We start from the raw sequence: 56565 nt of genomic DNA, 5'->3' as shown, positions 1-56565 counted from the left end.
GCGCCGGGCGTGTACGCGCGGCACAACGCGGTGGACGTCCCGGCGCTGCTGCCGGACGGCACGGTCGCGGAGGACTCGGTGATGGCGACGCTGCGCGAGCGCGGCCAGGTGCGGGACGTCAGTCAGTCCATGCTGCAGCGGATGGCGGAGCTGGAGAACAGCACGGCGGACTGGCTGGGCCGGCCGTCGTCGGAGCGGCCGGCGGTGGCGGCTCCGCGCAAGTCCCTGGAGCCGGCCGCCACCGGCGGCAACCACCCGACCGGCGAGGAGGGCGCGGAGTGAACCCGGTCAACTACCTCTACCTGTCAGCCCTGTTGTTCACCATCGGTGCGTCCGGGGTGCTGATCCGGCGCAACGCGATCGTGCTGTTCATGTGCGTGGAGCTGATGCTGAACGCCTCGAACCTGGCGCTGGTGACCTTCTCGCGGCTGCACGGGACCCTGGACGGTCAGGTCATCGCGTTCTTCACGATGGTGGTCGCGGCGGCCGAGGTCGTGGTCGGCCTCGCCATCATCGTCTCCATCTTCCGGACCAGGCACTCCGCTTCGGTCGACGACAGCAACCTGATGAAGCTGTAGGCGGAGGGCCCTCGGTGAACTCTCTCATTCCGCTTCTGGTGGCGGCCCCGCTGGCCGGTGCCGTCCTGCTGCTGCTGGGCGGCCGGGCCCTGGACCGGTTCGGCCACTGGCTGGCCACCGCGCTCGCCGCGCTCTCGTTCGGCTTCGGCCTGGCACTGTTCTCGGACCTGCTGGGCCGGGACGCCGAGCACCGGACGGTGACGAAGCACCTGTTCAGCTGGGTGCCGGTGAACGGCTTCCAGGCCGATGTCTCGTTCCGGCTCGACCAGTTGTCGATGACCTTCGTGCTGCTGATCACCGGGGTGGGCACGCTGATCCACCTGTACTCGGTGGGCTACATGGCGCACGACGAGCGCCGGCGCCGGTTCTTCGCGTACCTGAACCTGTTCCTGGCCGCCATGCTGCTGCTGGTGGTCGCGGACAACTACCTCCTGCTGTACGCCGGTTGGGAGGGGGTGGGGCTCGCCTCCTACCTGCTGATCGGCTTCTGGCAGCACAAGCCGAGCGCGGCGACGGCGGCCAAGAAGGCCTTCATCGTCAACCGGGTCGGCGACATGGGGCTGTCGATCGCGATCATGCTGATGTTCGCGGAGTTCGGCTCCTTCGCCTTCGGTCCGGTCTTCGCCGGGGCGCACGGGGCGAGCGAGGGCAAGCTGACCGCGATCGGCCTGATGCTGCTGCTGGCGGCGTGCGGCAAGTCGGCGCAGGTGCCGCTGCAGTCCTGGCTCGGGGACGCGATGGAGGGCCCGACCCCGGTCTCGGCCCTGATCCACGCGGCGACCATGGTGACCGCCGGCGTCTACCTGATCACCCGCTCCTCGGCGATCTTCGACCTGGCGCCGGACGCGCAGACCGCCGTGGTGGTGGTCGGCGCGGTGACGCTGCTGTTCGGTGCGGTCGTCGGGTGCGCCAAGGACGACATCAAGAAGGCGCTGGCCGGTTCGACCATGTCGCAGATCGGCTACATGGTGATGGCGGCCGGGCTGGGGCCGATCGGCTACGCCTTCGCGATCATGCACCTGGTGACCCACGGCTTCTTCAAGGCCGGGCTGTTCCTCGGCGCCGGGTCGGTCATGCACGGCATGGACGACGAGGTGAACATGCGGCACTACGGCGGACTGCGCCGGTACATGCCGTGGACCTTCGCCACCTTCGGCCTCGGCTACCTGGCCATCATCGGCTTCCCCGGGCTGTCCGGCTTCTTCTCCAAGGACAAGATCATCGAGGCGGCGTTCGCCAAGGGCGGCACCGAGGGCTGGATCCTCGGCCTGTGCGCGCTGGTCGGCGCGGCGGTCACCGCGTTCTACATGACCCGGGTGATGCTGCTGACCTTCTTCGGCGAGAAGCGCTGGCAGCCGGACGCCAAGGGCGACCTCCCGCACCCGCACGAGTCGCCGCGGACGATGGTCGTCCCGATGGTGCTGCTGTCCTTCGGCTCGGTGTTCGCGGGCGGGCTGTTCGCCTTCAACGACTCCTTCCTGAAGTGGCTGGAGCCGGTCACCGGGCACAGCGAGGGCAACTCCCCGCTCGGCTCGTGGACCGTCACCGGGCTGACCACGGTCTGCATGCTGGCCGGGGTCGGCCTGTCGTACGCGATGTACGGGCGTTCGCCCGTCCCGGTGGTGCCGCCGGTCGGCTCCCCGCTCACCCGGGCGGCCCGCCGCGACCTGCTGCAGGACGACTTCAACCACGCCGTGCTGGTGCGGCCGGGGTCGGCGCTCACCGCGACCCTGGTCTACTTCGACAGCCGCGGCCTGGACGGCTTCGTCAACGGGCTGGCGGCCCTGATCGGGGGCCTGTCGAGCCGGCTGCGGCGGGTCCAGAACGGCTTCGTCCGCTCGTACGCGCTCTCCATGTTCGGCGGCACGCTGGTGCTGGTCGCCTCGACTCTCCTGATGAGGTCCGTGTGATGACTCGTCCTGAAACGCATCGGGGGGGCCGGTCATGAGCGTGCTGCTGACCACCACCTGTGTCGTCCCGGCGGCCGGCGCGGTGCTCACCGCCGCGCTGCCCGCCGGGTCGAGCGAGGCCCGGCGCCGCACCACCAAGACCGTGGCGCTGACCGTCTCGGCGGTGACCGTGGCGCTGGCGGCCCTGGTGGCGGTGCGGTTCGACCCGCACGGCGCCCGCTACCAGCTGACCGAGTCGTACAGCTGGATCCGCTCCTTCGGGATCACCTTCTCGCTGGGCGTGGACGGCATCGGCGCGGTGCTCGCGCTGCTGACGGCCGTCCTGGTGCCGATGGTGATGCTGGCCTCCTGGCACGACGCCGACCCGGCCCCGACCGCCGCCGACGGCGCCGCCGACCCCGACACCTTCGAGGGGCGGCGCCGCACCCAGGCCTTCTTCGCCCTGATCCTGGCGGTCGAGGCGATGGTGATCGTCTCCTTCTACGCCACCGACGTCTTCCTGTTCTACGTGTTCTTCGAAGCCATGCTGATCCCGATGTACTTCCTGATCGGCGGCTTCGGCGACCGGGCGGGCGGCCCGGAGTCGGCGCGCCAGCGCTCCTACGCGGCCGTCAAGTTCCTGCTGTACAACCTGCTCGGCGGCCTGGTGATGCTGGCCGCGGTGATCGGGCTGTACGTGATCGCCCAGGAGCAGGGGTTCGGCACCTTCGACCTGCCGACCCTGACCGGCGCGATCGCCGACGGCAGCCTGAAGCTCTCCGGCACCGCCCAGAACGCGCTGTTCCTGGGCTTCTTCTTCGCCTTCGCGGTGAAGGCCCCGCTGTGGCCGCTGCACACCTGGCTGCCGAACGCGATGGGCGAGGCGACGGCCGGCACCGCGGTGCTGATCACCGCGGTGGTGGACAAGGTCGGCACCTTCGCGATGCTGCGCTTCTGCCTGGGGCTGTTCCCGGACGCCTCGAAGACCTTCGCCCCGGCGATCCTGGTGCTGTCGCTGGTCGGGATCGTCTACGGCGCGCTGCTGGCGGTCGGCCAGAAGGACATCAAGCGGCTGGTCGCCTACGCCTCGATCTCGCACTTCGGCTTCATCATCATGGGCATCTTCGCCATGACCAGCCAGGGCCAGAGCGGCGCGACCCTCTACATGGTCAACCACGGCCTCTCCACCGCCGCGTGGATGCTGGTGGCCGGCTTCCTGATCTCGCGCCGCGGCTCGCGGCTGATCGCCGACTACGGCGGCGTGCAGAAGGTGGCCCCGGTGCTCGCCGGGACGTTCCTGATCGGCAGCCTGGCGACCCTGTCGCTGCCCGGGCTGGCGCCGTTCGTCAGCGAGTTCCTGGTGCTGGTGGGCACCTTCACCCGCTACCCGGCGATCGGGATCGTCGCCACCTTCGGCATCGTGCTGGCCGCGCTGTACGCCCTGCTGCTGTACCAGCGCACCATGACCGGGCCGGTGAAGGAGGGCGTGCGCGCGATGCCGGACCTCAAGGTCCGCGAACTCGCCGTGGTGGCGCCGCTGGTGGCGCTGACCGTGCTGCTCGGCGTCTACCCCAGGCCGCTCACCGACCTGGTCAACCCCTCGGTGGACGCGACGCTCTCGCAGATCCACCGGACCGACCCGGCGCCGGCCCACCCGGTCGCCGCCACCTCAGGAGGTGAGCAGAAGTGAGTGCCACCGCAGTGCTCGCCGCCGCCGGCGGCAGCGCCTCCGGCATCCCCGCGCCGCACATCGAGTACGGCCAACTCTCCCCGATGCTGGTGGTCTTCGGCGCCGCCGTGGCCGGCATCCTGGTCGAGGCCTTCGTCCCGCGCCGGCTGCGGCACTGGACCCAGGTCTCGCTCTCGCTGGTCGCCCTGGTCGGCGCGTTCGTCGCCGTGGTGGTGCTGGCGGCCCAGGGCCACGGCGCGCCCCGGATCGACCTGCTGGCCATGGAGTCGGTGGCGCTGGACGGCCCGGCGCTGTTCCTCCAGGGCGTGATCCTGCTGGTCGCCGTGGTCGCGGTGCTCACCTACGCCGAGCGCAAGCTGGAGCCCAAGGCCGGCGGGGTGCCCGCCGACGCCTTCGCCCCCCAGGCGGCGGCCACCCCCGGCGGGGAGCAGGAGCGGGCCGCGGTCCGGGCCGGCTTCGCCACCACCGAGGTCTTCCCGCTGACCCTGTTCGCGGTCGGCGGCATGCTGCTCTTCCCGGCCGCCAACGACCTGCTGACCATGTTCGTGGCGCTGGAGGTCTTCTCCCTGCCGCTGTACCTGCTCTGCGCGCTGGCCCGGCGCCGCCGGCTGCTCTCCCAGGAGGCGGCGGTCAAGTACTTCCTGCTGGGCGCCTTCGCCTCGGCGTTCTTCCTGTTCGGCACGGCGCTGCTGTACGGCTACGCGGGCAGCGTGAAGCTCGGTGACATCGCGGACGTCATCGCCGGCAAGGCGATGACCACTCCGGCCCAGCTCTCCAGCACCCAGAGCGACGCGCTGCTGCTGACCGGGCTGGCGATGCTGGCGGTGGGCCTGCTGTTCAAGGTCGGCGCGGTGCCGTTCCACTCCTGGACCCCGGACGTCTACCAGGGCGCGCCGACCCCGGTGACCGGCTTCATGGCCGCCGCCACCAAGGTCGCCGCGTTCGGGGCGTTCCTGCGGCTGTTCTACGTGGCCTTCCCGGGCCTGCGGCTGGACTGGCGGCCGGTGCTGTGGGGTGTGGCGATCCTGACCATGGTGGTCGGCGCGGTGCTGGCGGTGACCCAGCAGGACGTCAAGCGGCTGCTGGCGTACTCCTCGATCGCGCACGCCGGCTTCATCCTGACCGGGGTGATCGCGGTCAACAAGCAGGGCCTGTCCTCGGTGCTGTTCTACCTGGCCGCCTACTCCTTCGTGACGCTCGGCGCCTTCGCCGTGGTCACCCTGGTGCGGGACTCCAAGGGCGAGGCGACCCACCTGTCCAGTTGGGCGGGGCTGGGCCGGCGCTCGCCGCTGGTGGCGGCGGTGTTCGCGCTGTTCCTGCTGGCCTTCGCGGGGATTCCGCTGACCTCCGGGTTCACCGGGAAGTTCGCGGTGTTCCAGGCGGCGGCGGCCGGCGGGGCGACGCCGCTGGTGATCGTCGGTGTGCTGAGTTCGGCGGTGGCCGCGTTCTTCTACATCCGGGTGATCGTGCTGATGTTCTTCTCCGACCCCCAGCCGGGCGGGCCGACGGTGGTGATCCCGAGCGCCTTCACGGCGACCGCGATCGGGGTGGGGGTGCTGGTCACGCTGGGCCTGGGCCTGCTGCCCCAGTACTTCCTGGACCTCGCCTCCAAGGCCTCGTTGTTCGCGTACTGATCCGCGCGCCGGCCCGCGCGCCGGACCGGAATTGATCCACGCGGCGGTCCGCGTGCGAATCCGCCCCGATTCGCGCGCGGATTCGCGCACCGACCGGCTCCGGCCGGTTTGCCGGAGGCCGGTCCGGATGTCCGGACCGGTCTCCGGCCTTTATCGCCAGCCGAATTCGCCCCCACCGCCGCTTCGCCCGCGAACCCCTGCTGACCAGGGCTTCCGGCTCGGGCATGACAGGATCCGCACGCCCGTGCAGTGATCCACTCCCGACCGGATACCCTGCCTGTATGGCCAGCGGCGGCACTCAGGGACCAGGCCGCTAGATCGACCAGGGACAGAGGAGTGGTCTTCGTGACCGTCGTGGGACCCTTCGGGCTCAGCGTGCAGGACCGCGACCTGACCCGGGACGTCCAGGTCGGACTGGACGCGGTGGAGGCGGCGCTCTCCGAGGCCGTCAAGAGCGACGTCCCGTTCATCACCGTCACCGCCAGCCACCTGATCGAGGCCGGCGGCAAGCGCTTCCGCCCGCTGCTCCTGCTGCTGGCCGCCCAGTTCGGCGACCCGGGGGCGCCCGGGGTGGTGCCGGCCGCCGTGGTGGTGGAGCTGACCCACCTGGCCACGCTGTACCACGACGACGTGATGGACGAGGCCCCGGTGCGCCGCGGCGCGGAGAGCGCCAACTCCCGCTGGGACAACTCGGTGGCCATCCTCACCGGCGACTTCCTGTTCTCCCGCGCCTCCCAGGTGCTCGCCGACCTCGGCCCGGAGGCGGTGCGGATGCAGGCCGAGGCCTTCGAGCGGCTGGTCACCGGCCAGATCCTGGAGACCCGCGGCCCGGGCCCGGAGGGCGACCCGCTGCTGCACTACCTGGACGTGCTGGAGGGCAAGACCGGCTCGCTGATCGCGGTCTCCTGCCGGATAGGAGCGCTGGTGTCCGGCGCCGAGCCGTGGGTGGTGGACACCCTCGGCGAGTTCGGCGAGCGGATCGGCATCGCCTTCCAGCTGGCCGACGACGTGCTGGACGTGGCCAGCGACGGCCACGAGTCCGGCAAGACCCCCGGCACCGACCTGCGCGAGGGAGTGCCGACCCTGCCGACCCTGCTGGTGGAGCAGACGCCGGTCGACCCGTCCGACCCGGACGACGTCCGGCTGCGCGAACTGCTCGCCCAGGACCTCTCGGACGACGACCTGCACGCCGAGGCGCTGCGCCTGCTGCGCACCCACCCGGCGCTGGAGCGCGCCCGCCGGGAGACCCTGCGGCACGCCGAGGAGGCCCGGGCGCTGCTGGCCCCGCTGCCCGACTGCGCGGCGAAGGCGGCCCTGGACGGGCTCTGCGACGCGGTGGCGATCCGCACCATGTGACCTCCGGCCCGGCCGGCGTCGGCCCGGCGTCGGCCCGGCGTCGGCCCGGCGCCCGCCCGGGCGCCCGGCCCGCGCCCGCGCCGGGCCCGCCACGGGCGCGATCCGGGACTCGCCCGCGCCGGCCCGGCGGGATGGGGGAGACTGGCACCCGTCAGCTCACCCCTGCCGGAAGGTCGCCATGCGCCGCGTCGTCATCGCCGAGGACTCCGTACTGCTGCGGGAGGGTCTGACCCGGCTGCTCACCGACCGCGGCCTGGAGGTCGTGGCGGGCGTCGGGGACGGCGACGCCCTGGTGAAGACCATCCACGACCTGGCGGCGGCCGACGCCCTGCCGGACGTGGTGGTCTCGGACGTGCGGATGCCGCCGACCCACACCGACGAGGGCCTGCGGGCCTGCGTGGAACTGCGCGGCCGCTACCCGCAGCTGGGCGTGCTCGTGCTGTCGCAGTTCGTGGAGGAGCGGTACGCCTCCGAGCTGCTGGCCGGCTCCACCCGGGGCGTCGGCTACCTGCTGAAGGACCGGGTCGCCGAGGTGCGCGAGTTCGCCGACGCGGTGGTGCGGGTCGCCGAGGGCGGCACCGCGCTGGACCCGGAGGTGGTGCAGCAGCTGCTCAGCCGCAGCCGCAAGGGCGACGTTCTGGCCAATCTCACCCCGCGCGAGCGCGAGGTGCTCGGCCTGATGGCGGAGGGGCGCACCAACGCGGCGGTGGCCAAGCAGCTGGTGGTCTCCGACGGGGCGGTCGAGAAGCACGTCAGCAACATCTTCCTCAAGCTCGGCCTGGCCCAGAGCCCGGAGGACCACCGCCGGGTGCTCGCGGTGCTCACCTACCTCAACTCCTGACCGCAGGCCTGGTCGCGGCCCGCCGGCGCGGGGGCGGAATGAGCTCCGGCGCCGGCGCGTTGTGAGGAGCAGCGGTACCCCCGTGGCCGGGCCTGATCCCGGGCCTGATCCCGGGCCGGAAACCCGGCCCGGTCCCGGGCGAAATTCCGGCCGGGGTTCCCGCCGGAGTTCCAGCCGGGGCCGAGTTCGCGCGCATAGGATGCCAGCGGTGCACCAGGCGGACGGGGCACGGGGCCGCGCCCGCGGTGGTGCGCCCACGAGGAGGTCCGCGGCAGTGACCAGTCAGGTCGATCAGTCAGAGGCAGTGGACGGGTCGGGCGACGAACAGGGTCGCACCGGCAGCGGTGCGCAGCGCCCCGGAGCGGCCGCCCCCGCCGGTCCGTCCGCCCCGGGCGGCCCACCGGAACGGCCCGGCAAGCCCGTTCGCAGACTCGACCGGGTGATCATCCGGTTCGCGGGCGACTCCGGTGACGGCATGCAGCTCACCGGTGACCGGTTCACCTCGGAGACGGCCGCCTTCGGCAACGACCTCTCCACGCTGCCGAACTTCCCGGCCGAGATCCGGGCCCCCGCCGGCACCCTGCCCGGCGTGTCGTCCTTCCAACTGCACTTCGCCGACCACGACATCCTCACCCCGGGCGACGCCCCGAACGTGCTGGTGGCGATGAACCCGGCGGCGCTGAAGGCGAACCTGCCGGACCTGCCGCGCGGCGCGGAGATCATCGTCAACACCGACGAGTTCACCAAGCGGGCGCTGGCGAAGGTCGGCTACCCGGCGGACCCGCTGGGCGACGGTTCGCTGGACGGCTTCCAGCTGCACAAGGTGCCGCTGACCACGCTGACCCTGGAGGCGCTCAAGGACAGCGGGCTGGCCCGCAAGGACGCCGAGCGGGCGAAGAACATGTTCGCGCTGGGCCTGCTGTCCTGGATGTACCACCGCCCCACCCACGGCACCGAGGCCTTCCTGCGGAGCAAGTTCGCCAAGAAGCCGCAGATCGCCGAGGCGAACATCAGCGCCTTCCGGGCGGGCTGGAACTTCGGCGAGACCACCGAGACCTTCGCGGTGTCCTACGAGGTGCCGCCGGCCCGGCTCCCGGCCGGCCGCTACCGCAACATCTCCGGCAACCTGGCGCTGTCCTACGGGCTGATCGCCGCCGCCGAGCGCTCCGGGCTGCCGCTGTACCTGGGCTCGTACCCGATCACCCCGGCCTCGGACATCCTGCACGAGCTGTCCCGGCACAAGAACTTCGGGGTGCGCACCTTCCAGGCCGAGGACGAGATCGCCGGCATCGGCGCGGCGCTCGGCGCGGCCTTCGGCGGGGCGCTGGGCGTGACCACCACCTCCGGTCCGGGCGTGGCGCTGAAGTCGGAGACGATCGGCCTGGCGGTGTCGCTGGAACTGCCGCTGCTGGTGGTGGACATCCAGCGCGGCGGCCCGTCCACCGGCCTGCCGACCAAGACCGAGCAGGCGGACCTGCTGCAGGCGATGTTCGGCCGCAACGGCGAGGCGCCGGTGCCGATCGTCGCCCCGGCCACGCCCGCCGAGTGCTTCGACGCGGCGCTGGAGGCGGCCCGGATCGCGGTGACCTACCGCACTCCGGTGTTCCTGCTCTCGGACGGCTACCTGGCGAACGGCTCGGAGCCCTGGCGGATCCCCGAGCTCGGTGAACTGCCGCAGATCGACCCGAAGTTCGCGACCGGCCCGAACCGCGAGGACGGCGCCTTCTGGCCGTACCTGCGGGACCCGCACACGCTGGCCCGGCCCTGGGCGGTGCCCGGCACGGCGGGCCTGGAGCACCGGATCGGCGGCATCGAGAAGCAGGACGGCACCGGCAACATCTCCTACGACCCGGCCAACCACGACCTGATGGTGCGCACCCGGCAGGCGAAGGTCGACGGCATCACCGTCCGGCCGGTGGAGGTCGACGACCCGACCGGCGACGCCCGGGTGCTGGTGCTCGGCTGGGGCTCGACCTACGGGCCGATCACCGCGGCGGTGCGCCGGGTGCGCGCGGACGGCGGCGAGGTCGCCCAGGCGCACCTGCGCAACCTCAACCCGTTCCCGGCCAACCTGGGCGCGGTGCTGCGCAGTTACGAGAAGGTCGTCGTGCCGGAGATGAACCTGGGGCAGCTCGCGCTGCTGCTGCGGGCGAAGTACCTGGTGGACGCGGAGTCCTACAACCAGGTGCGCGGACTGCCGTTCAAGGCGGCGCAGTTGGCGGACGTGCTGTCGGCGGCGATCGGCAGCCTGGACGAGGAGGACCACCGATGAGCGACGTCGACCCCGGGCGGCCCGGCTTCCCGTCCCTGGCCCTGGTGCCCCGGGCCGAAGGCCCGCAGAGCGCCCGGGACTTCAAGACCGACCAGGAGGTGCGCTGGTGCCCCGGCTGCGGGGACTACGCGATCCTGGCGGCGGTGCAGTCCTTCATGCCGGAGCTCGGCATCCGGCGGGAGAACACGGTCTTCGTCTCCGGCATCGGCTGCTCCTCGCGCTTCCCGTACTACATGAACACCTACGGGGTGCACTCGATCCACGGCCGGGCGCCGGCGATCGCGACCGGGCTGGCCTCCTCCCGGCGGGACCTCAGCGTGTGGGTGGTGACCGGGGACGGCGACGCGCTGTCGATCGGCGGCAACCACCTGATCCACGCGCTGCGACGGAACGTCAATCTGAAGATCCTGCTGTTCAACAACCGGATCTACGGCCTCACCAAGGGCCAGTACTCGCCGACCAGCGAGCTCGGAAAGATCACCAAGTCCACCCCGATGGGCTCGCTGGACGCGCCGTTCAACCCGCTGTCGCTGGCGATCGGGGCCGAGGCCACCTTCGTGGCCCGCACCATCGACTCGGACCGCCAGCACCTCCAGTCGGTGCTGCGGGCGGCGGCCGAGCACGAGGGCACGGCGCTGGTGGAGATCTACCAGAACTGCAACATCTTCAACGACGGCGCCTTCGAGGTGCTCAAGGAGGCCGGCACTCGGGACGAGGCGCTGATCCGGCTGGAGCACGGTCGGCCGGTCCGCTTCGGCGCGGACGCGGCCGGCGGGGTCTTCCGCGGCCCGGACGGCGAGCTGTTCACCGGCCCGGTCACCGCGGAGAACGAGGCGCGGGTGCTGGTGCACGACGCCCACGCGGACAGCCCGGCCACCGCCTTCGCGCTGACCCGGATCGCCGACGCGGACACCCTGCACCACACCCCGATCGGGGTGCTGCGCGACGTCCGGCGGCCGGTCTACGACGAGCTGATGGAGAGCCAGTTGGCCACCGCGGCCGCCCAGCGCGGGCCGGGCGACCTGGCGACGCTGCTCGCGGGCAACGACACCTGGACGGTCGACTGACCGTCCGCCGGCGACCGGCAGGCGCCCCCGTCCCGGTGCGGACGGGGGCGCCTGCGCGTTCCGGGGCCGGTCAGGGCCGGACCCACTCGACCAGTTCGACCGGCACCCCGTTCGGGTCGGTGACCTGGAACAGCCGCTCGCCCCACGGCTCCTCGCGCAGCGGCAGGGTGATCGCGACCCCCTCGGCGCGCAGCCGCTCCTGCTCGGCGGCGGCGTCGTCGACGGTGAAGGCCAGGATCACCCCGTCCGCGGTGCGGTGGCGCTGGTCCTCGGGCAGCACCTCCAGTCCGCGCCGCAGGTAGACGACGTCGACCCCGCCGCCGGGGTGGGCGAGCGAGACGAAGCCGTCGGCGGACATCTGCTCGGTGTAGCCGAAGTGCCGCCGGAGGAAGGCGGCGGAGGCCTCGGTGGAGTCGACGGTCAGGGCGACGGCGGTGCTGGTGATCTGCATGGAGGACCCTCTCGTCACGGCGCGAAATTATCCCGTACGCAGTACACTATACATAGTACGGAGAATTGCGCCAGGGGCCGCCCGGGAGGGAAGCTTGGGAAAGACTTGAGGGAGGCCCCCGGTGGGGACCTCCCTCGACGTGGTGCGGGTCTCGTCAGAAGACGCAGGGGATGCCGCCGTCCGACTCCGCGTCGACGCCCGGTCCCTGCATCGGCAGGTTGGCGGCCGGGTCGCCGCTCGGGGCCGGGCCGGGGGCGGCGGGCTTGTCGCCCGCGACGCCGGTGAAGGAGGAGCCGAGGGTGACCACCACGTGGTCCGCGGCGACGGCGGCGGACTCGGTGGCGGTGACGCCGTAGCGGGCGGCGATCTGGTCGGCCGCGTCCTTGCCGCCCTTGCCGTAGGTCACCGTGGTGGCCTTCTGCTTGGTGCGGGCCGGGCCGGTGGCGCCCTCCTTGAAGCCCATCGCGACCAGCGCCTTGGCCTCGTTGGCGGAGGAGACCCCGGCGGCCGAGGAGCCGTTGAACACCTCGACGGTGGCCGGGGAGGCGGCCTTGGCCGGGGTGGTGGCGCTCGCCGTCGGTGCGGGGGCCTCGGTGGTCGGGGCGTCGGTGGCGCCGTCGGCCGGGGCGGCGGGTGCGGCGGCGTCGGCGTAGCCGAACACCTGCTTGACCACCTTCTGGATCTTCGACGGGGTGACCAGGTTGACGTCCTGGCCGTTGCGGGTGCCGAAGCCGTCGAAGGTCAGGGTGTTGAACTCGACGTTGCCGCCGGTCAGGGCCGGGGCCTGCTGGGCGAAGTCCAGGACGTTCCACTCGTTGTCGATCACCAGGTCCTTCTGGACGACCCCGAAGAGGTCCTTGAGCTTGCCCAGGTCGCTGATGATGCCGTCCTGCTTGAGCTTGTGCACGACGGAGGAGATGAAGGCCTGCTGGCGGTGGGTGCGGGCGAAGTCGCCGCTGTTGCCCTTGCCGTCGTCCAGGTTGTGGCGCTGGCGGACGAAGGCGAGCGCCTGGGAGGCGTTGAGGGTGTTGAGGCCCTTCTTGAAGTCGGCGCCGGAGCCCTGGCCCTCGATGGCCGGGTCCTTGGTGTCGTGGGTCAGGCAGACCTGGATCGGCTCGACGGCCTTGGCGATGTCGTAGAAGCCCATCAGGTTGACCTCGGCGACGTGGTCGACCGGCTGGTTCACGAAGGTCTGCACGGTGCGGATGGTGGCCGCGCGGCCCGCGTCCCGGCCTGCCTTCTCCAGGTCGGCGCCCTTGAGGCCCTTGGCCTTCGAGCTCCGGTCGAAGGCGTCCTTGGCGTTGCCGTACGCCTCCTTGATCTTGTGCATGCCCTGCTGGGAGCCGTCTCCGTTGTAGGTCATGACGTAGTCGTCGCGGGGGATGGAGATCGCCTGCACCTTGCCGCCGTTGGCCGGTATGTGCAGCAGGATCAGCGAGTTGGTGTTGTACCCGCCGATGTCCGAGCTGTGGCCGGCGTGCAGTTCGTCCTGGACGAACTCCGGCGGCAGGTCGGAGCCGTCCATGTTCTTGCGGCTGTCCAGGCCGATCAGCAGCAGGTTGACCGAGTTGTCCAGGTGCTTGGGGGCGTCCTTCTTGGTCTCCGAGATCGCGTTGGACGTGGTCATCCCGTCGGTCAGCGACGTGTACTCGTACCAGACCACCCCGCTCGCGGCGAAGACCGCGAAACCGACCGTGGTGGCGACCACCCGGCCGGCGATCAGCATCGGGGAGCTGCGGCGGCCCGACGGGGCTTCCGCGGCCTTGCGGGCGGCGGCCCGGCCGCCCTCCTGCTGCTCACGGTTGTCAGCCATGCTGCTGCCTCCTCCGGTCCCGGACCACCCGGACCACGATCACCAGCAGGGCCGCCGCGACGGCCTGCGCCATCACCGGGAAGCCCTGGACGACCCACTTCGCCGAGCCGGTCGCCAACTTGCTGCCCTGGTACTTCCCGGTGTCCGCCGAGAACTCGACCACGACCGTCGCGCCGAGCACGACCAGCGGCGCCGCGGCGACCACCCACCACCAGCCGCGCCGGGTGCTGAGCGCCACCGCCAGGCCGGTGCCGAGCGCCGCGCAGACCGCGAAGGCCAGGCCCATGCCCGGCCCGGAGAGCTCGTCGACCACCGCGCCGACCAGCGGCAGTCCGACCGCCGCCAGTGCGGGCAGTGCGGGCCCGCCCGAGAACGGACGCTCGGGGCCGGCCGGCCGGCTCGCCGCCCGCCGTCGTGAACCCTGGTCGGACGACCGACCACGCTGCCCCGCCACTCACTCACCCCCGGGTGTTCCCGTGCTAGGCGCGCCACGTCGGCGCTGCGCCGGCCTGCTGTGGGAGAGCGGTGACGGCGCTGCCAGTACGGGACGCTGGTGTTCGGCCGGCCGGTTCCCGTTCTCGGTTTCCCGCTACTGCTCGGGGGCAGGCACGTTTTCGGATTTGCTCTACAGAGGTGTAGAGATCGTACGCAGCATAGAGCACGCCTGTTCGGTGGCAAGTCCGCTCGTGAACGGGCCTGCATACACTACACCGGGCAGTTTTCGAGAAGGTCGGCGGGGGCGTCGACGGAGAAGGAGGAGGGTCGTGGCGACCACGGGCGGAGCGGGGCGGCCGGAGAAGCGCAAGGCGATCACCCGGGCCGCGACCACGGTGTTCGGGCGGGAGGGCTACGTCCGGGCCAGCATGGACGCGATCGCGGCCGAGGCGGGGGTGTCCAAGCGCACGGTCTACAACCACTTCGCCGACAAGGAGACCCTCTTCCTGTCGGTGGCGCTCCAGAGCTCGGCGGAACTGACCGAGCGGATCCGGGAGTTGATGGAGGAGCACCTGGACCGGGCGGTGGACCTGCGGCGCGACCTGGCCGAGTTCGCGGTCGGGCGGGCCGACGCGGTGCTCGCCGCGGGCGAGCACGGGGCGCTCGGCCGGGCCATCCGCGCCGAGGTCGCCAACATCCCGGCGGACGTCCTGGAGGCCTGGCTGGAGGCCGGCCCGGTGGCCTCCCAGCGCGACCTCGCGGGGCGCTTCGCGGCGCTCACCGGCAGCGGGCTGCTCGCCGCGGCCGATCCGGAGCTGGCCGCCGAGCAGTTCACCCTGCTGACCTTCCACGGCGTGGCGGAGCGCACCTTCTGGGGCGCCCTGCCGGTGGCCGGGGAGGAGGTCCGGCGGATCGCCGCGGCGGGCGTGGACGCCTTCCTGGCGGTCTACGGGCCGCCGGCGGCGGGCTGACCGGGCCGGCGGCGCGCCGCGGCCGACGGGCGGGGCGGCCGGGTGCCGCGCCGCCCGCCGTCGGTCGCGGGTCACCGCCACGGGGCCGTCGCCGCCGCGACCAGCGTCACGGCGTCACCGTCACCGGGGCGCCGTCACGGTGACGCGGCCGGTGGGTCACTTCCAGTTGACGCCCTTGCCCAGGGTGTACGGCTCGCCCCAGTACTCGGCGCCGGTCACCTTGGTCGCCTGCGGGGCCAGGGCCAGCACGCAGGAGGTGACCGACTGGCCGTTGGTGAAGCCCTTCGGGAAGGACGGGTGCGGGCACTTGTCGAAGGTGCCGATCAGCATCACCTCGCTGGCCTCCGAGCCGTCCGGCAGGGTGCCCTTCACCTGGGTGAGGCTGGCGAAGGACAGGTCGGTGCCGCCGGCGTTGGTGACCTTGAAGCGGACGTAGTAGGGCACCATGCCCGCGGCCTTGTCGCCCAGCTTCAGCGGGGCGAGGTCGGCCGGGTCGCCCTTGTCGATCGAGGTGACCGCGAGCGAGACCGTGCCCTTGGTGCTGCCCGAGCTGAACGGGACGGTCGCGGCGGCGCCGATCTTCAGCGTGGTGCCGGGCGCCGCGGTCGGGCCGGACTGGGCCGGGGCCCCGCCGGTCGAGCCGCCGGTGGCGGCGCCCGTCGCCCCGCCGTTGGCCCCGGCGCTCGGCGCGGCCGCCGTGATCGAGCCGGCCGGGGTGCCGGGCGCGGCCGAGGACGTGGCCGGCGCCTGGGTGGCCGGCGGGGTCTTCGCGGTGTCGGACGACGCGGCGTCGTCGTTGCAGGCGCTCATGGTGAGCGCGCCGACCACGGCCAGCCCGGCCATGGCCATGCTGCTGCGACTGGTGCGGATGGTCTTCAAGTGACGTCCCCCGTCATGTGTGTCATCTGTGTCGTCAGGGGACCACCGTGGCGGCGGTCCTCCCGAGGGACGTTCTTAGCGCAGCGGGAAACCCGGGCGCCAGGATTTTGGCGCCGTCTTGACCGGGCCGTGACGAGTCCCACGCGGCTCCGTGACAAGGGATGCCGAGTCGTGATCACACGTACCCGAACCGCCTGTGACCTCGTCGGATCGGCCCTGTGCGATTCTGTTCGCCATCGCCGGGCCCGCCGGCGCCACTTCGCCCCGCCGTCCCACCACCCCGGTGGAGCGCGGTCAGCGGGCCCGGAGCACCAGCTCGTTGTACGTCAGGACGGTGCGGAAGCCGAGCTGTTCGTAGAGCCGGATCGCCGGGGCGTTGTCCGTGCGGACGTGCAGGCCCAGGTGGTCGGTGGTCGGCGCGAGCCGGTGGCACAGCGCGGTGACGCAGGCGCGGGCCAGGCCGCGGCCGCGGGCGTCGGGGTGGGTGACGACGTTGCCGAGCACGGCGACCCGGTGGTCGGGGGAGTGCACGTGCACCCCCGCGGTGGCCACCAGCCGGCCCGCCTCGCGGATGCCGACGTAGCCGCCGCCCGCGAGCAGCCGCCGGTCGAACCAGGACTCGGGGTAGGCCTCGGCCAGCAGGGTGCGCAGCCCGTCCAGGTCGGAGAGGTCCAAGGGCTCGGCGGTGTACGGGAGATCGGTCGGCAGGCGCTCGGCGTCCGGCAGGATCATCCGCAGCAGCGGGGTGCGGCGCTCGGCGGTGTAGTCGGGGGCGAGGGCGAGTTCGGCGCCCTCCGGGAGCCCGGCGGTGAAGCGGCGGGGGAGGAAGGGGCGCAGCGCGCCCAGCAGTTCCTCCAGCGCGGGTTGTCCGGCGGGCCGGGCGAAGGCGAGCAGGACGGGGGTGTCGCCGCCGCTGTAGAGCAGGGCGACCGGGCCGTGGTCGGGATCCGCCGTGTACCAGGCGGTGTTGGGCCACAGGGTGTCGTCGAGGTCGCCGAGCTCGAACAGGTGCAGGGCCGGGTCGGTGCGGAACCGTTCGGCGAGGGCGGCGCGGTCGTGCAGGCTGATCATGGGCACGGCTCCGAGGATAGGCCCCGGCCGGCGGCCCGGTCCGGGGCCGCCCCCGGTCAGGCCGGGGGCGGCCGGTCAGCCGGTGGCAGGGGTCCGCGGGTGGGCGTCCAGGAAGTCGAGGATGGTCCTCGCCGCGTCGATCGAGTGCGTCGTGCCGCCGGGGCCGCTCGACACCGAGGCGCCCGGCCAGGTGTGTCCGCCCCCGGCGATCCGGTAGTTGACCACGACGGTCGAGTCCGCGCAGGTGGACCAGGTGGTCGAGGTCACGTCCGGGGCGAGGTCCTGGTCGGTGCCCGCCCCGGTGCAGCGGTCGCGCTGCTGCCACAGCCGCAGCCACGCGTCGGTCGAGTAGAGGCCGCGGTCCGGGTTCCCGTCGTACGGGATCACCGGGTCGGCGGTGCCGTGCATGTTGAGCGTCGCGACCGGCCGTCCCCGCCCGGAGCAGTGGTTGACGTCCTGGTAGAAGGCGCCCGACACCGTCGCGACCGTGGCCACGCCGTCGAGCGTGCAGCCGGCGGAGGCGGCGAACCCGGCCCCGTCCGACTTCCCGGCCAGGCCGATCCGGGCCGGGTCCACGCACCCGGAGCCGGCCAGCCACCGCACCAGGTCACCCGCGAACTCGTAGTCGTGCGCCTCGGCGCCGAGGTAGGGCGTGGCCTCCCAGCTCGGCTTCCCGCCCTTGCCGTCCAGGCCCTGGGCGTAGAGCACCACGGCGTCGACGGCGTCGAGCCCCGAGTAGGCCTCCAACCGCCCCGCGTCCTCCCCGCGTCCCGGGAAGGCGATGATCGCGGGCACCTTGGCGCCGGGCGCCGGGCCGGCCGGCAGGTGCGCGATGAAGGTGCGGACCTTCCCGGCGACCTCGACCGTGTGGGTGACCGACGAGTTCGGGGCCCCGGCGCAGGCCGACCCGCCGCTGACCTGCGCGTTCGCCGCCGCGCTCGCCGCGACGCGGGTCGCGGCCGCGCCGGTCGCGGGCGCCGACGCGGCACCGCGCACCGGGGGGCTGCCCGGCGCCCCGGCGCATCCGGCGGTCGGGACCGCCGCCAGCACGGAGACGGTCACCGCCACGGCGTGCAACTGGTGCTTCATCGGTGCTTCCCTTCGGTCGTGTCCAGCGACGCCGCCGTGTCCGCCCGCAGCTCGGCCAGGTGCGTGCGCGTCAACTCCTCGGCCTCCGCCGGGCTCCGGTCCCGTACCGCCTCGAAGATCGCCCGGTGCTGGTCGTGGTCCCGCCCCCGGTCCCGGATCCGTCGACGCAGTGCGCGCTGCTCCTCACGACGTGCCGTGAGCAGCGAGTCGATCACCTCGAACAGCACCGGATTGCCGCTCGCCGCCGCGAGCTCCCGGTGGAAGTTGCGTCCGGCGGGGACCCGTTCCCGGGTGGCGTGCTCCACCGCCTCGGCCAGTCGGCCGAGTTGCTCCTCGGTGCGGTGGCGGGCCGCGAGCCCGGCGATGCCCGGTTCGATCGCCAGCCGTGCTTCGACCAGGTGGAGCACCTGCTCACCGCGGACGGGAACGGAGTTCGGGTTGGGCAGCACCGTGCGCCACGCTCCGGGCCCGACGTAGACGCCGGATCCGTGCCTGAGCCGCACCGCGTCCGTCGCCTGCAGCCGGCGCAGGGCCTCCCGCACGGTCGGCGGGGTCACCCCGAACCGCTCGGCCAGGTTCCGCACCGTCGGCAGGCCGTCCCCCACGGCGAGGTTCCGCTCGTCGATCTCCTGGAGCACCCCGGCGGCCACCCGCTCCGCGAGCCCGCCCGACCCTTCGGACGCCACCGGCGCCTCCCCTCCTGAAGTGAGCAAGTGACTAGTTCAATGGTGACGTTGCGTCCGGCAGCGGTCAAGAGGCCGTACGGGGGGTGGAACGGCGCCGCCCGCTCGTCGGGGGGCCGACGAGCGGGCGGGTGTCGGGGTGGTGCGGGGCCGTGCTCGGTCGCGATCCCTCCGGCTGGGTTCAGGACAGGGCGTTGCCGGGGTCGTCCAGCCAGAGGTGCTGATCGCCGGTGGCCGTGACGGTCAGCCCGAAGCGGGTCAGTTCCGGCCTGCCGTCCTCCAGCCATGCCCGGCGTGCGGCGACCACCTCGTCCCACAGGCGGCGGGGGCCGCTCTGGTGGACGGCGTCGGCGCCGTCCCAGTCGTGGAAGCGCACGGACGCCCAGGAGCCCGCGTCGTCCGAGAGCCGGAAGCGGTGGGTGCCGGACGGGTCGGCGGCCTGCCAGGTGTGCAGGGTCCGGACGCCGGGTACCCGCAGGCCGATGGCGAACGCCGCGTGGACGTTCTCCTCCGCCAGGTCGGGGTCGAGCGGGGACGGGCCCCGGTGGTCCGGCGGTCGGTCCGGAGCCGTGACCGCATGGGGGCGCTGGGCCCGCATCCACATGAAGGACACGTCGCCCACGAATCGCCCGTGCGACTGCCGGCCCCGCTCGCCGACCTCCAGCCGGAGCAGCCCGGCGTTGGCGTACGGGGTGCCCCAGGGGGTCACGATGACGCCTCCTGGGCGGGTCTGTTCGATCCACGGGAGCGGCACCCGCTGGACGGCCGCCGTCGAGTGGATGCGGTCGTAGGGCCCACCGGCCGGATGGCCGAGCAGGCCGTCGCCGACGACGCGGTGCGGCTCGAGCCCGAGCTCCGCCAGGCGCACCCCGGCGGCTGCGGCCACCGCCGGGTCGACCTCGACCGTCGTCACGGCCCCGTCGCCGAGTCGGCGGCACAGCAGGGCGGCGGTCCAGCCGGTACCGGTGCCGATGTCGAGCACCGTGCTGCCGTCCGTCGCGTCCAGGTGGCGGAGCATGGACGCGACCAGGGACGGCATGGAGCCCGACGAGGTGGCGACGCCGGGCCCGTCCGTCCGGCCGTCGTCGAGCTGGGTGACGACCTGGCGGCCGGAGTCGACCTCCGCCCACCATCCGACCGGGTCCACGGCCTTGCTGAGCAGGCGGTACCCGCTGGGGGCGTCGCTGTCCTCGACCCAGATCCCGTCCGGCACGAAGGCGGAGCGCGGGGCGCGCTCGAAGGCGCCCCGCCACTCCTCGCCCAGCGCACCGGCCTCGGTGAGGGCGGCGAGCAACTGCGCGTACTGGTCCATCAGTTCGGGCTCACTTCTTGGGTGGGTTGGCAACGGGCTTGGTCCACTGGCCGTCCGACTCCTTCGGGGACTGCTTCTTGTCCCCGGATTCGCCGCCCTTGCCATCACCGTGCTTGCCCATGGTCGGCCACTCCCTCGGAGTCGCTGGAATCGATGGCAACACGCTAGGGAGGGAGGTGAGTTGGGATCCAGGCGATTCTGCGGGATTGCACGGCATCACCCGATCGAAGCAATCGCGGCCGCGATCAGCCCGCGAGCCTTCGAGCCGTACACCGCCAGGTCGGCCAGCTCGGTGAACGTGTCGGCGTACATGGCCACTTCGCTCGGCTGCGTCAGGGTGAGGTGCCCGGAGACCAGCTCCACGTTCACCTGGGTCGTGTCGAAGATCCAGAACCCTTCCACGGGCATCCGTGTGCGGTGCAGTCGGTTGGGGACGATCCCGACACTGACGTTCGGCAGAGTGCTCGCCCTGACCAGTCGCTCAAGCTGCTCGGCCTGGGTGTCGGCGTCACCGAGCCCGTTGCGAAGGACCGACTCCTCGAGAAGGAACGCGAAGCGCCGGTGACCCTCGCGGAGCACGCGTTGCCGTTCCATCCGGACGGCCACGGCGTCGGCGACGTCATCGACCGGCACTCGCCGGAGCTGGACGGCGCGCAGTACATCCTCGGTGTAGCCGTGAGTCTGGAGGAGCCCGGGAACGAGCCACGACGAGTAGGCCCGGAACCAGCGCGTCCGCTCGAACAGGGGCAGCACGGCCTCCTGCGCCCTTCGCAGCCCCGCGCGTTCCATGCGGCGCCACTCGACCCACATACCCTCCACGGCCCGCAGCGAGGCCACCAGGTCGGCTTCCTGGTCCTCTCTGCCGCATGCGCGGCACCACGCGCGCAGGTCCTCGGCGGACGGCGAGGTCTTGGCTCCGACGATCCGGGAGACCTTGGACGGATGCCAGCCGCACAACGCCGCAAGCTGCTTGCCGTCCAGCCCGGCGTCCTTGCACATCTCCCGGAGGCGATCTGCGAGGACGCGCCGGGCGGCCTGGACGTGGGACGATCCCGAGGCGGACACCAGGGGTCAGGTCGGCTCGTAGTCCGCGTGCGGTGTGGCGCGTTCCCAGACGGTCTCGAAAGCGGAGTCGACCAGGTCCACGACGGCCCGATCGGTGCGCCATTCCCTGTCCACGACCTCGCCCACGCCGGAGAAGTACGTGAACAGCACGGCGGATCCGTCGAACATCCAGAGATCCGTTCCGGGCAGCGCGATGTCGGCGGCACGGCGACGGGGCAGCCAGCGGACCAGTTCGCCCGCGGCGACGTTGGCGAAGGTGAGGTCGTGCTCGTACCGGATGTAGTCCGTCACCGGCTCCGAGACGATCCGGGCCCGTCGGATGGTCACGCCGCGCCCCGTGGTCTCGGCGACCAGGTCGGACCAGGCCCCCCACCAACCGGGCAGTTTGGCCGGGTCGCCGGCGTACCGGTGGCCGGCGCGCCAGCGGGCGAACTCCGGATCGTCCGGCGTGTAGCTGTCGCGCATCTCCAGGTGCACAGCGGAGCGGCGAGCGTTGGCCAGGCCCTCACGTACGGGGTACTTCACCGGTTTCGTCCTCCAGTCGGGGAAGGAACTGCCGCATCACGGCGGGGAGCCGGATGATCGTCTCGTGATCGGGGACGTCCGTGCTGTGGCCGGGGACCGACCCGAGCGCCTGGCACGCCTTCACCTCCTCTGCCGTGGCCGTGTAGGACTGGATCAGCAGATCCCCGCTGTCCTCGTCCAGCCAGATCGTCGGCGAGTCGTCAACGGGAGTGTTCGGGATGATCCCCAGGAAACGAAGCCTCATGACCTCTCCCAGTGCCGGCCTGATTGCTCTCGGTTGCACGACTATCACGCCGAGGTTCGCTGGGTGCAAGGGGGCGTCGCGGGAGTCGGTGAAGTGACCCCGCCCGCTCGTCGGGGGCCGACGAGCGGGCGGGGAGGGAGGCGGGTTCAGGCGAGGCGGGAGTGGTGGGACGCTGCGTCGAGGACTCCCAGGACGGCCGGTGGATCCGCACCGACGCCGAGCGCCGGACGATCGACGACATCGCCGCCGCGACCGTCGGTTGCCCGCCCGCCCCCGGTGACCTCCCCCGGCGGGCCCGGCTCGGTCGAGGACCTCCGCCAGTTCTTCTACGACTGAGCCACCCGCCCCGACACTCCCGGATGTCGAGATCCCGCCCCCGGCTCCGTCCCCGGTGTACCAGTGACCGGACCACCCGACGAAGAGGGAGCACCCCATGGCTGTCCAACGGATGGACAACGTAGGCATCGTCGTCGACGACCTGGCGGCCGCCGTCGCCTTCTTCACCGAGCTCGGCATGGAGCTGGAGGGCCGGACGGAGGTCGGGGGCCCCTGGGTGGACGAGATGATCGGCCTCGACGGGGCCCGCAGCGCCATCGCGATGCTGCGCACCCCGGACGGCCACGGCAAGCTGGAACTGAGCGAGTTCCACGCCCCCGCGGCGATCACCGCCGCCCCCGCCGAGCCGCCGGCCAACACCCTGGGCCTGCACCGGGTGATGTTCGCCGTCGACGACATCGACGACACGATCGCCCGCCTGCGCCACCACGGCGGCGAACTCCTCGGCGGGGTCGCGCAATACGGCAACGCCTACCGGCTCTGCAACCTCCGCGGCCCTGCCGGGATCATCGTCGCCCTGGCCGAGCGGATCGGCTGAGGCGCCGGGTCGGCAGTGCGCGCCGCCCCGCCCCGGACGGGGCGCCGCGAACCGGCCGGTGGGGATAACCCCACCCCCACTCCACCAGCCGTCATCATGGTTCGCCCGCACTCGACTTCCTAGCGTGGAGCACACCGACGCTCCCGCCCAGGAAGGCCCCACGATGGCACCCCGCTCGTCCGCGCCCGGCACGATCCCGTACGACCCGGCAGCGGCCCCGGCCATCCACCTGCGCGGCGTCCACCGCACCCACGGCAGTGGCCGCGCCGCGGTCCACGCCCTGCGCGGCATCGACCTCGCCCTCGCCCGCGGCACCTTCACCGCCGTGATGGGCCCCTCCGGGTCCGGCAAGTCCACTTTCCTCCAGTGCGCCGCAGGCCTGGACCGCCCGGACTCGGGTGAGATCCGGCTCGGCGGCGAGGAGATCACCGGGCTCAACGAGAACCAGCTCACCAAGCTGCGCCGCACCCGGATCGGCTTCGTCTTCCAGTCCTTCAACCTGCTCCCCTCCCTCACCGTCGAGCAGAACGTGCTGCTGCCGCTGCGCCTCGCCGGTCTGCGCCAGGACAGCCGGCAGGCCCGGGACCTGCTCGTCCAGGTGGGCCTCGGCGAGCACCACGCCCGACGCCCCGGCCAGCTCTCCGGCGGCCAGCAGCAGCGTGTGGCCATCGCCCGGGCGCTGATCACCCGCCCCGACGTGGTCTTCGCCGACGAGCCCACCGGCGCGCTGGACACCCGGACCGCCCACGAGGTGCTCGGCCTGCTGCGGCACGCCGTGGACGCCCTCGGCGCCACCGTCGTCATGGTGACCCACGACCCGGTGGCGGCCTCGGCCGCCGACCAGACCCTCTTCCTCCTCGACGGCACGCTCGCCGACCGGCTGGACCGCCCCGGCCCGCAGGCCGTCGCCGACCGCCTGGCCGTGCTGACCGCCCGGACCGCCGGGGCCTCCCGGACCACCGAGGCCGTCCAGGCCGCCCGGACCGCCCGGACCGCCCGCCAGGCCCGGCCGCTGGGAGCGACGGCATGACGAACGGCCTGGCCCGCGCCTCGATCCGGTTCCGGCCCGCGTCCTTCGCCGGCACCCTGATCGCCCTGCTCCTCGGCTCCGTCGTCATCACGGCCTGCGGCCTGCTGCTGCAGACCGGCCTGACCGCCGAGCTGCCACCCGCCCGGTACGCCGACACGCCCGTCCTCGTCGCCGCCGACGCGACCGTCCGGACGACGTTCAAGGCCGGCAAGGAGGACTCCGAGACCACGAGCCAGACCGTCCCCGAACGCGCCCGCCTGGACGCCGGGGTCGCCACCACGATCGCCGCCCTGCCCGGCGTCGCCGCGGCCCGCCCGGACAGCGCCTTCCCCGTGCCCGCCGCCGACGGCCACCCCGCCCTCACCGGACGGGACTTCGCCGCCCTCGGCATCGCCGGCCCCGCCGACCGCCTCCTCGAAGGCCGGGCACCCGGCGCGAACGAAGTGGTGCTGGACACCGACACGGCGCACGCGGCCAACCTCGCGCCCGGCGCGAGCCTCACCCTCACCGCCCCCGGCGGCACCGCCGCCTACCGCGTCTCCGGCCTGGCCGCCACCCAACCCACCGGCCCCACCGCCTGGTTCGCCGGCGCCACCGCCGACCGCCTCGGCGGCCACCCGGGCCGGATCGACGCGGTCGCCGTGCAGCCGCGCCCCGGGACCACCGTCACCGACCTCGCCGCCCAGGTCCGCCGGGCCGTCGGGACCGGTGCCGAGGTCCTCACCGGTGCCGACCGCGCCGAGGTCGAGCAGCCCGCCCTCGGCCAGGCCCGCGAACTCCTCAATGCCGTCGGAGGCAGCTTCGGCGCCTACGCCACCATGACCGCGGTCTTCGTCGTGCTGAGCACCGTCGCGCTCGCCACCGGCCAGCGCGCCCGCGAGTTCGCCCTGCTGCGCGCCATCGGCGCCACCCCGCGCCAGGTCCGCCGCACCATCGCCACCGAGGCGGTGCTGGTCGCCCCCCTCGCCGCCGCCCTCGGCATCCTGCCCGGACTCGCCCTCGCCCACTGGTGGTTCGACGCGCTGGTGTCCCGCGGCGCGGTCCCGGCGGGCATCCGGCTCGACGTCGGCCCGCTGCCGATGCTCGCCGCCGTCCTCACCTGCACCCTGTCCGCACTGACCGCCGGCTTCCTGGCCGCCCGCCGCCCCTCCAAGCTGCGCCCGGGCCAGGCGCTGAGCCAGGCCGCCGTCGAGCCCGGCGGCCCCGGCCCGGTGCGGACCGTGATCGGGCTGGTCTTCGTCGCCGGCGGGGTGACCACCACCGCCCTCAGCACCAGCCTGGACGGGATGAAGGCCGCCGCCAGCGCCCAGGGCACGGTCATGTGCTTCATGATCGCCGTCGCCCTGCTCGGCCCCCGGCTGGCCCGGCTGGCCGCCGCCGTCCTGGGCCCGGTGCTGCGGACCGGCGGCGCTCCCGGCTCGCTGGCCGCCGACCACACCCGGGCCAACGCCCGCCGGTTGGCCTCCGCGATCACCCCGATCGTGCTGGTCACCGCGTTCTGCGGCACCCTGCTCTTCATCCAGAGCACGCTCAGCCACGTCGGCGGCGAGAACGTGCGCAGCGGCGTCATCGCCGAGCACGTGCTCCTCCCCGCCGACCGGGGCCCGTCCGGCGCCGGCCTGCCCGCGGGCACCGCCGAGCGGGCGGCCGGGGTGCCGGGGGTGGACGGCGCGGTGGGCGTGCTGCACACCTCGGTGCTCTTCACCAGCAACCAGAGCATCGGCTCCGCCACCGCGCTGGGCGTCGACGGCGACCCGGCGAACCTGCCCAGGGTGCTCGACCTCGGGGTGCGGCAGGGGTCGCTCGCCGACCTCGGCCGCACCACCGACACCGTCGCGCTGGCCGCGAGCCTGGCCGACGCGCTGGACGTGCAGGTCGGCGACCGGGTGCCGCTCTGGCTCGGCGACGGCACCTCCGTGCGGCCGACCGTGGTGGCCACCTACGAGCGCGGGCTCGGCCTGGGCCGGGCGCTGCTGCCGCGGGCCGCCGTCGCCGCGCACGTCACGGCCGGCTACGACGGTGAGGTCCTGGTCGCCGACCGGCCGGGTGCGGACCGCGCCGCCGTGGCGGCGCAGTTGCGCGGGGCGGTCGGCGGCGTGACCGTCACCGACCGGGCCGCCTACATCGCCCGCGCGGACCTGATGGCGGAGGTCAACGCCTGGGCCAACCACGCGATGGCGGCCGTGCTCGGCGGGTTCGCCGCGATCACCGCCGTCAACACGCTGGTCATGACGGTGTTCGACCGGCGCCGCGAGGTCGCGCTGCTGCGGCTGGCCGGCACCACCCGGCGCCAGGTGCGCTCGATGATGCGCTGGGAGGCCCTGCTCGTCGCCGCGACCGGTCTGGTGCTCGGCGGGGTGATCTGCTGGCTCACCCTGGTGCCGGTCGCCCGGGGCATCGCGGACACCTCGCCGTACGTCCCGCCGGGCCTGGCGGTCCCGCTGGCCGCCGGTGCCGTGCTGCTCTGCCTCGGCGCGACCGGCCTGCCCACCCGGGTGCTGCTGCGCGGCGCCACCCGGGTGGGGTGATCAGGCGCCGACGGACAACGGCCGTGCGTCCACGCACTGCTGGGCATCGCCCGGCCGTGGGCGCGTCCCGTCCGCGTTGACGTGCCAGGGGAGTGGGAAGTCGGCCCGTCCGACTTCCCACTCCCTCATCCGTCCCGGCAAGGGTGCAACCGAACACCCGTTTCCACCCGTTTCAGCAGGTGTGAAGCTCACCGGCACGCCGTTCTTCGTCCTCTCGCTGTTCCTCCTCCCGCTCTCCGTGGTGCTGCTGATGTACCTGTGGAACCGGGTGCGCGGGCCGCAGGCCCTGCGTTTCGGCTCCCGCCTGCTCATGGTGGGCTTCGCGCAGGTCACCGCCGTGACGCTGGTGTTCGTGCTGGTCAACAACGACAACCAGCTGTTCAGCAGCTGGGACGACCTGCTCGGCACCGGCAGCCATGTCCGGGCCGTGCCCGTCCCGCCGCCGGCGGACGCGACGGCGGCCGCGAACGGGCCGGAACAGCCCAAGGTGACGCAGCAGTTCGGGCCGGTGGACGACAGCGCGGTGCCGAAGGACGTGCGGACCACCCAGCTGAAGGGCCGGGTCTCCGGGGTGGACGGCGAGGTGCTGGTCTGGACGCCGCCGCAGTACGACGACCCGGCGTACAAGGACAAGAAGTTCCCGGTGGTCGAGCTGCTCGCGGGCTTCCCCGGCTCGTCCAGCGCCTGGTTCGGCAGCATGAACGTCTCCAAGCAGCTGGCGCCGCTGATGAAGTCCGGGCAGGTCGCGCCGTTCATCCTGGTCTCGCCACGGGTGGTGCTGCTCGGCGGGCACACCGACACCGGCTGCGCGGACGTGCCGGGCAAGGTCAACGCCGAGACCTGGCTGGCGCGGGACGTGCCGCAGATGGTGCTGGACAACTTCCGGGCCGAGCCCGGCCCCGAACGGTGGGCGGTGGCCGGCTACTCGGCGGGCGCGCACTGCGCGGTGCGGCTGGCGCTGGGGCACCCGAACCGCTACCACGCGGGGGTCAGCCTCTCCGGGTACAACGACCCGATGGGCGAGTCCGACTCGCTCACCGCCAAGGACGCGCACCTGCGCGAGGTCTCCAACCCGGTCTACCTGCTCCAGCACGCGCAGACGCCGCCGAACGTCGCCCTGTACGCCACCGGGAAGAAGGGCGACGGCTACGAGGACGCGCTGGCGCTGCAGAGGAACGCCAAGGCGCCGACCACCGTCACCCCGGTGGAGGTCAACGGTCCGCACCTGACCTCCACCTGGCAGCCGCTGGTGCCGTCCGTGTTCACCTGGCTCACCCAGACGGTCGGCAAGGCCGGCTGAGGCCGCGGCCCGGACGCAGCGGAGTGGGAAGTCGGCCGGGCCGACTTCCCACTCCGAAGCCCTCGTTCCCCGGGCGGGTCACCGCTGCGGCAGCTCGCAGCCGTCCGGCCCGCAGGCCTGCGCGTCGCCTCCGCCGACCCCGCCGCCTCCGCCGACCGGGATCAGCGGGGCCGGCACCCGGCTCTCCCAGGCCTGCTCCAGGGCGCGGGTGAACGTCTCCGCGGGCTGGGCGCCCGAGACGCCGAGCCGCCGGTCCAGGACGAAGAACGGCACGCCCGTCGCCCCCATGGCGGCGGCCGTCTGCTCGTCCTCGCGCACCGCCTCCGCGTACGCCGCCGGATCGGCCAGCACGGCCGCCGCCGCCTCCTCGTCCAGCCCGGCCCCGACGGCCAGCTCCACCAGCCGGTCGGTGCCGAAGGCCGAGCGCTCCTCGGCGAAGTTGGCCCGGTACAGCGCGTCCAGCAGTTCGTCCTGCCGGCCCTGCTCCTTCGCGAAGTGCAGCAGCCGGTGCATGTCGAAGGAGTTCGCGGCGTCCCGCCGACCGGCCAGGTACGGCAGGCCCTCGCCGTGCGCGTTCTCGGCGATCCGGGCCTCCGCCGCCTCGGCCTGCTCCAGGCTCATCCCGTACTTGTCGGCGAGCAGCGGCAGCACCGGGCGGGACGTCTGCGGGGCGTGCGGGTCCAGCTCGAACGAACGGTGGACCACCTCCACCTCGGCGCGGTGCGGGAACGCCGCCAGGGCCTGCTCGAAGCGGGCCTTGCCGATGTAGCACCAAGGACAGTTGATGTCGGTCCAGATCTCCACGCGCACGGCGCCGCACTCCCTCCGGCCGGGCGCGGACCCTCCGCGCCGACGTCTTCCGGAACGTGCCCGTCCGCCTGAATATTTCTTGTCCTGAAATATTCAGGTGCGGGCGGGCCGGCGCAACGGCGGTCGGACGCTCCGGCGGCCGCTACCGGGCCGCGAGCGGCCGTTCGTAGCGGCTCATCCAGAGGACCGGCACCTCGTCCGGCGGCTGCCCCGGCAGGCCGAGCCAGCGCGCGTCGCCGCGGTGGGCGAAGCCGCGCCCCTCGTAGTAGTCGCGCAGCGAGCGGTTGTGCGCGACGCAGTCCAGCCGCAGCGCGTCCACCCCGCGCTCGCGCGCCCGGTCCTCGGCCCAGCCGAGGACCACCCCGCCCAGGCCGCGGGCCCACCGGCGCACGGCCAGGCGGTGCACGTAGCCCGCCGTGCCGCCGACGTCCGCCCACAGGGCGTCGGCCCAGTCCAGGGTGACGGTGGCGGCGGTCTTGTCGCCGACGTCCACCAGCCAGGTCTCGCCGCGCCCGATCGCGTCGGCGACCCACGCGGCCGGGAAGCGGTCCGGCCACTGGCGGATGCCGCGACCGCCCAGCCAGCCCGCCGCCTCGTCGAGCACGCTCAGCACCTCGTCGGTGTGCTCCCCGGTCGCGGGCCGGAACGACACCGGGTCGCCGGCCCACTCGATCGCATCGCCCATCGGCGCTGTCCTTTCGCTACGGAGGCTGACACGGGACGCCCCGCCGCCCAGCGTGTCAGTTCGTCCTCGGCCGGGTCCACCCGCCCCCGGACCGACCGGAGCGCCCGGAGGGCCCGGACCGCCCGGACCGCCCGCAGAGCCCGGACCGCCCGGAGCGCGGGACTTGAGCTGGACCGCGGTCCAGCTCCTAGCGTCCTCACCATGACCACGAACGACCAGCGGCCGATCGGCTCGCCCTTCTCCGCCGCCAGCACCGCCGAGGCCGTGCTGGCCGGCATCGACCTCTCCGGCCGGACCGCCGTGGTGACCGGCGGCGCCGCCGGCCTCGGCCTGGAGACCGCCCGCGCCCTGGCCGCGGCCGGCGCCCGGGTGATCGTCCCGGCCCGCCGTCCGCGGGCCGCCCGTGCCGCACTGGCGGAGTCCGACGGCTGCGAGGTCGTCCCGATGGACCTCACCGACCTCGACGGCGTGCGCGCCGCGGCCGCGCTGATCGCCGTGGCCACCGACCACGTCGACCTCCTGTTCGCCGTCGCGGGGGTGATGGCCACTCCCGAGCGCCGCGTCGGCCCGGGCTGGGAGGCGCAGTTCGCGGCCAACCACCTCGGCCACTTCACGCTCGCCTGTGAACTCCATCCGCTGCTCGCGGCGCGCGGGGCCCGGGTGGTCGTCAACAGCTCGGCCGGGCACGCCCTCACGGACATCCGCTGGCAGGACCCGCACTTCCGCACCGGCTACGACAAGTGGCTCGCGTACGGCCAGTCCAAGACCGCCAACGTCCTGTTCGCCGCGCACCTCGACGCACTCGGACGGGCGGCCGGCGTCCGGGCCTTCGCCCTCCACCCCGGCAAGATCATCACCGGGCTCCAGCGGGAGATGACGCTCCGGGAGCAGATCGACCGCGGGTGGGTGGACGAGCACGGCACCGTCGTCGGCGCCGGCTTCAAGTCCCCCTCCCAGGGCGCCGCCACCGGCCTGTGGGCGGCCACCTCGCCGCTCCTCGACGGCCGGGGCGGGCTCTACCTGGAGGACTGCGAGGTCGCCCGGGCCGCCGCTCCCGGGGCCCCGATGGACGACGGCGGCGTGCGCCCGTACGCCGTCGACCCGGTCGCGGCGGCCCGGCTCTGGGAGCTCTCGCTCGCCGCGACCGGCGCCACCCCGATCGCCGGCTGAACCGGCCGGCCCCGGGCGGCGGCCGCTACAGGCAGATCCAGCAGTACAGCCGCTCGCCCGCCGCGCGGGCCCGGCGGGCGAGCGCGACCAACTGCTCGGCCGACGGCAGCAGATCCGCCGGATCCGCGCCGCCCCACTCCTCCGCCTCGGCCCACCGCCGGACTGCCTCCGGTATCCGGTCGTCGGCCGCGTCGGCGAGGGCGTCCCTGGTCGCGTCGTCGAGCTCGGTGACCCACGGGCCGGTCGCCCACGGGTCCTCCTCGCCGACCGCGCCGCCTGCCGGTCCGTCCGGTCCGTCCGGGCCGGGCGGGGGAGTGGTCGGCCAGACCGGCGTCTCCGCCACCAGGTCGACCCGCCACGGCTCCGCCCGGATCGCCGCGACGAGCTGCCCCAGCACGACGCCCGGATCGATCCGCTTGGCCCCGACGCCGTCGAAGCCCGCGGCGGACACCGGGCACGAGCCGTCCGCCAGCTCCAATACCCGTACCACCGCGGCCGCGTCGGGCGCCCGGAAGTAGTCGGTCAGCACACCCATCCCGGCTGCCACCCCCTCGTCTCGTGTCCTGGGAGCAGTCGAGCAGACGCCACTGACAGCGCTCGCCCGATCGGGTGATGCGTGGAGCGGGTGGTCGACCCGGTCGACCTCCCGCTCCACCGGCACCGCCCGGCTCGTCCTCAGGAGGGGGACCAGAGGGGGATCAGCAGAATCAGCAGGATCAGCAGGAGATGTTGCCGCCGCCCACGGTGGTGCCCAGCACCCCGACGAAGTTCCTGAACAGGTTGATCCGGTCGTTGCGCTCGTCCGGGTTCTTGCCGTTGCACTCCAGGTCGCCGTTGATGCTGCGGATGGTCTCGCCGAAGCCCTTGTTGTTGACGATGGCGTCGTGCGGGGTCATCGTCCCGGCGCCCTTCTGGCTGTCCCAGAACCAGAGGGCGGTCTTCCAGGAAGTGGCCGGGTTCTTCTCGACCTGGTACGGGTCGTGCAGCAGGTCGATGTGCAGGGCGTCGCCCGCCGCCTTGTAGTTGAAGTTCCAGCTGATCTGGAGCGGTCCGCGCCCGTAGTAGGCGGACTGGCCGGCCGGGCACCCGTACGGCTGGGAGGTGTCGCAGTAGTGGCTGTAGTTGGCGGTGTTCTGCTCGACGACGTACTTGAGCCCACCGGTCTCGTGGCTGACGTTGGCCAGGAAGGCGGCCGCCTCGCGCTTGCGGGTGGCGGCGTCGCCGGTGGTGGTGAACTGCGGGTAGGCGCCCAGCGCGTCGGTGAGGCCCTGGTACGTGTAGAAGGAGTTCCGGCTCGGGAACATCTGGTTGAACTGGGACTCGCTGACCACGAAGGATCCGGCGGCGGACGCCGGTGCGACGGTCGGACCGGCCAGGGCCAGGGCGCTCAGGACGGCGGCGGAGGCGACGGCGGACAGGGTGCGGGAGGGCTTCATCGTTCCTCGTCGGGCTGGGGGACGGAGAGGGTGCTTCGCGCTCGAAGCGACCCCGTCATCGTGGTGCGCCGTCATCCGGACCTGAAGCACCCCGGAGTCCAAACCACCCGTAAGGGGCGTGTTGGGCCGGGGATTTGGCACACTCGGCCCTGCCGGCCACCCGTCCGGGTGAGCGGCAGGGTGATCATCCGGCAGTCATATGCACGGGATAGCCTCATCCGCGCACGAGGCACGCGGACTGGCCGAACGAACACGGCGCGACCGGGGGACAGGGCATGGCGCACACCGACGACGAGGGCGACGAGCGGCTGGCGGCCGAGGGCGAGGTGGCCGTCGCCCGTCTGGCGATCGACTCCGGCGACCTCGCCCACGCCGCCGACCACCTCTCCGACGCGATCCTCGCCGACCCCCAGCTGCCCGAACTCCACGAGGCGCTGGCCGAGTTGTGCGCCGCCGCGGGCGGCCCCGGCCGGGCCCGGGAACTGTTCCCGCTGGACGGCGAGGTCTACCTGGGCACCGTCGTCTGCCGCGCCCACGTGGAGGCCGCCGCCGGCGACTGGGACACCGCCGTCACCCTGCTCGCCTCGGCGATCCAGTACGAGCCGGCCCGTCCCTGGGCGCACGCGGCCTGGCTCGCCCGCGAGGACCTGCCCGCCCTGGTCGACCCGGACGCCGTCGCCCAGGCGGCGGCCCGCGCCGCCGGCGCGCTGCCCGACCCGCTGCCCGCCGAACTCGCCGACACCGTACGGCCCTTCGAACGCTTCCTGCGGGCCGTGACGGCACGCCACCCCGAGCACCCGCTGCTGCTGGCGATGGCCTCCGGCCTGACCCGCCGCTTCGGCGCCACCACCCGCGCCGTCGAACTCGCCGAACGGGCCCAGCGGTTGGCCCCCGGCTACCTGCCCGCCGTGATGCTCGGCAACGCCCTGCGCGCCGACGGCCGCCCCGAGGAGGCGCTCGCCGTCTGGGAGGCCGAACTCGCCCGGGTCGCACCGGGGGAGAACGATTCCAGCGGCTACCTGGCCGTGGACGTGGCCGAGTTGTACGCCACCCTCGGCCGCCCCGCCGAGGGCCTGCCCTGGCTGGAGCGCGTCCTCGCGTCCGCGCCCGACCACCCCAAGGCCGCCCCCGCCCGGCACGGGCTGCGCCACGCCGTGGACGGCGACACCGTCCACCTGCTCGCGCTCGCCGACCACCACCGCGACCACCCCGACCACGAGTACGCCCAGGACCTGCTGGAGCGGCTCAGCCGCCGGGAGCCCTGGCTCGGCATGGTCTCCGGCGCCACCGAGGCGACCGTCAACGTGCTGCACCAGGTGCTCGGTTCGGCCGGCGCCGGCCGCGACACCGAGATCGACTGCACCGCCTCCGCCGTCGAGCCGCCCAGCTCGGTGCTGGCCGTCCAGCTCGCCCTGCCCCGCTCCACGGTGTCCTACCGCTCCGTCGGCGACCCCGACCCCCGGCTGCCGCTGACCGAGCCCACCACCCGGATCTGGGCCTGGGACGGCACCGACCCGCGTCCGGCCCTCGCCGCGCCCGCCCCGGCCAGCGCCGACCTGCTCCGCGCCACCGCCGAGATCGTCTGGCCGACCGTCCCCGCCGCCTACGACCACGCCGTCCGGCTGGCCGGGCTGCCGCTGGACGACCTGCTCGGCGCACTGGTCCACCCGCCGATGCCCCGCGAGGACGACCTCGGCCGGGCGCTGCTCGCCCACCAGCCCGAACTGTGGGTGCGCGCCGTCCAGTCCTTCGCCTGCCTCGGCATCGCCCACCACCGCACCGACCAGCCCTGGGCGGGCTCCGAGCGCCGCCGGGTGCTGCGCGACCTGCTGCTCGGGCCGGAGGACTGGGTGGTCGAGGCGGCCGGGTTCGCCCTGGTCGCGATCGGCTGGACCCACCCCGAGACCCGCGCCGACATCGCCGGACTGCTCCGGCAGCGGCTGCACTACAGCGCCCGGGCCGGCCGCAGCCGGGTGGTGACGATCCTCCGCTCCTACTGCGCCCTGGTGCTGGCCGCGCCGTGGACGGACCGGGCCGACCGCGAGCTGGCCCGGCGGCTGCTGGCGGAGGCCGACGGCCGGGACGCCGGGGGGACCGCGGCGGGCACCGGCCCCGACGGCCCTGTCGGCCCGGCCGGTCCCGGCGGTGCGACCGCCGCCCCGGAGGCGACGGATCCCCGGACCCCGCGCGGGCAGCGGCCCCGCCCCGGCCTGATCCGCCGCCTCTTCCGCCGCCCGCGCTGACCGGGGCGGCCGGGTCCTACACCCCGGGCAGGGTGTCCTGGTCCACCTCGAACCGCGCGACCCGCTCCGCCGGATCGCGGCACTCCGGCCCCAGCCGCAGCATCCGCGACTCGGGGTCGTGCAGCGGCCGGTGGCAGCGTCGGCAGGTCACCCGGGGACGCAGGGCCTGGGTGGTGTCGGTGCCGGGGAGCGGTTCGGGGCTGGTCATGGGGAGACGGTAGCCGCCGCCACCGACCGGGGCCCGTGAAAGGATCCTCCGCATGGCCACGGACCGCAGCAGTGCAGGAGACCCGGCGCGCACCCTCGCCCTGCTCTGGGGCCTGACCGCCGAGGAGAAGCCCGGCCGTCGGGGCCCGCGGCAGGCCCGGTCGACCGGCGAGATCGCGGCCGTCGCCGTCGCCCTGGCCGACGCCGAGGGCGTCGACGCGGTCACCATGCGCCGGGTCGCCCAGGAGCTCGGGCTGTCCCCGATGGCGCTCTACACCTACGTGCCGGGCAAGGCCGAACTGCTCGACCTGATGCTGGACACGGTCTACGCCACCATGCCCCGCAGCACCCCGGCCGACCAGGGCTGGCGGGCCCGGGCCACCGCCGTCGCGGACGACAACCGGGACCTCTTCCGCGCCCACCCGTGGGTCGCCGCCGTGTCCACCAGCCGCCCGCCGCTCGGCCCCGGCCTGATGGCCAAGTACGAGTACGAGCTGCGCGCCCTGGAGGGCACCGGCCTGCCCGACGTGGAACTGGACGCCGCGCTCACCCACCTGCTGGGCTTCGTCCAGACCTGCGCCCGGATGGCCGCCGACGAGCGGGCCGCCCAGCAGGACAGCGCGCTCACCGACGCCCAGTGGTGGGAGGCCAACGCGGAGCTGCTGGCCCGGGTCTTCGACCCCGGGCTCCACCCGGTCGCCGCCCGGGTGGGCGCCGCCGCCGGTCAGGCGCACGGCGGCGCCTACAGTCCGGACCACGCCTACGCCTTCGGCCTGGCCCGCGTCCTGGACGGCCTGGCGGCCCTGATCGGCCGGGACCCGGACGCGGCCCGGCGGGCCTGACACGCCCTAGCGGGCGTCGTACTCCTCCCGGGCCTCGGAGACCGCGCACATCCGGTGCTCCACCCACTGCGCGAGCGCCGCGACGTACCCGGCGGCCTCGCGGCCGAGCGGGGTGAGGCTGTAGTCGACCCGGGGCGGGATCACCGGGTGCGCCTCGCGCAGCACGAAGCCGTCCCGCTCCAGGGTCTGCAGGGTCTGGGCGAGCATCTTCTCGCTGACCCCGGAGACCCGGCGGCGCAGCTCGCTGAAGCGGTAGCCGCGCTCGTTCAGGGAGATCAGCACCAGCACCCCCCACCGGCTGGTGACGTGCTCCAGCACGCCCCGGGAGGGGCACATCCGGTCGTAGACGTCCGGCAGCTTGTCGACCAGCGAGGGCTCCACAGCCATTACCTTCATGTCAGTACCCTACTTCAAAGTGCGTACTTTCCCCAGGTTAGTGCCGTCCTTAGGGTGAGTGGTGTCAGCCCGTGGAACACCCGAGGGAGCAAGAACATGTACGTCGTCACCGGAGCCACCGGACAGCTCGGCCGCCTGGTCGTCGAGGGCCTGCTGGCCACCGTCCCGGCGGGCGAGGTCAAGGTCGTGGTCCGCGACGCGGCCAAGGTCGCGGAGTGGACGGAGCAGGGCGTGCGGGTCCACGAGGCGGACTACGGCCGCCCCGAGTCCCTCGCCGGGGCCTTCGCGGCCGGCGACCGGGTGCTGCTCATCTCGGGGAACGAGTTCGGCAGCCGGGTCGCCCAGCACGGCGCGGTGATCGACGCGGCGAAGGCCGCCGGGGTCGCGCTGCTCGCCTACACCAGCGTGCTCGGCGCGCCGACGGCGACCTTCCGGATCGCCGAGGAGCACCAGGGCACGGAGGAACTGCTGCGGGCGTCCGGCGTCCCCTTCGCCCTGCTGCGCAACGGCTGGTACACCGAGAACTACACGGCCGGCGCGGGCGCGGCCGTCGCGGCCGGCGAGGTCTTCGGCAGCAGCGGCGCGGGCCGGGTGGCCACCGCCCCGCGCCGGGACTACGCCGACGCGGCGGTGGCGGTGCTCACCGGTGAGGGGCACGAGAACCGGGTGTACGAGCTGAGCGGCGACGCCGACTGGAGCATGGACGAGTTCGCGGCCGAGCTGGCGGCGGCCTCCGGCAGCCCGGTGGTGTACCGGGACGTCGAGCCCGCGGAGCAGGTGCGCCGGCTGGTGGCGGCCGGCCTGCCGGAGGGCTTCGCGGCGCTGTTCCCGGACACCGACGCGGCCGTCCTCAAGGGGCAGCTGGGCCTGCGCACCGGTGACCTGTCCCGGCTGATCGGCCGCCCGACCGTTCCGCTGGCCGAGTCCGTCCGCGCCGCCCTCGGCGCGTGACCCGGCCGCCGGAGCCCGCCGGTCGCCCCGGACCGCCCGCCGGTCCGGGGCGACCGGCCGGGCGCCGGGCCGGTTGACCATCGGGCCGACTGACCACCGGAAACGCCGGAGCTGTCCAGCATTCAAGCAATGTCATGACCAAAATCCGGAAACGGAGATGACAGTCGCCCCTTCCGCCCGCTACCGTCGCCAGGAATCACACGCGCGCGCGGGAGGGCACTCGGCCATGCCACAGACGACCCAGCAGGAGAACGGCCGAGGCCTCTGGTACGGCATGGCGGCCTATGGCATCTGGGGCCTGTTCCCGCTGTTCTGGCCCCTGCTGGAGCCCGGCGCCGCCGACGACATCCTGGCCAACCGGATGGTCTGGTCGCTGGTCGCCGTGGTGCTGATGCTGGTCGCCCAGCGGCACTGGAGCTGGATACGCCCGCTGCTGCGCCAGCCCCGCCGGCTCGCCATGCTGGCCGGCGCGGCCACCGTGATCTCGGTCAACTGGGGCGTCTACATCTGGGCCGTCAACAACGGCCACGTGGTGGAGACCAGCCTCGGCTACTTCATCAACCCGCTGGTCACCATCGGCTTCGGCGTCCTGGTGCTCAAGGAGAGGCTGCGCGGCGCGCAGTGGACGGCCGTCGGCATCGGCGCGGCCGCCGTCGCGGTGCTGGCCGTCGCCTTCGGGCAACTGCCCTGGATCGCGCTCACCCTGGCCCTCTCCTTCGCCACCTACGGCCTGCTGAAGAAGCAGGTCGGGCTGAGCGGGCTGGAGAGCCTGGCCGCCGAGAGCGCCTTCATGTTCCCCTTCGCCCTCGGCTACCTGGTCTACCTGGAGGTCAGCGGACGCGGCACCTTCGGCCACACGGTGGCCGGCTCGTACGGCTGGGGGCACTCCGCGCTGCTGGTGCTCAGCGGGCTGATCACCGCGATCCCGCTGCTGTTCTTCGGCGCGGCCGCCGTCCGGGTGCCGCTGACCGTCATGGGCCTGCTCCAGTACCTGGCGCCGGTGTTCCAGTTCCTGATCGGCGTCGCGGTGTTCCACGAGTCGATGCCGCCCGCCCGCTGGGCCGGCTTCGCCCTGGTGTGGGCTGCGCTGGCGCTGCTCACCTGGGACGCGCTGCGCCAGGTCCGGGCCGACCGCGCGGAGCGGGCGGCGGCCGTGCCGCCGCCCGTCCCCGCGCCCGCGCCCGGGGCGCCCAGGGAACCCGTCACGCGCTGATGTCGCGGCTGGTGAACCGGGCCCAGGCCGCCGAGCCGAACACGGCGACGTAGGCGGCCTGGAGGCCGAGGTCCTTCCACACGCCGTCCCAGTACATCGGCTCGCGCAGCAGGTCCGAGAAGTTCATCCAGTAGTGGGTGAACAGGAACGGCCGGACCGCGTCCAGCTGCGGGAAGGCGTCCAGGATCTGCACCGTGATCACCAGGCCGACGGTCGCGGCCATCGCCGCGATGCCGCTGCCGGTGAGGGTGGAGACGAACAGCCCGATCGCCACCAGCCCGGCCAGCGAGGCCGCGACCACCCCGGCCACCAGCACCGCGCGCAGCAGCGCCTCGGCGAGGCCGATGGTGTCCCCGGAGATCAGCGTGACCTCGCCGAGCGGGAACAGCGCGGCGCCGGTGGCCAGCGCCGCCAGCGCGACCGCCGCGGTCGCGGCCAGGCAGAACACCAGTCCGGCGGTGAACTTGGCGGCCAGCAGCCTGGTCCGCCCGGCCGGGGCGACCAGCAGGTAGCGCAGCGTCCCGGTCGCCGCCTCGCCCGCCACCGAGTCGCCGGCGACGACGCCGACCGTCATCGGCAGGAAGACCGGCAGGGCCACCGCCAGCGCGGTGAACACCAGGAACAGCCCGTTCTGGGTGGTCTGGGCGATGAAGCTCGGGCCGCCGCCGCCCTCGCCCGGACTGTCGGTGTTGAGCTTGATCACCACGCCGATCAGGACCGGCAGCACCGCCAGGATGCCGAGCAGCACCTTGGTGCGCATCCGGCGGAAGGTCAGGTGCAGTTCGTTGCGGAACAGCGCCAGGAACCCGGCGGCGGTCTGCGGCCGCCGCCCCGGCCCCGGCGCCGCCCCGGACCGTGGTGCCCCGGTGGCCCGCGACGCCCCGGCGGCCCGCGACGCCTCCACGCCCGTCGCCTCAGCCCGCGACATCGAAGCCCTCCCCGGTCAGCGCCACGAAGGCGTCCTCCAACGTGCCCCGCTCCAGCCCGAACCCGTGCACCCGGACCCCGGCCTCGACCAGCGCCGCGCACAGCTCGGGCAGCACCTCGTCGCCGTTCGCGCCCAGTTCGCCGTCCACCCGGCCCTCGCCGGGCACCAGCGCGCCCACCCGGTGGGCCGCCAGCACCTCGGCGGCCCGCGCCACGTCGGGGGTGCGGACCACCAGCCGCCCCTGCGCCCGGGCGGCCAGCTCGGCGACGGTGCCCTGCACCACCAGCCGGCCCCGGGACATCACCGCCGCGTGGGTGCAGACCTGCTCGATCTCGTCCAGCAGGTGCGAGGAGAGGAACACCGTGGTGCCCTCGGCCGCGACCTCCCGGACCAGCGCCCGGATCTCCCGCATGCCCTGCGGGTCCAGCCCGTTGGTCGGCTCGTCCAGCACCAGCAGCTCGCGCGGCTGCAGCAGCGCGGAGGCCAGGCCCAACCGCTGCTTCATGCCCAGGGAGTAGGCGCGGGCCTTCTTGCCGGCGGCGGCGCCCAGGCCGACCCGCTCCAGCGCGGTCTCGACCCGCTGACGGCGGGTGCGCGGGTCGGCGGTCGGGTCGGCGGCGTCGAAGCGGACCAGGTTGTCCCGGCCGGACAGGAAGCCGTACAGCGCCGGGCCCTCGATCAGCGCGCCCACCCGGGGCAGCACGGTCGCGACGGACTGCGGCATCGACTCGCCGAGCACGGTGGCCGCGCCGGAGGTGGGGGCGATCAGGCCCATCAGCATCCGGATGGTGGTGGTCTTGCCGGAGCCGTTGGGGCCGAGGAAGCCGAACACGGAGCCGCGCGGCACGGCCAGGTCCAGCCCGTCGACGGCCAGTTGGCCGCCGCGGAAGCGCTTGGTCAGGCCGCGGGTCCTGATCACGTCATCGGATGACGAGGACGAGGACGAGGGCGAGGCCGAGGAGGGCGAGGCCGAGGGCGAGGAAGGGGAGGAGCCAGGGGCGGGCGCGGGGGCCGGGCGCGACGCGGCGCCCGGACCCCCGGCCGACTCCGTAACGTCCCCCGTTACGGGAGTCCCGGTCATCCGTCAGTTCACCCCGGCGGCGTGCTGGAGGACCGGCAGGGTCACCGCGCCGGCGAAGACCCGGCCGTCGTCCGTGAGCAGCACGTTGACCACCTTGGTGCTGATCAGGGTGCCGCCGGCGACCGGCTTGCCGAGCGACTTCGCCAGCGCCTGCGGGCTTATCACTCCGCTGTGCCGCTTGCCCTGCTTCCCGTCAGCCTGCCCGCCGTCGCCCTGCGGGCCGCCGAAGGGCGCCTTGGGGGAGCTGGGCAGCTGGGTGGAGATCACGGTCGTCCAGCCCTCGCCGGTCACGTTCACCCCGTCGTGGCCCCCGGCGCCCCGCTCGCCCCGGGCACCCTGGACGCCCTGGCCCTCCGCGTGCCCGCCCTGGGCACCCTGGGCGTCCTTCGTCGCCTCGTCCGCCTTCTTCTCCGTCACCTTGGCGCCCTTGGGAGCGGTGAAGTCGAAGGTCTTGGCGGCCGGCGCGGCGAAGGAGACGTCGGTGAAGTGGATGTCCAGCACGGTGGAACCGTCGGTGGACTTCACCACCACCGCGAGCGGCACCCCGTTGTCGGCGTCCACCGCTATCCGGACCTCGGCGATGGTCGAACCGGACTGGGTCGGCTTGACGCTCAGCTGGTACGCCTTCTGCCCGGCCACGTTGGCCGTCCCGGCCACCGTCACCGAGGTGGTGCCGGCGCTCCCGGTCAGGAACTGCCGGGCCGCCTCCTGCGGGGTCGTCGGCACCCCGGTCAGCGGCGCCTTCGGGGCGTCGCCGGGCCCGGCCGGACGCCCGGTCAGGTGAACCGCGGTGTTGGTCGAGCTGTCCCAGGCCCAGCTCTGGTCACCGTTGCGGACCAGGGTGTAGCCCGACATGTTCTCCAGCACGTCCACCCGCTGGCGGTCCGGGCCGTCCACCGCGACCCGCAGCGTCTGGTCGCCCCCGAGCAGTCCGAGCAGCTTGGCCTGCGGGTCCGCCCCCGCACCCGAGCCCCCGCCGTGCCCGGCCGCCGCGCCGAGCCCGCCGGCCGCCGCGCCGAGCAGCTGGCTGGGCACCCCGAGGTCGGTGGAGAGGGAGACCTCCCCGGACAGCGTCCGGGTGTCGGAGCCGAGCGCCTTGGCCACCACCTGCTCGGCCGACAGCTGCGGCAGGTCCGGCGGCGCGTCGGCGGCCAGCGCCGGCACCAGCCCGACCCCGGCGGCGATCACCGCGGCCACCGCCACCGGCACCCCGGCGCGCACCAGGACGCGCCGCCGTGGGCGGTACGGCACTCCGTCGTCCATCCGGTCGTCCACCGCCGTCTCGTCGGTCATGTAGTCCTCAACTCCTCCGTGAACCCGTGCGATCGGTACTGCTCCTCCATTAGAGGCCGGTACCGACGCCGCGTCATCGCCCTGCAGGGGCATCTCGGGGTTCGCCCGCTGGGGTACGCCGACCCTGAGAAGGCCTCAGGGTTACTCCCTCCGGAGTACGACGCCTGGCGTAGGGTCGCGCCATGGACGGAACCGTCACGGAACCAAGCAGCAACCCCCCGACCGCGAACGCGATGCGGCGCGCCCTGCGCCGCGCCCGGGACGGCGTCGCCCTCGACCCGACCGAGGCCGCGGTGCTGCTCCAGGCCAGGGGCGAGGACCTGCGCGACCTGTGCGCGAGCGCCGCCCGGGTGCGCGACGCCGGCCTGGAGGCGGCCGGCCGGCCCGGCGTCATCACCTACTCCAAGAGCGTGTTCATCCCGCTCACCCGGCTCTGCCGGGACAAGTGCCACTACTGCACCTTCGCCACCGTCCCGGGCAAGCTGCGCCGGGCCGGGCACGGGATGTTCATGTCCCCGGACGAGGTGCTGGAGGTGGCCCGGCGCGGGGCCGAACTCGGCTGCAAGGAAGCCCTGATCACGCTCGGCGACAAGCCCGAGGACCGCTGGCCGGAGGCCCGCGAGTGGCTGGACGCGCACGGCTACGACGACACCGTGGCGTACGTCCGGGCGATGTCCGTGCGGATCCTGGAGGAGACCGGCCTGCTCCCGCACCTCAACCCCGGGGTGCTGAGCTGGACGGACTTCCAGCGGCTCAAGCCGGTCTCCGCGTCGATGGGCATGATGCTGGAGACCACCGCCACCCGGTTGTGGAGCGAACCCGGCGGCCCGCACTACGGCTCCCCGGACAAGGAACCCGCCGTCCGGCTGCGGGTGCTGGAGGACGCCGGCCGCAGCTCCGTCCCGTTCACCAGCGGCCTGCTGATCGGCATCGGCGAGACCCACGCGGAACGCGCCGAGTCGCTGTTCGCGCTGCGCAAGGTCTCCCGGGCCTACCACGGCGTCCAGGAACTGATCCTGCAGAACTTCCGGGCCAAGCCGGACACCGCGATGCGCGGCATGCCCGACGCCGAACTCGACGAGCTGGTCGCCACGGTGGCGGTGGCCCGGCACCTGATGGGCCCGACCGCCTGCCTCCAGGCGCCGCCGAACCTGGTGGACGGCGAGTACGAACGGCTGATCGCGGCCGGCATCGACGACTGGGGCGGCGTCTCCCCGCTCACCCCCGACCACGTCAACCCCGAGCGTCCCTGGCCGCAGATCGACCGCCTGGCCGAGCGCTCCGCCGCGGCCGGCTTCGTGCTGCGCGAGCGCCTGGCCGTCTACCCCGAGTACGTGCTGCGCGGCGAACCCTGGCTGGACCCGCGGGTGCTGCCGCACGTCCGCGCGCTCGCCGATCCGGACACCGGCCTGGCGAACCCGGACGCGACCGTCCGCGGCCTCCCCTGGCAGGAGCCCGAGGACCTCCCGCAGTCGTACGGCCGCACCGACCTGCACACCGCCGTCGACACCGAGGGCCGCACCGGCGACCGCCGGGCCGACTTCGAGGACGTCTACGGCGACTGGGAGGTGCTGCGCGAACAGGTGCTGGCGAAGGGCGCGCCGGAACGCCTCGCCGGGGACCTGCGCGGGGCGCTCGCGGTGGCCGCCGACGACCCGCGCAAGCTCACCGACGACCAGGCGCTGGCGCTGTTCCACGCGGACGGCCCGGCCCTGGACGCGCTCTGCCGGATCGCCGACGACGTCCGCCGGGCGGCGGTCGGCGACGACGTCACCTACTGCGTCACCCGGAACATCAACTTCACCAACGTCTGCTACACCGGCTGCCGCTTCTGCGCCTTCGCCCAGCGCCGCACCGACGCCGACGCCTACACCCTGTCGCTGTCGCAGGTCGCCGAACGGGCCGCGCAGGCCTGGGAGGTGGGCGCCACCGAGGTGTGCATGCAGGGCGGCATCCACCCGGACCTGCCCGGCACCGCCTACTTCGACATCGCCCGCGCGGTGAAGGAGCGGGTGCCCGGCATCCACGTGCACGCCTTCTCCCCGATGGAGGTGGTCAACGGCGCGACCAGGACCGGGCTGTCGATCCGGGACTGGCTCCAGCAGGCCAAGGAGTCCGGCCTGGACACCATCCCGGGCACCGCCGCCGAGATCCTCGACGACGAGGTCCGCTGGGTGCTCACCAAGGGCAAGCTGCCCGCCGCGACCTGGGTCGAGGTGGTCACCACCGCGCACGACCTGGGCATCCGCTCCTCCTCCACCATGATGTACGGGCACGTCGACACCCCGGCGCACTGGCTCGGCCACCTGCGGCTGCTCGCGGAGATCCAGCAACGCACCGGCGGCTTCACCGAGTTCGTCACCCTCCCGTTCATCCACACCAACGCGCCGGTCTACCTGGCCGGCATCGCCCGCCCCGGCCCGACCGCCCGGGACAACCGCGCGGTGGTCGCGATGGCCCGGCTGCTGCTGCACCCGCACATCCCCAACATCCAGACCAGCTGGGTCAAGCTGGGCGCGGAGGGCGCGGCCGAGATGCTCCGCTCGGGCGCCAACGACCTCGGCGGCACGCTGATGGAGGAGACCATCTCGCGGATGGCCGGGTCGGCGTACGGCAGCTACAAGTCGGTGCGCGACCTCCAGGCGATCGCCGAGGCCGCGGGCCGTCCGCACCGCCAGCGCAGCACCGTCTACGGCGAGGTGCCGGCCGAGCGGCGGGCGGCGGCGCTGGCCTCGGACGGGCACCTGCCGGAGCTGCTGCCCGTCCTCGACTGAACCCCGGCCCCGCCCGGCCCCCTGCCGTGCCACCGGCGGCGGGCCGGGGCGGGCCGGGGCGGGGCCCCGGGCGTCCGGGGCACCGGGGACTCCGTCGATCCGTTCGATTCTTCGAAGTACAGTGCGGGGGCGCGTCGGCCGCCGTGGTGCCGCGCGCGGCCCCCGACCCCGACGAAAGGCGCCCCGTCGTGATGCCACTGTGGTCACGAGCCCAGCAGCAGGACTTCCGCAGCCGGGTCCGCGGCTGCCTGCTCGGCGGTGCCATCGGTGACGCGCTCGGCGCCGGCGTCGAGTTCGAGCCGCTGGAGAAGATCCGGGCCCAGCACGGCCCGCACGGCGTCACCGGCTACGTCCCCGCGTACGGGCGCACCGGCGCGATAACCGACGACACCCAGCTCAGCCTGTTCACCGTGGACGGCCTGATCCGCGCCCACATCCGGCGCGACACCGGCAGCTGGCACCCGCCCACCGACCTGCACCTGGCCTACCTGCGGTGGGCCGCCACCCAGCGCGACTGGGGCCCGGACGAGCGCCGCCCCGACCTCGGCTGGCTCGGCCGGGAGGAGTGGCTGTACGCCCAGCGGGCCCCCGGCCAGGGCTGCCTGACCGGCCTCACCGGGCCGGACGGCGAGCGCCTGGGCACCCTGGAGCGGCCCAAGAACCCGCACTCCAAGGGCTGCGGCACGGTGGTCCGGGCGGCCCCGTTCGGGCTGCTCACCACCTGGGAGCCGGGCCTGGTGTTCCAACTCGCGGTGGAGTGCTCGGTGCTCACCCACGGCCACCCGACCGGCTACCTCGCGGCCGGCGCGCTGGCGGTGATCGTCCAGGCGGTCGCCCGCGGCGGCACCCTGGAGGAGGGCGTCCACCTGGCGCTGGCGCTGCTCTCCGAGCGGCAGGCGCACGAGGAGACCACCGCCGCCCTGCGGGCCGCGCTGGACGCGGTGCGGGCCGGCGAGCCGTCCGCCGAGCGGGTCGAAGCCCTGGGGGAGGGCTGGGTCGCCGAGGAGGCCCTGGCCATCGCGGTGTACTGCGCGCTGGTCGCGCACGACGTCCGCTCGGGCCTGCTGCTGGCCGTCAACCACTCCGGCGACAGCGACTCCACCGGCGCGATCTGCGGCAACCTGCTCGGGGTGCTGCACGGGGACACCGCGCTGCCGCCCGGCCTGGTGGCGGGGCTGGAGGGGCGCGGCGCGATCCTCGAACTCGCCGACGACTTCGCCCTGGAGCTGACCCACGGCACCGAACTGCACGACCGGCAGACCCCGGAGGGCGCCGACTGGGCCGTCCGCTACCCAGTGGCGCGCTGAACGCCCCTCCGTCAGACGGCAGTTGCCCGTAGCGCCGACCGCCGCTCGGGGCGACGGACAGCGCTACGGGCAACTGGGCCGAGCACCGGGCGGGTTCAGACCCGACGGACCCCGCCGAGCGAACCCGCCGCCGCGGCCGACGCGAACGCGTTCCAGGCCTCGGTGGAGAAGCGCAACTGCGGTCCCAGCGGGTCCTTGGAGTCCCGGACCGCGACCGCTCCCGCAGCCGGTCCGGCGATCTCCACGCAGGCGCCCTGGCCTCCGCTGTGACTGCTCTTGCGCCAACGGGTTCCGTGCTCGGCGGGGGTGCTCATTCGTGGTATCCCTTTTCGATGTCGGCTATCAGCGACCGGCTCTCCGCGACACCGAGCGCGGCCGCTCTCAGGTAGTCGTACAGACCGGTATAGCGGCGCACATCGGCTTCCTTCTCCAGGTAGAGATCGCTCGTCACACCTTCGAAGTAGACAACCGTGGAATCGGCTGACTCCGGGAACTCCAACAGGGAGAATGTCCCGGTCATGCCGGGGTGGGCCCCGTGCGAGAACGGGATCACCTGGATGGTGATGTTCGGACGCAGGCTCAGCTCCAGCATCTGCCGCAGCTGCCGGGCCATGATCTCCCGGCTGCCGACCTCGCGCCGCAGCGCCGCCTCGTCTATGACGGTCCACAGGCTGCCGAGCTGGTTCTCGCCGTGGACGCGCTCCTGGCGCTTCATCCGGACCTGCACCCGGCGCTGCACCGCGTTGGCGTCGGTGTCCGGCTGGGTGCCCTCGACCACCGCCTGGGCGTACTGCTCGGTCTGCAGCAGACCGGGGATGAAGGAGGACTCGTACGCGCGGATCGAGGAGGCCTCGGCCTCCAGCCCGATGTAGACGCTGTACGGGGTCGGCATGTCGTTGAAGTCGTGCCACCAGCCGCGCTGGCGGGACTCCTTGGCCATCTCCATCAGGCTGTTGCGCATCTGGTCGTCGGCCACGTTGTACACGTCGCAGAGGTCGCGCACGTCGCGCTGGCTGATGCTGCGGCGGCCGTTCTCCAGTCGGCTGATCTTCGACTGGGAGACCATCAGACGGCCGGCCACCTCCTCCGCCGTCATCCCGAGGCCCTCACGGAGCTTGCGCAGCTCGGAGCCGAGGCGCCTGCGGCGCACGGTGGGATTGATGTTCGCGGACACGTCGACCTCCGGCCGAACTTCTGGTGATCGTTGGAACGGCAGTCCTCGGAACACTTCGGACATTGGGACCAACCCCCCTGACTCGGAGCAGCATGACACCTTGGGCCAGGTCGGCGCCGGGGAATCACAGCAGCGCGGTAGAACAGATCATCGGAAAAGCGCGTCCGTGAGACGGCGGAAGCCCCCAGGTGGTAATGCGGCTCGGCGGCTCGAACCGGTGGCTGCCGCGGGCCCGCACGGACCCGCGACGGCCCGCGACGACACCCGCGACGGACCCCGCAGGGCCTGCGGGAACGACGGCTGCGGGAACGACGGAGGGGCGGTCGCCGGGCGACTTGCGTCGCGGGGCGACCGCCCCTCGGTGCTGCTCGTGGTGCCGGATGTACGGGACGTTCCGGAGGTACCGGACGGTCCGGAGGTGCGGATGGTCCGGGCCCACCGCTGGTGCGCAGTCGCGCGGCCGGGCGTTCAGCGCCGCACAGGGGCGCGAGCGGTGCGGCGCACGCCGCGGGCCCGCCGGCCCGGCGGACGGCCGGCGGTCAGCGCACCCCGACCCGGGGAGCGGACACCCGCCCGCCCGGAGCCCGGCCCGCCGCCCGGGCACCGGAACGGCCGGAGCCGGTCGCGGGACCCTGGGAAGAACGGTTCTGCTGGGCCGGCAGGCCGTTCTGCACGTCCATCACGGCGTGCGCGACCATCCCGCCCAGCGGGTCGTACCGGATCAGGTCACGCAGCCGCGACCGTGAGGACCGGCCCTCGTTGCCCGGATACAGGTGCTTGCCCAGACCCACCGAGTGGGCCAGGGCCGCGAGCGCGGCCGTCCGCGGGTCCGGCGGCACACCGGTGCGGATCGCGGTGTCCAGCCGTTGCTTGATCGCGGCGTTGGTGCAGTCGTCCGACGCCTGGTACCGGGTCGTCGGCAGCACCCCGCACATCTGCCCCGGCACGGCCGTGACCATGCCGCAGCGTTCCAGGTGCGCCAGGTACGTCTGCCGCAGCCCCAGCCGCGGCCCGCCGATCCAGTGCGCCGCGCGGACCGGACTGCCGCGTCGGCGCAGCAGCTCCAGTGCGTGGTCGAGGGTCGGGTCGCCGGTCGGCCGTGCGAGCACGACGGCGATCCGGTCGCCCTCCGGTACGATCCGTCCGGCCAGGGACAGCTCGACGAGCTGCGCCCCGGCGAGTCCGAGGTCGAGGGTCTGCGGCTGCGCCGTGGTACCCGTGGTCGGGTCCAAAGCGAGCAGCAAGAGTTCCTCGGGAACAGTTCTGCGGCTCTTGCCCATCCAAGCCTCCCCGCGTGGATGAGAGACAGGGTGACGCCTCTCACACGGGCTTGTCGAGTACGCCTCCGAATCGTGACCTTGCGGTGAAGGCACGGAACCGGCGGCCTCGGGCCCGGCGTCTGACCCTTGAACAGACCGCGTTGCGGCCGTGCGGCGGCAATAAGCGCCGGTCGGGCGGGGTGTGCGCGGCTGGATCGGCCGTCGGTGGCGGAGACTGTACAGGTACACGGGGCGGGGCGTCGGCTTCCCGAAATCGGGTCTGCCGAGGCCCCGCCGGGCGTTGAGGAGGCTGGGATACGTGGGCGAGTCCCCCGACAGGGTGCTGAGGGACGGCGAGCGGGAGCGGGACCGCGAGCGCGAACGGACCGCTGCGGCGGCCGCCGGGGCGTCAGCCGCGGCCGCCGTCGCCGGGGAGGCCGCCGAAGGCCCCGCGGAGGTTCCGGCGGAGGTTCCGGAGGCTCCGGGGGAGACGTCCGCAGCGGGTTCCGTCGAGGCTCCGGCCGACGGCGCCCCCGCTGCCGACGCCGACTCCGCCGACTCCGCCGACTCCGCCGAGGCGCCGAAGGCGGGCGCCAAGGCCGGCCCGACGGTACAGCTCCGTGTCCGCGATGTGGACAGCCGGACGACGATGCTGCGGCTGCCGGTGGACAACAGGACCACCGCGCTGCGCCTGCCGGAGGAGCTGCTGAAGCCCGCGGACGAGGACGGTTCCGACGACGGAGCGCCGCAGGAGAACGAGGAGCCGACCGCCACCGGCGCGCCGGAGGCCGCCGAGCGGCCGCCCGTCGCCGACCCCCGTCTCGCCATGCGGACGGCCGCGGGGGCGGCGGAGGCGGGCGGCAAGGGGGACACCCCGGAGGCCGGGGCGGCCGCCGAGGCGGAGGGTGCCGAGGGCGTCGAGGACACCGAAGGTGCCGAGGACGCCGACCCGGCGGAGCCGACCGGGAAGGCCGACGCTCCCGAACCGGACGCCCCCGCCGGCGCCTCGCCGACCCTCCTCCTGACCAAGCCCGGCCGGCCCGGCGAGTCCGGTCAGTCCGAGAAGCTGGAGAAGCCCAAGCCGCTGCGCACGCCCGCGGCCCCGGCCGCCGCTCCGGCGACCGGCACCGTGCCCGAGCCCCCGGCACCGGCCCCCGTTCCGGACCCGACGCCCAAGCCCCTCCCCGAACCCGAACCCGAGCCGGCTCCGGTCCCGGTCCCGCCGGCCCCGAAGCCGACGCCCACCCCGGCCCCGACCCCGCTGCCCGAGCCCGACCGGCGACCGGTGCCGCCCGTCCCGCCGCTGCCCGGGCCCGAGCCGCTGCCCTCCCCGCAGCCGCTGCTCCCGCCCGAGAACACGGCCGAGGCGATGGAGGTCCTGGCGACCCTTAACGCCCGCCCGGTCTCCCCGCTGCGGCGCGCGCTCAAGCGGATCACCATCTGGACGGTGTTCCTGGCCGTGGTGCTCGGCGCGGTGGTGGTGGCGCAGCTGCTGCGTCCGCTGCCGGACCCGAAGGTGCGGATGACGGCCGCGACCGGCTTCAGCTTCGCCGGCGACCAGCTCGACCTGGCCTGGCCGGCCAAGGGCCAGTCGGCCGCCGAGGTGGTCGGCGTCGGCAGCCTCGGCAGCTCCGGTCAGGAGACGCCGGCCTCGATCGCCAGCGTCACCAAGGTGATGAACGCCTACCTGATCCTGCAGAAGTACCCGCTGAAGAAGGGGGAGAGCGGCCCGAAGATCGTCGTCGACAAGCCGGCCGCGCAGGAGTCCGGCAACGCCGACGAGTCCCGGGTGACGCTCACCGAGGGTCAGGTGCTCAGCGAGTACCAGGCGCTGGAGCTGTTGATGCTGCCGTCCGCCAACAACGTGGCCCGGCTGCTCGCCCGCTTCCACTCCGGCTCCGAGGAGGCGTTCGTGAAGGAGATGAACGACACCGCGGCCAAGTTCGGCATGACCAACACGACCTACGCCGACCCGGCGGGCTTCAACGCGGACACCAAGTCCACCGCCAAGGACCAGCTGAAGCTGGCCGAGCAGGTCATGCAGGACGACATCTTCCGACAGATCGTCGCCACCCCGGACACCACCCTCAACGGGGTGAAGATCTCCAACACCAACAACCTGATCAACCCGAAGACCGGTGTCATCGGCGTCAAGACCGGCTCCAGCACCCCGGCCGGCGGCTGCCTGATGTGGGCCGCCTACAAGGACATCGGCGGCGTGAAGCGACTGATCCTCGGCGTCACCCTGGGCCAGCAGGCCACCTCGCCCAACCCGGGCGACGGCATCCTGCCGACCGTCCTCAAGGTCAGCGGCAAGCAGATCCAGGCGGCGCAGAACGGGCTGACCGGCCAGACCGTGGTGAAGAAGGGCGACGTCGTCGGCGCCGTGGACGACGGGCTCGGCGGAAAGGTCCCGGTCGTCGCGACCAAGGACCTCGTGGTCGCCGGCTTCCCGGGCGTCACCGGCACGGTCACCCTGGAGCCGGGTGTGCTGGGCCACCAGCTGGCGGCGGGCAAGGAGGTCGGCACGCTGCGCGTGGGCGACAGCAAGGCGGAGGTCCCGGTGGCCCTCCAGTCCGAACTGAACCCGCCCTCCATCCAGTCCCGCCTGTTCCGCCTCCTCTGATCCCCACCCCGCACCGCGGAGGGGGAGCCGGCCCGGCCGGCTCCCCCTCCGCGGTCCTGCGCCACGGTCCGCCACCCTTGGCCGACGCCCGATCCGGTACGCTGTGAACGGCCTGGTCACCGACCGGCCACGCCTCAGTAGCTCAGGGGATAGAGCACGGCTCTCCTAAAGCCGGTGTCGCAGGTTCGAATCCTGCCTGGGGCACAACAGAACCGCAGCTCACAGGCCCTCCTCCCAGCCGGGACGGAGGGCCTGCGGCGTTGCGGCCGCGGTCAACTCCGGCCCGGTCGCGGCCTGTCGGTCCAAGGATCCTCGAACTCGCCGTCCTCGGACGGCTCGTCGGCCCGGGCCGTCCGGACGGACGGCACGATCACCCGCTGGACCCTGGGCCTGGTGCGCCAGTTGACCCGGCGGACGTCCCGGGCCAGGGCGCCCGGTCGCCAGAGCTCGATCGCGGCCGTCACGACGCCCACCACCACGCCGGCGGCCAGCCAGCCGGCCACGACGTCGCTGGGCCAGTGCACCCCGAGAGCGGTCCGGGTCCAGCCGATGGACAGCATCGCCACCGCGGACACCGTGCAGGCGGCGGTGCGCCCGCGTCGGTCGACCCGGTACCAGAGCAGGCCGACCAGGGCGGCGCAGGTGATCGCCGAGGCCATGGCGTGCCCGGAGGGGAAGGCCGGGCCGTCGGCGTGCGAGACCGGGTCGGGGAAGACGGGCCGCGGCCGGTCGAAGGCCAGCTTCAGCGCCCACTGGGCGCCCCAGCCGACCAGCGCCTGGGCGGCCACCCAGCCGGCCAGCACCCGGGCGCCGATCAGCAGGAGCCAGGCGGCCGCGATGCCGAGGAGAACACGCATCGTGACGGGGGCGCCGATGTCGGAGAGGGTCTGCACGGCGGCGGTCCAGGCCCGGTGGTCCCGCGCGTAGCCGTGGAACTCGCTGATCCAGTCCTGGTCGAACTCGTGCAGGGGGGACCAGTGGCCCGTCACCAGCATGGCCAGGAGGACGAACAGCGCGGCACAGCCCAGCGCGAGCGAGGCCTCCCGGAGGAGGCGGCGCTGACGCACGGTGACGAGAGACGTGCTGTTGGTCAGGTGCATGCCTGACACCTTCCCAGCGGCCTGCGCAGATCTGGAGCTGGGGTGATAGCGATTCGGCATCTTTTGTGCGGAGGACCTGCGTGCGCCGGGTGGCGGGCGCGGGCGGAAAAAGGGGGCGCACGGGAACGTACGCGATCCTTTGCCTGTTCAACGAGTAGGCGGCGCCCGGGTGTGCGGGCGGTGAAGAGGTCGCCCGGAAGGGTCACGGGATCGGTCGTCCGCGGGCACCGGAGGTGCTCGAGCGGTCACCGACCGTCCAGAACCGGGGTGAAAACCGGCAGGATACTGCATCGCCGGGAAGAATCTGAACGACTTGGGAATGTTGTCCGGAATCTGTTCGTTGGATCGTTACGTGTGAGCCCCGCGGGGCCCGCACTTCTTGCCCTCTCGGGGCAGGCAGGCAGACCTCGGCAACACCAGCAAAGGGAGCAAGCATGGCCACCCGTGCCGTCGTTCGCGACAGGGCCGACCGGACTCGCGCGGCCCGCCCGACCAACTTCGAGGCCGACCGCGACCTGGTCGGTATGTACCTCGACGAGATCGCCAGGACGCCCCTGCTCGATGCCGCCGAGGAGGTCGAGCTCTCGCTGCGGATCGAGGCCGGTGTGTACGCCCAGCACCTGCTGGAGGAGAGCGAACTCCCCGACGGCCAACTCCCCGAGGGCGTCACGCGCGAGGAGCTGGAGGCGATAGCCGCCGACGCCGAGCGTGCCAAGGACGTCTTCATCCGCTCCAACCTCCGCCTGGTGGTCGCGGTCGCCCGGCGCTACCCGCGCAGCGGCCTGCCCCTGCTCGACCTCATCCAGGAGGGCAACGCGGGCCTGGTGCGCGCCGTCGAGAAGTTCGACTACGCCAAGGGTTTCAAGTTCTCCACCTACGCGACCTGGTGGATCCGGCAGGCGATCACCCGCTCGATCGCCGACCAGTCCCGCACCATCCGGCTGCCCGTGCACCTGGTCGAGGAGCTTGGGCGGATCCGGCGGGTGCAGCGCGAGAAGTCCAAGGAACTGGGCCGCGAGGCCGAGCCGGCCGAGATCGCGGCCGAGTTGGACACCACCGAGGCCCGGATCAAGGACGTGCTGGACTGGGCCCGGGACCCGGTCAGCCTCAACATGTCGGTCGACGACGAGGGGGAGACCCAGTTCGGCGACCTGGTGGAGGACACCGGGGCGACGTCCCCGGAGGACGCCGTGATGGTCATGCTCCGTCGTGAGGAGCTGGACGGCCTGATCGGGCGGCTCGACGACCGCACCGCCTCGATCATCCGCTCCCGCTACGGCATGGAGGACGGCCGCGAGCGCACCCTCACCGAGGTGGGCAAGCAGCACGGCCTCACCCGCGAACGGATCCGGCAGATCGAGAAGCACGCACTGGCCGAGCTGAAGAAGATCGCCGATCATGCGGGCTTCGAAGCCGCCTGACGGCCGTCCGCCGAGGTCGATGACCCGGGCCCGGTTGCGGAGCACTCCGCAACCGGGCCCGGAGTGCGTCACCGGGGGTCTCGCGGGGCTTCTAGGCTGGAAGGGCAGGGCGGACGGACCGTGAGCAGGGGAGTGGACGAGGTGGTGGACAAGGTGAGCGAGCAGGAACGAGAGCAGGCGCCGGAGCGCGAACAGGGCCAAGGGCAGGGCCGGTCGCGGCGCGGGCGGGGGACCCCCGCCCCTCCCTCCCCCTCCCCCTCCTCCCCTCCTCCCTCCTCCACCACCCGGGCCTCCTCCTCCGCCACCACCTCAGGCCCTCCCACCACCTCCACCTCCACCCCCACCTCTTCCGCTGCTCCCGCAGCTCCCACCAAGGCCCGGCTGGTCTTCCGCGACCCGCTCGATCAGCAGTCCCGGGACGACACCGACGCCGGCTGGGGTGACCGCCCCGGGGCTGGGGAGAGCGGTGGTCGGGGGCTGGACTGGTACCTGAGTCAGCGCCCGCCGCACCACGGGGACTAGAAGGACCGCGCATCTCGGGGAACAGCGGGCGCCGGCGTGCCCTGCCCTGCCCCGGTGCGTCACGGCTCTCGGCCGCCGGATGGACCTCCTCTGTCTCGGCTCACGGGCGATCCTCCGGAGGTCCGGACGGGCAGCCCAGGCGGCCCGCCGCGCCCGCGGGGGACGGTGACAGCCCCGCCCGCACAGGCGCGGAGGCGAGCGCCGCAGCCACCGCGAGCAGCACCAGCGCCGGCACTCCCGCCCGCCGCCGGGCGGCCCGGCGCCAGCGGTGCCACCCGCCGCAGCCGCGCCGGATCGGTGGGAAGCTCGGCACCTCCCGCCGTGGCGGCACGGTGGGCGCGGGCAGGGGAGCGGACAGGCTCATGGCCGTCATCGGGACACCTCCGGACTCGCCCGGGCCGGCTCGATCCGGCCCGGTGACCCGTACGATGCGCCGTTTCCCGTGCCGACGGAAAGCCGGTTCCCACAACCTGTGGACAAACCCGCGCCTGTGGACAACTTCGTGCACTCACACGAGTGAGGCCGACCTCGGCGCATTGACGCGGGCGCGCGAAAAGACCCGCCGCCCCCGCGCGAAGCGGGGCCGACGGGCCTTTGCGTGAAGCTTTCGGCGACGCCCGGGAGACCCGGGGGCCGGGATCAGCCCGCGGCCGGAGCCGGGCTGCTGGACGAACTGGACGAGCTCGACGAGTTCGAAGAGCCGGTGGAACCCGCGGAACCCCCGGAGCCGGACGAGCCCGAGGTCGACGGCGTCGAGGAGCCGGCGGACGAACCCGAGCTCACCGAGCTGCTGGAGGACGACCGGCTGTCGGTCCGGTAGAAGCCCGAGCCCTTGAACACGACGCCCACGGCCGAGAAGACCTTGCGGAGCCGTCCCTGGCAGTCGGGGCACGTGGTCAGCGCCTCGTCGGTGAACTTCTGCACCGCCTCCAGGCCGTTGCCGCACTCGGTGCACTGGTACTGGTACGTGGGCACTTGTCTTCCTCCTGGCACTCTCGCCTGATGAGTGCTAACGATGGTCAATGATGCGGTATTCCGTTGGATCAGTCCAGCGAATCCGGTGTGAGATGAGCCGGTACCGCGTCGCGGACCACCGCGTCGCCACCCGCCGACCACCGCGTCGCCGACCGTCGGCAGCGCGGCCGCCGTGTGCACTCAGCCCTTGGCCGCGCCGACGAGCTGCGCCGGGTTGCCGCGCTCGGCCGAGGAGGCCACCACGCGTCCCGCCCCGCCCGGGGCCACCAGCAGGTGCCGCAGCGACACCAGGGCGATCAGCCCGAGGCCGGCGCCGACGGCGGGCACCAGGAAGCCGACCGACGGGCCGTGGCCGTCGAGCAGCTTGCCCGCCGCCATCGACCCGAGCGCCAGTCCCAGCCCGATCGCACCGGTCAGCCAGGTGAAGGCCTCCGTCTTGGCGCCGTCCGCGACCAGCGTCTCGACCAGGGTGTAGCCGCTGATCAGGGTGGGGGCGATGGCCAGGCCGCAGACCAGCCCGGCGACGGTCAGCGCGACCAGGTTGGGCATCGCCCACAGCGCCGAGCAGCCGAGCACCAGCATCGTGTAGCTGATGACCATCCGCTGCTGGACCGGCCGCCGCCAGGCGATCACGCCGTACAGCACGCCGGCCAGCATCGAGCCGCCCGCGAAGATCCCGTACACCGTGCCGCCGGAGTCGTGCTGCCCCACCGAGTCCGCGAAGGCGTTGACCGACACCTGCATGCCGCCGAACACCGCGCCGACCCCGAGGAAGGCTCCGACCAGCAGCCGGACGCCGGGCGAGGCCAGCGCCGAGACGCGCTTCACACCGGGCTCCGGGACGATCCGGGCCGGGGCGCTGCGGCGCTGGGCCGCGAAGGCGAGGCCGCCGACCAGGGTCAGCGAGGCCTCGACCACCAGCGCGACCGCCGGGCTGGCGAACGCGGCGATGTTGGCGGCCAGGATCGGACCGATCACGAAGGTGAACTCGTCCGTCACGGACTCGAAGGCGAAGGCGGTGCTCACCTTGGCCGCGGCGTTGGGCGAGGCGCCCTCGCGGGTGAAGGTGGAGACCCAGCGGGCCCGGACCATCGCGCCGACCTGCGGCACGCTCGCCCCGGCGGGGACGGCGGCCAGGTAGACGCTCCAGTCCGGCGCGTGGCCGAGCGCCAGCGTGATCAGCAGGGCGACCGAGGCGGCGTGCACCAGCACCGTCGGGACCAGCACGGAGGCCTGGCCGTACCGGTCGGCCAGCCGCCCGGTCTGCGGCCCGATCAGGGCCTGGGCGACGGCCGCGACGGCGACGGCGGTACCGGCAGTGCCGTACGAGCCGGTGGTCTGGGTGACGAGCAGCAGGATGCCCATGCTGAGCATCGCGTAGGGGAGCCGCGCGACGAGGGCGGGGGACAGGAACGTCCAGGCGCCCGGGGTGCGCAGCAGCTCGCCGTACCCGACTCGGGCGGGCGCCTCGGCGGCGGTGTCGACAGTGCTGGTCGCGGAGTCCCGGGTGGTGTCCGGAGCACTGCCCGGGACGGAGTCCGGAGTGGTGTCCGGAGCGGAGTCCGAGGCGATCTCGACCGTTCGGCGGGCCGTCACGGTCGGTCCTTCCTGCTGCCTGGTAGCGCGGCAGGGCATGGGGTGGCCCCGACGGCGCCGAGAGTCGTCCTCTCGCGCGTCGACCGGGGTAGATACCGGGCCGGCCGGGCCTGGTGGGCCGGGGCGGACCGCGGCCGCCGAGCGGTCGCGCCAACTCTGCGTCAGGCAGATGCTGGGGGTGGTCTAGCGGTGGTTATACGGCGTAATCGAACCAGCATACAGTTACGCGCGTAGATCCCGCCAGACCACCCAGACCACCCGGGGCCCGCCCCGCCCCGCCGGTCACCGCCCGTTCAGCCACCCGGCCAGCTTGCCGCCCTTGTCCACGGCCCGCAGCCGCCGCTCGGCCGCCTCGCCGACCTCGTCCGTGGTGACCACCAGCAGCTCGTCCCCGCCGCGCAGCATGGTCGCCTTGTCCGGCACGAAGGAGTTGCCCTCCCGGACGACCAGGGTGACGGCGGCCCCCTTCGGCAGCCGCAGCTCGCTGATCTCCACGCCGGACATCCGGGAGGTCGGCGAGAGCGCGACCGACAGCAGGTGCCCGTGCAGCTTCTCCAGCGGCGCCGACTCGATGTCGAGGTCCTGGCCCATGGAGCCCTCGCCGATCCGCAGCCGCTTGGCCATCCAGGGCAGGGTCGGGCCCTGGAGCAGGGTGAAGACGACGACCAGGATGAAGACGATGTTGAACACGTCCTCGGCCTTGTGCGCGCCGGACACCACCGGGATGGTGGCCAGCACGATGGGCACCGCCCCGCGCAGTCCGGCCCAGCTCAGCAGTGCCTGCTCGCGTCCGGGCACCTTGAACGGGGTCAGGGTGAGGATCACGGACAGCGGCCGGGCCACGAAGACCAGCACCGCGCCGACCACCAGCGCGGGGACCACCGCGTCGCCCATGCTCTCGGGCGCGGCGAGCAGCCCGAGCAGCACGAACATGCCGATCTGCCCTATCCAGGCCAGTC

51 protein-coding genes and 1 tRNA gene (2 of these 52 only partly in view) are annotated in these 56565 nt (G+C 73.5%); 25 read left to right on the top strand and 27 right to left on the bottom strand.

What is annotated here, in order from left to right; all coding sequences use genetic code 11:
- From AB0O91_RS24000 to AB0O91_RS23960, 9 genes are all read left to right on the top strand, one after another.
- A protein-coding gene (locus tag AB0O91_RS24000; protein ID WP_363436480.1) for an NADH-quinone oxidoreductase subunit J crosses the window boundary here: on the top strand, positions 1–282 show its 3' portion. Its footprint begins 612 nt before the window's first position; the window shows 282 of its 894 coding nt (coding positions 613–894); the start codon falls outside the window, past its left edge; it ends in the stop codon at positions 280–282.
- Positions 279–578 (top strand): NADH-quinone oxidoreductase subunit NuoK, encoded by a 300-nt coding sequence (gene nuoK, locus AB0O91_RS23995; protein ID WP_350516917.1) that lies wholly within the window; start codon positions 279–281, stop codon positions 576–578. Before AB0O91_RS24000 ends, nuoK begins: the two co-directional genes overlap by 4 nt.
- A gap of 14 nt (positions 579–592) precedes the next feature.
- The gene (gene nuoL, locus AB0O91_RS23990) at positions 593–2488 is read left to right on the top strand and encodes an NADH-quinone oxidoreductase subunit L (RefSeq protein ID WP_363436441.1); all 1896 of its coding nucleotides are present in this window, start codon (positions 593–595) and stop codon (positions 2486–2488) included.
- A gap of 34 nt (positions 2489–2522) precedes the next feature.
- Entirely contained in the window at positions 2523–4157 is a 1635-nt protein-coding gene (locus AB0O91_RS23985; RefSeq protein WP_363436438.1) for an NADH-quinone oxidoreductase subunit M, read from the top strand.
- Positions 4154–5791 (top strand): NADH-quinone oxidoreductase subunit NuoN, encoded by a 1638-nt coding sequence (nuoN, locus tag AB0O91_RS23980; RefSeq protein WP_363436436.1) that lies wholly within the window; start codon positions 4154–4156, stop codon positions 5789–5791. The genes AB0O91_RS23985 and nuoN overlap by 4 nt, the downstream gene beginning before the upstream one ends.
- Positions 5792–6136: 345 nt before the next feature.
- Complete coding sequence (locus AB0O91_RS23975) at positions 6137–7147, top strand: polyprenyl synthetase family protein (RefSeq protein WP_363436433.1); 1011 nt, start codon at positions 6137–6139, stop codon at positions 7145–7147.
- Positions 7148–7325: 178 nt separating this feature from the next.
- Positions 7326–7988, top strand: coding sequence for a response regulator transcription factor (locus AB0O91_RS23970; protein WP_363436430.1), 663 nt, complete (start codon positions 7326–7328; stop codon positions 7986–7988).
- 439 nt (positions 7989–8427) lie between these two features.
- Positions 8428–10260, top strand: coding sequence for a 2-oxoacid:acceptor oxidoreductase subunit alpha (locus AB0O91_RS23965; protein WP_363436428.1), 1833 nt, complete (start codon positions 8428–8430; stop codon positions 10258–10260).
- Positions 10257–11327: a 2-oxoacid:ferredoxin oxidoreductase subunit beta gene (locus tag AB0O91_RS23960; protein ID WP_363436425.1), complete on the top strand. Its 1071-nt coding sequence runs from the start codon at positions 10257–10259 to the stop codon at positions 11325–11327. Before AB0O91_RS23965 ends, AB0O91_RS23960 begins: the two co-directional genes overlap by 4 nt.
- Positions 11328–11397: 70 nt before the next feature.
- Here the strand turns inward: AB0O91_RS23960 and AB0O91_RS23955 are convergent, their stop codons facing one another.
- The 3 genes from AB0O91_RS23955 to AB0O91_RS23945 all read right to left on the bottom strand — a co-directional run bounded on the left by AB0O91_RS23955 (position 11398) and on the right by AB0O91_RS23945 (position 14045).
- Positions 11398–11778: a VOC family protein gene (locus AB0O91_RS23955; RefSeq protein WP_363436423.1), complete on the bottom strand. Its 381-nt coding sequence runs from the start codon at positions 11776–11778 to the stop codon at positions 11398–11400.
- A gap of 154 nt (positions 11779–11932) precedes the next feature.
- Positions 11933–13591, bottom strand: coding sequence for an LCP family protein (locus AB0O91_RS23950; RefSeq protein WP_363436420.1), 1659 nt, complete (start codon positions 13589–13591; stop codon positions 11933–11935).
- Positions 13584–14045, bottom strand: coding sequence for a DUF6542 domain-containing protein (locus AB0O91_RS23945; protein ID WP_363436417.1), 462 nt, complete (start codon positions 14043–14045; stop codon positions 13584–13586). Before AB0O91_RS23945 ends, AB0O91_RS23950 begins: the two co-directional genes overlap by 8 nt.
- 310 nt (positions 14046–14355) lie before the next feature.
- Here AB0O91_RS23945 and AB0O91_RS23940 point away from each other — a divergent pair, with 310 nt between their 5' ends.
- Positions 14356–14997 (top strand): TetR/AcrR family transcriptional regulator, encoded by a 642-nt coding sequence (locus AB0O91_RS23940; RefSeq protein ID WP_363436414.1) that lies wholly within the window; start codon positions 14356–14358, stop codon positions 14995–14997.
- A gap of 156 nt (positions 14998–15153) precedes the next feature.
- On the opposite strand, the gene AB0O91_RS23935 is transcribed toward AB0O91_RS23940, so the two are convergent.
- The 8 genes from AB0O91_RS23935 to AB0O91_RS23900 form a co-directional block, all read right to left on the bottom strand.
- A complete protein-coding gene (locus AB0O91_RS23935) occupies positions 15154–15876 on the bottom strand; it encodes a hypothetical protein (RefSeq protein ID WP_363436411.1) in 723 nt (240 codons plus the stop codon).
- 294 nt (positions 15877–16170) lie between these two features.
- Positions 16171–16947, bottom strand: coding sequence for a GNAT family N-acetyltransferase (locus AB0O91_RS23930; RefSeq protein ID WP_363436478.1), 777 nt, complete (start codon positions 16945–16947; stop codon positions 16171–16173).
- Positions 16948–17022: 75 nt separating this feature from the next.
- Positions 17023–18036, bottom strand: coding sequence for a hypothetical protein (locus tag AB0O91_RS23925; RefSeq protein WP_363436409.1), 1014 nt, complete (start codon positions 18034–18036; stop codon positions 17023–17025).
- Positions 18033–18722, bottom strand: coding sequence for an FCD domain-containing protein (locus tag AB0O91_RS23920; protein ID WP_363436406.1), 690 nt, complete (start codon positions 18720–18722; stop codon positions 18033–18035). Before AB0O91_RS23920 ends, AB0O91_RS23925 begins: the two co-directional genes overlap by 4 nt.
- Before the next feature lie 178 nt (positions 18723–18900).
- Positions 18901–20031 carry a methyltransferase domain-containing protein gene (locus tag AB0O91_RS23915; protein WP_363436403.1) on the bottom strand — a complete coding sequence of 377 codons (1131 nt, stop codon included), beginning with the start codon at positions 20029–20031 and terminating at the stop codon, positions 18901–18903.
- Positions 20032–20247: 216 nt separating this feature from the next.
- Positions 20248–21096: a helix-turn-helix transcriptional regulator gene (locus AB0O91_RS23910; RefSeq protein WP_363436400.1), complete on the bottom strand. Its 849-nt coding sequence runs from the start codon at positions 21094–21096 to the stop codon at positions 20248–20250.
- 6 nt (positions 21097–21102) lie between these two features.
- Complete coding sequence (locus tag AB0O91_RS23905; RefSeq protein WP_363436397.1) at positions 21103–21621, bottom strand: DUF6879 family protein; 519 nt, start codon at positions 21619–21621, stop codon at positions 21103–21105.
- The gene (locus AB0O91_RS23900) at positions 21602–21865 is read right to left on the bottom strand and encodes a hypothetical protein (RefSeq protein ID WP_363436394.1); all 264 of its coding nucleotides are present in this window, start codon (positions 21863–21865) and stop codon (positions 21602–21604) included. The genes AB0O91_RS23905 and AB0O91_RS23900 overlap by 20 nt, the downstream gene beginning before the upstream one ends.
- 433 nt (positions 21866–22298) lie before the next feature.
- Between AB0O91_RS23900 and AB0O91_RS23895 the strand changes: the two genes are divergently transcribed.
- The 4 genes from AB0O91_RS23895 to AB0O91_RS23880 all read left to right on the top strand — a co-directional run bounded on the left by AB0O91_RS23895 (position 22299) and on the right by AB0O91_RS23880 (position 27597).
- Entirely contained in the window at positions 22299–22739 is a 441-nt protein-coding gene (locus AB0O91_RS23895) for a VOC family protein (RefSeq protein WP_363436392.1), read from the top strand.
- Between the two features lie 163 nt (positions 22740–22902).
- Entirely contained in the window at positions 22903–23769 is an 867-nt protein-coding gene (locus AB0O91_RS23890; RefSeq protein ID WP_363436391.1) for an ABC transporter ATP-binding protein, read from the top strand.
- Positions 23766–26297 carry an FtsX-like permease family protein gene (locus AB0O91_RS23885; protein WP_363436388.1) on the top strand — a complete coding sequence of 844 codons (2532 nt, stop codon included), beginning with the start codon at positions 23766–23768 and terminating at the stop codon, positions 26295–26297. Before AB0O91_RS23890 ends, AB0O91_RS23885 begins: the two co-directional genes overlap by 4 nt.
- Before the next feature lie 181 nt (positions 26298–26478).
- Positions 26479–27597 carry an alpha/beta hydrolase-fold protein gene (locus AB0O91_RS23880; protein WP_363436385.1) on the top strand — a complete coding sequence of 373 codons (1119 nt, stop codon included), beginning with the start codon at positions 26479–26481 and terminating at the stop codon, positions 27595–27597.
- A 78-nt stretch (positions 27598–27675) separates the two neighbouring features.
- Here the strand turns inward: AB0O91_RS23880 and AB0O91_RS23875 are convergent, their stop codons facing one another.
- Together AB0O91_RS23875 and AB0O91_RS23870 are read right to left on the bottom strand one after the other, a co-directional pair.
- Positions 27676–28407: a DsbA family oxidoreductase gene (locus AB0O91_RS23875; protein ID WP_363436382.1), complete on the bottom strand. Its 732-nt coding sequence runs from the start codon at positions 28405–28407 to the stop codon at positions 27676–27678.
- Between the two features lie 142 nt (positions 28408–28549).
- The gene (locus AB0O91_RS23870; RefSeq protein WP_363436380.1) at positions 28550–29092 is read right to left on the bottom strand and encodes a GNAT family N-acetyltransferase; all 543 of its coding nucleotides are present in this window, start codon (positions 29090–29092) and stop codon (positions 28550–28552) included.
- A 201-nt stretch (positions 29093–29293) separates the two neighbouring features.
- Here AB0O91_RS23870 and AB0O91_RS23865 point away from each other — a divergent pair, with 201 nt between their 5' ends.
- On the top strand, positions 29294–30262 hold the full coding sequence (locus AB0O91_RS23865) for an oxidoreductase (RefSeq protein ID WP_363436377.1): 969 nt from the start codon (positions 29294–29296) through the stop codon (positions 30260–30262).
- 25 nt (positions 30263–30287) lie between these two features.
- On the opposite strand, the gene AB0O91_RS23860 is transcribed toward AB0O91_RS23865, so the two are convergent.
- Both AB0O91_RS23860 and AB0O91_RS23855 read right to left on the bottom strand, forming a co-directional pair.
- Positions 30288–30797, bottom strand: a complete 510-nt coding sequence (locus AB0O91_RS23860) for a hypothetical protein (RefSeq protein WP_363436374.1) — start codon at positions 30795–30797, stop codon at positions 30288–30290.
- A gap of 181 nt (positions 30798–30978) precedes the next feature.
- Positions 30979–31698: a chitinase gene (locus AB0O91_RS23855; RefSeq protein WP_363436371.1), complete on the bottom strand. Its 720-nt coding sequence runs from the start codon at positions 31696–31698 to the stop codon at positions 30979–30981.
- Between the two features lie 275 nt (positions 31699–31973).
- Between AB0O91_RS23855 and AB0O91_RS23850 the strand changes: the two genes are divergently transcribed.
- Positions 31974–33941 carry a hypothetical protein gene (locus AB0O91_RS23850; RefSeq protein ID WP_363436368.1) on the top strand — a complete coding sequence of 656 codons (1968 nt, stop codon included), beginning with the start codon at positions 31974–31976 and terminating at the stop codon, positions 33939–33941.
- 16 nt (positions 33942–33957) lie between these two features.
- Here the strand turns inward: AB0O91_RS23850 and AB0O91_RS23845 are convergent, their stop codons facing one another.
- A complete protein-coding gene (locus tag AB0O91_RS23845; RefSeq protein ID WP_363436367.1) occupies positions 33958–34149 on the bottom strand; it encodes a DUF6011 domain-containing protein in 192 nt (63 codons plus the stop codon).
- A gap of 52 nt (positions 34150–34201) precedes the next feature.
- Here AB0O91_RS23845 and AB0O91_RS23840 point away from each other — a divergent pair, with 52 nt between their 5' ends.
- Entirely contained in the window at positions 34202–34990 is a 789-nt protein-coding gene (locus AB0O91_RS23840; protein WP_363436364.1) for a TetR/AcrR family transcriptional regulator, read from the top strand.
- Between the two features lie 6 nt (positions 34991–34996).
- Here the strand turns inward: AB0O91_RS23840 and AB0O91_RS23835 are convergent, their stop codons facing one another.
- The gene (locus AB0O91_RS23835; protein ID WP_363436476.1) at positions 34997–35377 is read right to left on the bottom strand and encodes a helix-turn-helix domain-containing protein; all 381 of its coding nucleotides are present in this window, start codon (positions 35375–35377) and stop codon (positions 34997–34999) included.
- 105 nt (positions 35378–35482) lie between these two features.
- Here AB0O91_RS23835 and AB0O91_RS23830 point away from each other — a divergent pair, with 105 nt between their 5' ends.
- Together AB0O91_RS23830 and rarD are read left to right on the top strand one after the other, a co-directional pair.
- On the top strand, positions 35483–36337 hold the full coding sequence (locus tag AB0O91_RS23830; RefSeq protein ID WP_363436361.1) for an SDR family oxidoreductase: 855 nt from the start codon (positions 35483–35485) through the stop codon (positions 36335–36337).
- Between the two features lie 226 nt (positions 36338–36563).
- Positions 36564–37550: an EamA family transporter RarD gene (gene rarD, locus AB0O91_RS23825; RefSeq protein ID WP_363436358.1), complete on the top strand. Its 987-nt coding sequence runs from the start codon at positions 36564–36566 to the stop codon at positions 37548–37550.
- Here the strand turns inward: rarD and AB0O91_RS23820 are convergent.
- Genes AB0O91_RS23820 through AB0O91_RS23810 form a run of 3 tightly spaced genes read right to left on the bottom strand, consistent with a single transcriptional unit; the run spans position 37540 to position 40852 of the window.
- Positions 37540–38478, bottom strand: a complete 939-nt coding sequence (locus AB0O91_RS23820; RefSeq protein ID WP_363436355.1) for an ABC transporter permease — start codon at positions 38476–38478, stop codon at positions 37540–37542. The two genes, rarD and AB0O91_RS23820, sit on opposite strands and share 11 nt — an antisense overlap.
- The gene (locus AB0O91_RS23815; protein ID WP_363436352.1) at positions 38465–39559 is read right to left on the bottom strand and encodes an ABC transporter ATP-binding protein; all 1095 of its coding nucleotides are present in this window, start codon (positions 39557–39559) and stop codon (positions 38465–38467) included. The genes AB0O91_RS23820 and AB0O91_RS23815 overlap by 14 nt, the downstream gene beginning before the upstream one ends.
- 3 nt (positions 39560–39562) lie before the next feature.
- The gene (locus tag AB0O91_RS23810) at positions 39563–40852 is read right to left on the bottom strand and encodes a DUF2092 domain-containing protein (RefSeq protein WP_363436349.1); all 1290 of its coding nucleotides are present in this window, start codon (positions 40850–40852) and stop codon (positions 39563–39565) included.
- A gap of 182 nt (positions 40853–41034) precedes the next feature.
- Between AB0O91_RS23810 and AB0O91_RS23805 the strand changes: the two genes are divergently transcribed.
- Together AB0O91_RS23805 and AB0O91_RS23800 are read left to right on the top strand one after the other, a co-directional pair.
- Entirely contained in the window at positions 41035–43626 is a 2592-nt protein-coding gene (locus AB0O91_RS23805; protein ID WP_363436346.1) for a bifunctional FO biosynthesis protein CofGH, read from the top strand.
- Between the two features lie 191 nt (positions 43627–43817).
- The gene (locus tag AB0O91_RS23800) at positions 43818–44933 is read left to right on the top strand and encodes an ADP-ribosylglycohydrolase family protein (protein WP_363436343.1); all 1116 of its coding nucleotides are present in this window, start codon (positions 43818–43820) and stop codon (positions 44931–44933) included.
- A 95-nt stretch (positions 44934–45028) separates the two neighbouring features.
- Here AB0O91_RS23800 and AB0O91_RS23795 read toward each other — a convergent pair whose 3' ends face one another.
- The 3 genes from AB0O91_RS23795 to AB0O91_RS23785 all read right to left on the bottom strand — a co-directional run bounded on the left by AB0O91_RS23795 (position 45029) and on the right by AB0O91_RS23785 (position 47387).
- Positions 45029–45247 (bottom strand): DUF397 domain-containing protein, encoded by a 219-nt coding sequence (locus AB0O91_RS23795; protein ID WP_363436341.1) that lies wholly within the window; start codon positions 45245–45247, stop codon positions 45029–45031.
- On the bottom strand, positions 45244–46107 hold the full coding sequence (locus AB0O91_RS23790; protein ID WP_363436338.1) for a helix-turn-helix transcriptional regulator: 864 nt from the start codon (positions 46105–46107) through the stop codon (positions 45244–45246). The genes AB0O91_RS23795 and AB0O91_RS23790 overlap by 4 nt, the downstream gene beginning before the upstream one ends.
- 539 nt (positions 46108–46646) lie before the next feature.
- The gene (locus tag AB0O91_RS23785; RefSeq protein ID WP_363436335.1) at positions 46647–47387 is read right to left on the bottom strand and encodes a GPP34 family phosphoprotein; all 741 of its coding nucleotides are present in this window, start codon (positions 47385–47387) and stop codon (positions 46647–46649) included.
- 298 nt (positions 47388–47685) lie between these two features.
- Between AB0O91_RS23785 and AB0O91_RS23780 the strand changes: the two genes are divergently transcribed.
- Positions 47686–49992, top strand: a complete 2307-nt coding sequence (locus AB0O91_RS23780) for a D-alanyl-D-alanine carboxypeptidase (protein WP_363436332.1) — start codon at positions 47686–47688, stop codon at positions 49990–49992.
- A 131-nt stretch (positions 49993–50123) separates the two neighbouring features.
- Positions 50124–50196 (top strand) — tRNA-Arg (locus AB0O91_RS23775).
- A gap of 68 nt (positions 50197–50264) precedes the next feature.
- On the opposite strand, the gene AB0O91_RS23770 is transcribed toward AB0O91_RS23775, so the two are convergent.
- Positions 50265–51092 (bottom strand): phosphatase PAP2 family protein, encoded by an 828-nt coding sequence (locus tag AB0O91_RS23770; protein WP_363436329.1) that lies wholly within the window; start codon positions 51090–51092, stop codon positions 50265–50267.
- A gap of 434 nt (positions 51093–51526) precedes the next feature.
- On the opposite strand from AB0O91_RS23770, the gene AB0O91_RS23765 reads away from it, so the two are divergent.
- Together AB0O91_RS23765 and AB0O91_RS23760 are read left to right on the top strand one after the other, a co-directional pair.
- Complete coding sequence (locus AB0O91_RS23765; protein WP_363436327.1) at positions 51527–52513, top strand: sigma-70 family RNA polymerase sigma factor; 987 nt, start codon at positions 51527–51529, stop codon at positions 52511–52513.
- Between the two features lie 120 nt (positions 52514–52633).
- Complete coding sequence (locus tag AB0O91_RS23760; RefSeq protein ID WP_363436325.1) at positions 52634–53035, top strand: hypothetical protein; 402 nt, start codon at positions 52634–52636, stop codon at positions 53033–53035.
- Between the two features lie 639 nt (positions 53036–53674).
- On the opposite strand, the gene AB0O91_RS23755 is transcribed toward AB0O91_RS23760, so the two are convergent.
- From AB0O91_RS23755 to AB0O91_RS23745, 3 genes are all read right to left on the bottom strand, one after another.
- Complete coding sequence (locus tag AB0O91_RS23755) at positions 53675–54010, bottom strand: FmdB family zinc ribbon protein (RefSeq protein WP_363436322.1); 336 nt, start codon at positions 54008–54010, stop codon at positions 53675–53677.
- 180 nt (positions 54011–54190) lie between these two features.
- Positions 54191–55450, bottom strand: a complete 1260-nt coding sequence (locus AB0O91_RS23750) for an MFS transporter (RefSeq protein WP_363436473.1) — start codon at positions 55448–55450, stop codon at positions 54191–54193.
- Positions 55451–55888: 438 nt separating this feature from the next.
- Positions 55889–56565 carry the 3' portion of a potassium/proton antiporter gene (locus tag AB0O91_RS23745; protein WP_363436319.1) on the bottom strand. 808 nt of this gene lie beyond the right edge of the window, so the window shows 677 of its 1485 coding nt (coding positions 809–1485); its start codon lies off the right edge, out of view; it ends in the stop codon at positions 55889–55891.

Source organism: Kitasatospora sp. NPDC089797, from assembly GCF_040684795.1.
Lineage (GTDB): Bacteria > Actinomycetota > Actinomycetes > Streptomycetales > Streptomycetaceae > Kitasatospora.
This window is presented reverse-complemented; position numbering and strand designations above follow the sequence as displayed.

Excerpts from the sequence above, each read along its gene's own strand:
- AB0O91_RS23985 (WP_363436438.1), top strand. The coding sequence starts at position 2,523 with ATGAGCGTGCTGCTGACCACCACCTGTGTCGTCCCGGCGGCCGGCGCG.
- AB0O91_RS23970 (WP_363436430.1), top strand. The coding sequence starts at position 7,326 with ATGCGCCGCGTCGTCATCGCCGAGGACTCCGTACTGCTGCGGGAGGGT.
- AB0O91_RS23960 (WP_363436425.1), top strand. The coding sequence starts at position 10,257 with ATGAGCGACGTCGACCCCGGGCGGCCCGGCTTCCCGTCCCTGGCCCTG.
- AB0O91_RS23955 (WP_363436423.1), bottom strand. The coding sequence starts at position 11,778 with ATGCAGATCACCAGCACCGCCGTCGCCCTGACCGTCGACTCCACCGAG.
- AB0O91_RS23950 (WP_363436420.1), bottom strand. The coding sequence starts at position 13,591 with ATGGCTGACAACCGTGAGCAGCAGGAGGGCGGCCGGGCCGCCGCCCGC.
- AB0O91_RS23930 (WP_363436478.1), bottom strand. The coding sequence starts at position 16,947 with ATGATCAGCCTGCACGACCGCGCCGCCCTCGCCGAACGGTTCCGCACC.
- AB0O91_RS23925 (WP_363436409.1), bottom strand. The coding sequence starts at position 18,036 with ATGAAGCACCAGTTGCACGCCGTGGCGGTGACCGTCTCCGTGCTGGCG.
- AB0O91_RS23915 (WP_363436403.1), bottom strand. The coding sequence starts at position 20,031 with ATGGACCAGTACGCGCAGTTGCTCGCCGCCCTCACCGAGGCCGGTGCG.
- AB0O91_RS23900 (WP_363436394.1), bottom strand. The coding sequence starts at position 21,865 with ATGAGGCTTCGTTTCCTGGGGATCATCCCGAACACTCCCGTTGACGAC.
- AB0O91_RS23895 (WP_363436392.1), top strand. The coding sequence starts at position 22,299 with ATGGCTGTCCAACGGATGGACAACGTAGGCATCGTCGTCGACGACCTG.
- AB0O91_RS23890 (WP_363436391.1), top strand. The coding sequence starts at position 22,903 with ATGGCACCCCGCTCGTCCGCGCCCGGCACGATCCCGTACGACCCGGCA.
- AB0O91_RS23885 (WP_363436388.1), top strand. The coding sequence starts at position 23,766 with ATGACGAACGGCCTGGCCCGCGCCTCGATCCGGTTCCGGCCCGCGTCC.
- AB0O91_RS23870 (WP_363436380.1), bottom strand. The coding sequence starts at position 29,092 with ATGGGCGATGCGATCGAGTGGGCCGGCGACCCGGTGTCGTTCCGGCCC.
- AB0O91_RS23865 (WP_363436377.1), top strand. The coding sequence starts at position 29,294 with ATGACCACGAACGACCAGCGGCCGATCGGCTCGCCCTTCTCCGCCGCC.
- AB0O91_RS23860 (WP_363436374.1), bottom strand. The coding sequence starts at position 30,797 with ATGGGTGTGCTGACCGACTACTTCCGGGCGCCCGACGCGGCCGCGGTG.
- AB0O91_RS23855 (WP_363436371.1), bottom strand. The coding sequence starts at position 31,698 with ATGAAGCCCTCCCGCACCCTGTCCGCCGTCGCCTCCGCCGCCGTCCTG.
- AB0O91_RS23850 (WP_363436368.1), top strand. The coding sequence starts at position 31,974 with ATGGCGCACACCGACGACGAGGGCGACGAGCGGCTGGCGGCCGAGGGC.
- AB0O91_RS23845 (WP_363436367.1), bottom strand. The coding sequence starts at position 34,149 with ATGACCAGCCCCGAACCGCTCCCCGGCACCGACACCACCCAGGCCCTG.
- AB0O91_RS23840 (WP_363436364.1), top strand. The coding sequence starts at position 34,202 with ATGGCCACGGACCGCAGCAGTGCAGGAGACCCGGCGCGCACCCTCGCC.
- AB0O91_RS23835 (WP_363436476.1), bottom strand. The coding sequence starts at position 35,377 with ATGGCTGTGGAGCCCTCGCTGGTCGACAAGCTGCCGGACGTCTACGAC.
- AB0O91_RS23830 (WP_363436361.1), top strand. The coding sequence starts at position 35,483 with ATGTACGTCGTCACCGGAGCCACCGGACAGCTCGGCCGCCTGGTCGTC.
- rarD (WP_363436358.1), top strand. The coding sequence starts at position 36,564 with ATGCCACAGACGACCCAGCAGGAGAACGGCCGAGGCCTCTGGTACGGC.
- AB0O91_RS23820 (WP_363436355.1), bottom strand. The coding sequence starts at position 38,478 with ATGTCGCGGGCTGAGGCGACGGGCGTGGAGGCGTCGCGGGCCGCCGGG.
- AB0O91_RS23815 (WP_363436352.1), bottom strand. The coding sequence starts at position 39,559 with ATGACCGGGACTCCCGTAACGGGGGACGTTACGGAGTCGGCCGGGGGT.
- AB0O91_RS23810 (WP_363436349.1), bottom strand. The coding sequence starts at position 40,852 with ATGACCGACGAGACGGCGGTGGACGACCGGATGGACGACGGAGTGCCG.
- AB0O91_RS23805 (WP_363436346.1), top strand. The coding sequence starts at position 41,035 with ATGGACGGAACCGTCACGGAACCAAGCAGCAACCCCCCGACCGCGAAC.
- AB0O91_RS23800 (WP_363436343.1), top strand. The coding sequence starts at position 43,818 with ATGCCACTGTGGTCACGAGCCCAGCAGCAGGACTTCCGCAGCCGGGTC.
- AB0O91_RS23795 (WP_363436341.1), bottom strand. The coding sequence starts at position 45,247 with ATGAGCACCCCCGCCGAGCACGGAACCCGTTGGCGCAAGAGCAGTCAC.
- AB0O91_RS23785 (WP_363436335.1), bottom strand. The coding sequence starts at position 47,387 with ATGGGCAAGAGCCGCAGAACTGTTCCCGAGGAACTCTTGCTGCTCGCT.
- AB0O91_RS23770 (WP_363436329.1), bottom strand. The coding sequence starts at position 51,092 with ATGCACCTGACCAACAGCACGTCTCTCGTCACCGTGCGTCAGCGCCGC.
- AB0O91_RS23765 (WP_363436327.1), top strand. The coding sequence starts at position 51,527 with ATGGCCACCCGTGCCGTCGTTCGCGACAGGGCCGACCGGACTCGCGCG.